The sequence below is a fragment of the Rhizobium sp. BK376 genome (genome assembly GCF_004341625.1).
Classification (GTDB): domain Bacteria; phylum Pseudomonadota; class Alphaproteobacteria; order Rhizobiales; family Rhizobiaceae; genus Rhizobium.
The window spans coordinates 622,912-678,820 of sequence record NZ_SLZG01000002.1; the positions used below are offsets into that span (position 1 = coordinate 622,912).

Consider the following 55,909-nt stretch of genomic DNA (forward strand, 5'->3'; position numbering starts at 1 on the left):
TTCTTGTCTTCAATGTCGGCGGGGAGTCCCGTCGGGATTTGCGGGCGTTCCATTCATGCTCTCCGGCAGGTCGCCGTTCCCGGCGACTCGTATGACTTCGATTTCCGCTTCTGCTTAGCAGCAAGGCCGGGTTGCGGCCAGCATGAGCGGTCACAGCCGATCCGAGATTCGACTCGCAAATTGCCGCAGGCAATATTATCTTTTTGGGGCACAGGCGAGGCTTTATGACGAAAATTCCAGGACCGCCGCCCCTTGATGGGTTGAAGCGCAGAATTGCCCGTCACCGGCAGGAGAAGACCGCCGGGGGCAGGGGCGAGTTCGTTCGCGAGACCTACTGCCTCAGCCGTCCCGAGGCTCGCGCCAAGGCGCGCGAGTGGTTCGATGCGTTTCCGAAAGCTGCCTATTGGACCGAAGTCGAAAGCTGGCGGCAGGTCGAGGGTGACCGTATCGAATTCACCATGCGCCGCCTGCCTTCGGCCGATTGAGTTTTCGGTCGGGTCAACCCATCGGCCTCTCGCAATTGACCATCCACGACACGCCATAGCGGTCGACGAACATGCCGAAGCGTGACGACCAAAAGGTCTCGCCGATCGGCATCGTCACTGTCCCGCCTTCCGACAATGCGGCGAATATCCGCTCGGCTTCTTCCTCGTCGCTCACCTGAACCGCGACGGAAAAGCCGTCGTTCTTTCCCGTCTCTCCGCGGTTGTCTGATCCCATCAGCACGGCGTTGTCGGTAACAAGGCGTGCATGCATGATCTTGTCATGCCAGTCGGGCGGAACGTGATTGGCAACCTCGGGGTGGCTGTAATCCACCATGGCGACGATCTCGCCGCCCAGGCATTGATGATAGAATTCGAAAACCTGTCGGCAATCGCCGTTAAAGGCCAGGCAGGGTACAAGCTGCATGATGTTTCGCTCCTTTCACCATATGGTTCCAGGAGGTGCTATCATGGAAATGTGAAGGGGGTAGGAAGACAGCGGCTCATGCGTTGCGCAGGCGGCTCTCAATCAGCAGCCCGCTCTCGTCGAGAATCGGGTGGGCGACCGAGATGATATGGGCGTTGATGCGCTTCAGGTCTCTCAGCATGTCGAGATGAAGCGAGCTGGTCTGCAGGCTGTCGACGCGGCCGTCGCGCAGGCGTTCCAGATGGCGTTCGGAGGATTCCTTCTCCATCCGCCGTACGTTGACCTTCACTTCCATGAGCTGGCGGGCAAGGCCGAAGTCGCGAGTGACCAGGATTGTCTGGGCGACGCGCAGATTGTCGATGGTCAGGTCGAAAAGGGTCTGCAGCTCCTTGTAGCCGTCGCCGGAGAACGCCAGACCATTCGCTATTTTCTTGCGGACCTGCTCGCAAAGGCCCTTCTCGATGATGTCGCCGATGTGCTCGAGGTTGATCGCATAGTCGATAATAACGATCGAGCGGCGTCCGGTTTCTTCGTCGAGCCCGGTCCTTCCGAGCTTCGAGAGATAGAGCTTCACCTCCTGTTGCAGCTGATCGACACGCCGCTCGAGCGGAGCGATTTCGCTCAGCGGGGCCATGTCGTCGCGGTTGAAGGCATTCTCCGTGCGAATGAGCATCCGCTCGATCAGGTCGCCCACTGCCAGGACCTCGCGGGTCGCATTGGCCAGGGCCATGGTCGGGGTGCCGAGGGCATCATCGTCCAGAAATTTGGGCCCGTCGTCTTTCGCCGGATCGTCCCGCACAAGCCGCGTCATCAGCCGCGACAACATGGGGGAGAAAGGCCAGGCGAGCAGAGCGAGGGCGATATTGAAGAGAAGATGGGCGTCGACCGGCAGTTTGGAGGGCGGCGTCGGCAGCAGCTGCAGGAGATCGCCGAGCGGACCTGCGAGCGGCATGGCGATCAGGCAGCCGATGGCGCGGACGATCAGGTTGCCGAGCGTCACGCGGCGGGCGGTCGCCGGACCCTGCAGGGTTGCCAGGACCGGCGGTATGGCGCCGCCGAGATTGGCGCCGAGAACGAGAACGACGGTCAGGCCGGGTGACAGGATGCCAGCAGATGCGAGCGACAGAATGAGGACGACGACGGCTAGGCTCGAGGAGGAGACGAAGGCAAGGGTCGCCGAAAAGATCAGCGCCACGGGCAGTGCGCCATCGAGCAGGCCGACGAAGGCGGCCAGTGCGGGCGACTGGCGCATCGGCTCCGTCGCAAGGCTCAGCAATTGCAGCGACAGCAGCATCAGCCCGACGCCGATCAGCGCGAGGCCCAAGCCCTGCCGGCTGCTGGAGGCGCGGCGATAGAGGCCTATGCCGACGAGGATGATCAGCGGCGACAGCCATTCGATGCCTGTCGCGACGATCCACGCCGTGACCGCGGTGCCGACATTGGCGCCGAGGAGGACGATTTGCGCCATTTTCGGCTGCATCAGCTCGCGCTCGACGAAGGAGGCGACCATCAGCGCGGTTGCCGTCGAACTCTGCAGGGCGATCGTCGCGACGAAACCGGAAAAGAACGAACGGATGCCGCCTTTGGTGCCGCGTGCGAGGCCCGTCCGAAGCTTGGCTCCGAAGGCGCGCGATACACCATCCTTAATCTGGGCCAGGCCGAAGAGCAGAAGCGCCACGGCACCGAACAGATTGATCATGACGACGGTCGATTGCATCTAAAGTCTTTTTATTCTTTCTCATGCCGTCGGACAGATTGATTCAGAAGATTTGCGCAAGCTACTGAAAAGGCATGTTTTTCAGCATTGAAAAGCGCATGGCTCCGGGTGCCGGATTCAGTTGCCGGCTAATGTTAATATGAGCCCAAGCGCGGGCTTTTCAACACCGGGTGCGACATATTCCGGCGGAGTCCGGCCAATGCGCGTGTTCTGCGATCAATGCGGCTTGGAGTGTTCCGTTGGCTGCTCTCTGGCGGCTGCCTCTTGAGCTGCGACATTGGCGATTGCCTCTTTTGAAGGAGGCTTCTTGGCCGATCTGCTGCCCGTCTTGCGGGCAGGTGAGGCCGGGGCAATATCCGGACGAGCCGCGACATTCCGGTCGGACGCAGCAGGGCTTTCTTCAATCCTTGTCGCCGTTTGCAAGATCTCCCGCAGCGTATCGGTTACCGGCATATGATTTGGAAGGTCGGTATTGGTGTGGTGGCCGGCGTTGGATATGTACCGATCCGCAGGGATGAAGGAGCGGGAGTTGATCTCGCCGAACCAGTCCCAGGCTCCCATGACATCAACGACATCGGTGAAGACCAGAGGCATGGCGATGCGCGAGCCGAAGGTGACGATCTTGATGTGCCGCGCCAGGAGGTCCGCGCGGCTGGTATCGCTTTTGACGAGGTCGTGCAGGGCGGCCGACAGCACGAGATTGCCCTTGGAATGGCCGACGAGAAGATTGAACGACAGACGGGCATCGCCGAGCAGGGCGCGCACCGTTCTGGTGTCCAGGCAGACGCGCGATGGGTGCTCGGTCTCGGTCTTTTCAGCGGCGCCGAATTTCGGCCTGCCTGCAAGATCATCCAGCGCTTCGAAAGTCGGGCGCAGGCCGCGGAGATGGCCGAAGAAGAAGTGGCCGCCGAATGCCTCCGTGACGATATCGGCAAGGCCGTAGCCTGACACAACGACAGCGACGGGGGCATTTGCTGCGTCCGCCACGTTCCGGGCGAAGGCAGCGGCACCGAGCGCCGATCCGCCGATGCCTGCTATAGCCAATGCGTGGACGTCACGTCCGCCGCGCAGCACGAATTCCTCAAAGGTGTCGCAAAGGGTCAGGGAGCCCTGTCCGGTCGGCGGCACGATCATGATCGAACCCTGCGCAGCAAGGGAATCGCTGATGTAGAAGGCTTCCTCCGGCGTGATCACCTTCACGTCGTAGAACAGGGCATCCAAAGCCGTGTTGCGCTGGCGTAGTGCTTCCAGCGCCAGATTTCTCGATGGCGTCCGCTGCAGCCTTTCGGGAAGGCTGAGGCTGCGCGCGAATTGAGCCATGGTAAGGGTGAATGCTGTCTGAAACATGGGTGACCTCGCCAAGGTTGCCGAAAGTTAGAGCATTCCTGGGGCAAGCTTCGCATAAACTGCATAGGATGCCAACGGCAATCCGGGCGCAGACCGGGACCTGCGGCGATTACGCCCAGCCTGTCTGGCGCAGTGCCTCGCCCGCAATCATGGCAGCAGACATGGCGACGTTGATGGAGCGCTGGCCTTCCATCATGGGGATCAGAATGCGGCCGTCGGCCTTGTCATGCACATGGTCCGGCACGCCGGCGCTTTCCCGTCCGAAGAGCAGGATGTCGTCGCTCTTGAAGGAAAAATCGGTATAGCGCTCGGCTGCCTTGGTGGAGGCAAGGATCAGGCGACGCCCGGTTTCTGCCCGCCATTCCTCGAAGCGATCCCAGTTCACATGCCGCGTCAGCGTGACAGCCGCGAGATAGTCCATGCCGGCGCGCTTCAGGTTTCGGTCGGAAATATCGAAGCCTGCAGGTTCTATGATGTCGACGGCAAGGCCGAGGCAGGCGGCGAGACGCAGGATCGTGCCGGTGTTGCCGGGAATGTCGGGCTGGTAAAGGGCGATTTGCAGGAGGCTCATCATGTCCGTCTAGACGATATCGGACGCCAATCTCAACCGCGATCTGCTGTCGGACCCGGCAAAATTGATAGCTCCCATCAGAAAAAGTGCACATTCCGTGGGCGTTTTCGGCCGATTTTCACTTTTCAAAGCCGGAAATGACGGGTAAAACGCCTGTGCTCCACAACCAGCGACTAGGGAGGCTCGAATGATCAGTTTTGCAAATGTGCGCCTCCTTACCGTGATGCCATGGTAACCATCCGAGCATCCTAGCGGTTTTTCGCACACTTCCTGATTTTTCGATCCGTTGCGCGGCCATCGCGGCCTCGTTCTTCAATCTCCGGGCTCCCATATAGGCTGCAAATCAAGATGCAGCGGTCCGAGCCGGATGCAGACGTTCTGGAGCATTTCATGTTTGGCTGGTTCGAACAGCGGTTGAACCCTTTTCCGGGCGAGGAACCCGATGTTCCGCCTCGGGGTCTCTTTGCCTTCTGCTGGCACTACAGCAAGCCCGCAGCGCCCTGGCTTGCCATGATGAGCTTGCTCACCATGTCGATTGCCATCGGTGAGGTGTTTCTCTTTCAGTTCCTCGGCGAGATCGTCGACTGGCTGTCTCATGCCGATAAAGCGACGTTCCTGCAGACGCAGGGTTGGAAGCTCTTCTGGATGGGCGCAATGGTGCTTGTCGGCCTGCCGGTCGCCTCCATCCTCGATTCGCTGATCATGCATCAGGTGCTCTTGGGTAATTATCCCATGATCGCCCGCTGGCAGATGCACCGTTTCCTGCTGCGTCACAGCATGACCTTCTTCGCCAACGAGTTCGCCGGACGCGTTGCGACCAAGGTGATGCAGACATCGCTTGCCATTCGCGAGAGCGTGATGAAGGTGCTCGACGTCTTCGTCTACGTCGTCACCTATTTCATCTCGATGATCGTCATCGTCGCGGCTGCCGACTGGCGCCTGATGATCCCGATCCTGTTCTGGCTCGCGATCTATGTCAGCATCGTCAGCTACTTCATTCCGAGGTTGCGGAAGATCGCGGCGATGCAGGCGGATGCACGTTCGACCATGACCGGACGCGTCGTCGATAGCTATACCAACATCAGCACGGTTAAGCTCTTTTCCCATGCCGGCCGCGAAGAAGGCTATGCCAGGGAAGCGATGGACGAGTTCCTGCAGACGGTCCACGGGCAGATGCGCTACGTCAGCGTTTTCCAGGCGAGCGTCTACGTCAACAACTGCGTGGCGCTCTTCGTCATCGCCAGCCTGTCCATCTGGTTCTGGATGACGGGGTCGATTTCCATTGGTGCGATTGCGATCGCCGTCGGCCTCGCGATGCGTTTCAACGGCATGTCGCAATGGATCATGTGGGAAGTCTCGGCTTTGTTCGAGAATATCGGCACGGTCTATGACGGCATCGAGATGATGACCAAGAACCACGACATCGTCGATGCTGCCAATGCGCCGACCATGGCCACGAAGCATGGTGCGATCCGTTTCGATCACATCCGCTTCCACTACGGCAAGGCGAAGGGTGTCATCGAGGATCTGACGCTCGATATCCATGCGGGCGAAAAAGTCGGTCTCGTCGGACGTTCGGGCGCCGGCAAGACCACGCTGATGAACCTCTTGTTGCGCTTCTACGATCTGGAGGCCGGCCGCATCACCATCGATGGGCAGGATATCTCGAAGGTGACGCAGGAAAGCCTGCGGTCGCTGATCGGCGTCGTCACGCAGGATACCTCGTTGCTGCATCGCTCGATCCGCGACAACATCGCCTATGGCCGGCCAGACGCCACCGATGCCGAGGTGATCGAGGCGGCAAAGCGCGCCAATGCCTGGGAGTTCATCGAGGGGCTCTCGGACATGCAGGGCAGGGCCGGTCTCGACGCGCAGGTCGGCGAGCGCGGCGTCAAGCTTTCGGGCGGACAACGTCAGCGCATCGCGATCGCTCGCGTCTTCCTGAAGGACGCGCCGATCCTGGTGCTCGACGAGGCGACCTCGGCGCTTGATTCCGAAGTCGAAGCGGCGATCCAGGAGAACCTGTTCGCGCTGATGCAGGGCAAGACGGTCATCGCGATCGCCCACCGGCTTTCGACGCTGACCGAGATGGACCGGCTCGTCGTGCTCGACAAGGGGCGCATCATCGAGATGGGCTCGCATCATGATCTGGTCAGCAAGGGTGGCATCTACGCCGACCTCTGGAACCGCCAGTCCGGCGGCTTCCTCGCCGATCATGAAGAGGCGGAAGCGGCGGCGGAGTAGACAGACGATTTGCTGCGATCTTAACTATTGTGAACAGTTAAGATCGCAGCTACGGTCGAAATCACTCTGGGTGATGGAGAGATGTTCATGCCGACTGTTACGATTTCGCTTCCAGAAAGCCTCAAGACATTCATGGAGACGCAGATTGCCAACAAGGGCTTCGGCAACGTCAGCGAATATGTCCGCAGCTTGCTGCGGGAGGCGCAGGAGAAGGAAAATGATGCGCGCCTCCAAGCTTTGCTGCTCGAAGGCCTGAGCTCCGGCAAGGGTGAAGGCGTGACCGAACAATTCTGGACTGGACTCAAGGCGGAGGCCGCAGAGCTTCTGGCCAAGGGCAAGTCGCGGCAGAAATCTTCATGAGGCTGGTGATCCAGCCGGCTGCGCGATCGGATATCCTAAAGCAGATTGCTTACTATGCCGACCTGAGTCGCGATGATGTTGCCGAGCGGTTTCTCGCAAACACCCGACAATCATTCGAACGGATTGCGGATGCGCCCCATTCCGGTGCACCAAAACACTTTGCGGACGTAGCTCTTGATGGTCTGCGGTCACGCGCGATCATCGGCTTTGAAGCTATGCGCGTCTTTTACCTCGTCCGGGATGACGTGATCCTTGTCCTTCGTGTGCTTCATGCAAGGCGAGATATCGAAGGCATCCTGGGAGACGATGACCCGGCCTCCGAATATTGACGGCTTGGCGCATGACGAAAATATAACCCGCCGTTCGCCGCAGCCTTGCTAGGCGCGGAGCGGCAATGAGCCTATATCGGCTTTATGCTCGTCAAATCCCTTTTCCGATTCTTCGAGACCTGGATCGATCCTTTCCAGCACCGTGAGAACCTTCAGCCGCCGAAATCGGCGAGCGGGTTCATCTGGTTCTATGTCGGGCAGGCGAAATGGGCCTTCGCGGCGATGCTGTTGCTTGGAGGGACGTCGGCGGCGATCGAGGCGACGCTCTTCTGGTTCGTTGGCCGCCTCGTCGATATTCTCGCGACCATCAAGCCGACGGATGGCTGGAATGGGCTGATGGCGGCTCACGGCTTCGAGCTTTTCGGCATGCTCGGGCTGATCGGCCTCGTGCGCTTTGCCGTCGCCTTCCTCATCGCCCTGATCGATCAGCAGGTGATCACGCCGGGCTTCTACAATCTGGCACGCTGGCAGGCCTATCTCTACGTTTCCCGCCAGTCACTTGCGTTCTTCCAGAGCGATTTTTCCGGACGCATCGTCACCAAGGTCTGGTCGGCCGGGCAGGCGGCAGGCGATCTCGTGACGTCGCTAATGGAGAGCGTCTGGTTCGTAGGGATCTACGCGGTTACGACGATTGCGCTGGTCGGACGGCTCGACTGGTCGCTGGCGGCTGTCGTGGTCTTTTGGCTGTGCGCCTTTTCGGTGTTGGCACGCTACTTCGTGCCGCGCATCCGCTATCACTCGCGCGAAACGGCAGAGGCCGCCTCGATGATCAATGGCCGCATGGTGGACGCCTATGCGAACATTCAGACGCTGAAGCTTTTCTCGCGTGACGAGGAAAGCGACCGCTACATGCGGCAGGGCTTCGATTTCTTCCAGGAAACGGTGCTGAGCTTCACGCGCTTCATCACTGGCGTTCGCGCATCGATGGCGCTTCTTTCCGGCCTGATGATCGTGACCATGGCTGCCATCAGCGTGCATCTCTGGCTGCACGGGATTGTCAGTTCCGGCGCCGTGGCCTTCTCGTTGGCGCTGGTTTTGCGGCTGAATTTCCTGCTCGCGCGGCTGATGACGCAATTCAACGGCATCATGCGCAATCTGGGCACGGTGCAGAACGCGGCCGAAATGATCTCGCAGCCGCTGTCGCTGGTCGACCGGCCCAGCGCGAAAGACCTCGTCGTCAGGCAGCCCGGCATCCGCTTTGATAACGTCTCCTTTCACTACGGAAAGGGAAGCGGCGTGATCGACCGGTTCTCGCTGACCATCACTCCCGGCGAAAAGGTCGGCATTGTCGGGCGTTCGGGGGCTGGCAAATCGACGCTTGTGAGCCTGCTGCTTCGGCTCTACGACGTCGAAGGCGGGCGCATCCTTGTCGACGGCCAGGACATTGCCGCCGTGCGCCAGGAATCCCTGCGCATGCAGATCGGCGTCGTCAGCCAGGATACGGCGCTGCTGCACCGCTCCGTTCGCGACAACATCCTTTTCGGCCGTCCTGATGCCGGCGAGGCGCGACTTGTCGAAGCCGCTCGGCGGGCCGAGGCGCTCGATTTCATCGAGCGGCTGCACGATCAACAGGGGCGGACGGGTTTCGAGGCACATGTTGGTGAACGCGGCGTGAAACTATCGGGCGGTCAGCGCCAACGGATTGCGATCGCGCGGGTCATGCTCAAGGATGCGCCGATCCTCGTTCTCGACGAGGCGACGTCGGCGCTGGATTCCGAAGTGGAAGAAGCGATCCAGTCCAATCTGTCCGGCATGATGGAGGGCAAGACGGTGCTTGCGATCGCACACCGGCTTTCGACCATCGCCGCGCTTGATCGCCTGATCGTCGTCGACAAGGGCAAGATCATCGAGGAGGGGACCCATGCGGAATTGATCGCAAGGGGCGGCCTCTATTCCGAGCTATGGGCGCGTCAGTCCGGTGGCTTCATCGCCGTCGACGCCGTGTGACGCCTATTTGGCGATCGTGAATTCCGTCATCAGCCCGTAGTGGTTCGATCCCATCGCATCGGGGATCTGCTTGACCGATTTCAACTGAAGTGGTGGCCTTGCAAAGACGTGGTCGATGCTGATGCCGTAGGCGCCCGCTTCAATCGGCCAGGTCGAAGGCTCCGGGAAGACATGATTCAAACCCGCGCGTGCCAGGAATTTCTGCATATCCGGAGCGATGACCGACGCATTGAAATCCCCGGCCAGGATCGTCGGGCCCTTTATCCAGTAGAGGATGTAGTAGAGCACCGTGAGTTCGTATTCGTGGAATTCGTCGAAATAGGGTTTGCTGAGATGGGCGGAGGCGAAATTGATCGGCTGCCCGTCAAAATCGATTATTGCCATAAAGAAGCGCTGCTGCCACAGGACGCTGAGGTTGCGGATCAACTGCCGCTGAAACGGGCGCGTTGAAAGCAGCAGCGAATCGCAATCCTTCGTGACGGCTCCGCATCCGATGCGATAGGGATAGGCCTGCTCGAGACGAGCCATCTGCGACAGCAACGGCTGCGCTTCAAACACTTCCACAACGTCGGCCTTCGAGCCGATGATCAGGTCAGCGATGCGCTCGCCGTTGGCAAAATTGTCGTTGTCGATATTGAAGGAGAGCAGCCGGTAGGTCGGCGTTGCTGCTGCGGCAGGTGCTGTTGCCGAGTGTTCTTTCAACATGATCACGGAATGCACAAGCAGGGCGACTGCGACTATGCCGAGAAGGACCGCATACCAATGCCGCTTGACGGCGAAGGCAAGAAGCGCACCGACGATACACGCGAGACTGAAATGGGTCTGCAGGCTTTCGAAAAAGGCGAGCAGCCAGAGATCGCCTATAATGTAGCGGCCGGAGAGTACGACGAGTGCAAGGGTAAGGAGGACACATAGAACGCAGTAGATCGTGTCTCTCATGATGCCGTTCTGGACCTCGGTTGGAGAGTTGCGGTCAAGCGCGTAGCACAGCGCTCGTATTGTTGCAACGCAGCAAGAATTTCAGGGTTTATTTCGCTTTGCGGCGAGAATTCTTCTTGGGTGAATCATGCACCATTTCATGCGGTTAGGGCGACTTAACCGATGAAGCTGAAACTAAGCTGAGCTGTGACGGCCCGATGGGAGGCTTTTCCCGCGACATTGTGCCCCCACTGCTTGCCAAGACTGGACATAGTTTGCGATCAAGCTTAGAACGCGGCGGGATACGGAGGAATCTATGGCGGAATTATGTCGTAACGATTCGCCGTTAGAGGGGGTGCTGCGGTCTTTTGAACCGCGGCCTTTGCGGAAGAGGATGGTCCAGCGTGAGCGAGCATATCACGAGCAGTGAAGCCGGAGGCGAGCCTACTCGCCGAGATTTCCTATATTTGGCTACTGGAATGGCAGGTGCTGTCGGCGCCGTGTCGGTTGCGTGGCCCTTTATCGATCAAATGCGGCCCGATGCATCGACGCTTGCTCTTGCCTCGATCGAAGTCGACATTTCGAGCCTCGAGCCGGGCATGTCGCTGACGGCAAAATGGCGCGGCAAGCCGATTTTCATCCGCAACCGCACGGACAAGGAAATCAACGACGCAAAGGATACGCCGATTTCGGACCTCAAGGATCCGATCGCGCGCAACGCCAACCTGCCGGCAGACGCTCAGGCGACGGATGCTGCGCGAACGGCAGGGCAGGGCAAGGAGAACTGGATCGTAATGATCGGTTCCTGCACGCATCTGGGATGCGTTCCGCTTGGAACCTCGGGAGAATATGGTGGGTGGTTCTGTCCCTGCCATGGTTCGGTCTATGACACCGCCGGTCGCATCCGCAAGGGTCCGGCGCCAATGAACCTCTTCATTCCGCAATATGCATTTACATCCGACAAAGTGATCAAGATCGGTTGAGGGGGATACTGAATCATGAGTGGTCATTCGTCCTACGAGCCGTCCACAGGGCTCGAAAAGTGGATTGACTCGCGGCTTCCGCTGCCGCGTATGGTCTACGACAGCTTTGTTGCCTATCCGGTTCCTCGCAACCTCAACTATGCCTATACGTTCGGCGCCATGCTGGCGGTCATGCTCGTGTTGCAGATCCTGACCGGCGTGGTTCTCGCCATGCACTACGCAGCCGACACGACCATAGCCTTCAATTCGGTTGAGCACATCATGCGCGACGTCAATCACGGTTGGCTGCTGCGCTATATGCACGCCAACGGTGCGTCGTTCTTCTTCGTTGCGGTCTATCTGCATATTGCACGCGGCCTTTACTACGGCTCGTACAAGGCGCCGCGCGAAATCCTCTGGATCCTCGGCGTGATCATTTACCTGCTGATGATGGCCGCCGGCTTCATGGGCTACGTGCTTCCCTGGGGGCAGATGTCCTTCTGGGGCGCGACCGTCATCACCGGCTTCTTCTCCGCCTTCCCGCTGGTCGGCGAGTGGGTGCAGCAATTCCTGCTTGGCGGCTTCGCCGTCGATCAGCCGACGCTCAACCGCTTCTTCTCGCTGCACTACCTGCTGCCCTTCATGATCGCCGGCGTCGTCGTCCTGCATATCTGGGCACTGCATGTGACGGGCCAGACCAACCCGACCGGCGTCGAGATCAAGTCTAAGACCGATACGGTTCGCTTCACGCCCTATGCAACGATGAAGGATGCGCTTGGCGTTTCCATCTTCCTACTGGTCTACGCCTACTTCGTCTTCTACCTGCCGAACTATCTCGGCCATGCCGACAACTACATCCCGGCAGACCCGTTGAAGACGCCGGCGCATATCGTTCCGGAATGGTACTTCCTGCCGTTCTACGCGATGCTGCGTTCGATCACCTTCTCCATCGGACCGATCGACTCGAAGCTTGCCGGCGTTCTGACCATGTTCGGCGCCATTGCGGTGCTGTTCTTCGTGCCCTGGCTCGATACGTCGAAGGTTCGCTCTGCCGTCTATCGTCCCTGGTACAAGCTGTTCTTCTGGCTCTTCGTCGCCAATTCCATCCTTCTCGGCTGGCTTGGCTCGCAGCCGGCTGAAGGCCTCTACGTGACGATCTCGCAGTTTTCGACGCTTTACTACTACGTCTTCTTCCTCGTCATCATGCCGGTTCTCGGCCTTGTCGAGACACCGAGGCGCATTCCGAACTCGATTACGGAAGCGGTCCTCGAAAAGCAGAACGGCAAGGCTGCCGTTCCGGTCCAGGCTTGAGTGACGGGAGAGGGAAGAGAACAATGAAGAAGCTCGTTGCAAGCCTTCTGGCGGTCGCAATCGTGGGTGGCTTGGCCACCGCTGCGGCCGTCGCTCAGGATGCCAAGCCAAAGCCCGCCGAAGCCGCGCTGCCGACCTATCCGATCAAGGAGCCCCGGGAGCAGCATTGGACCTTTTCCGGTCCCTTCGGCTACTACGACAAGGCTCAGCTCCAGCGCGGGCTGAAGGTCTACACGGAAGTCTGTTCCGCCTGCCACTCGATGAACCTGGTCCCGTTCCGCACGCTCGCCGATCTCGGCTACAACGATGCGCAGATCAAGACCTTCGCGGCGAACTACCAGACGCAGGATGGGCCGAACCCGCAGGGCGAAATGTTCATGCGGAAGTCGCTTCCGTCGGACCATTTCCCGGCGCCTTTCGCCAATGCCGAGGCAGCCGCTGCCTCGAATAACGGCGCCGTGCCGCCGGATATGTCGCTACTCGCCAAGGCGCGCGAAGTGGAGCGCGGCTTTCCGCGTTTCGTCTTCGACATCTTCACGCAGTATCAGGAAAGCGGCCCGGACTATATTTACTCGCTGCTGACCGGCTACGAAGACGCACCGGCCGGTTTCCAAGTGCCGCCGAACGCGCATTACAATCCTTACTTCCACGCTGCCGCGGTCTTCGCCATGCCGAAACCGCTGTCGGACGGTCAGGTGACCTATGACGATGGTTCGCCGCAGACGGTCGATCAATATGCCAAGGACGTGGCGTCCTTCCTGATGTGGGCATCCGAACCGCATCTTGAGGAGCGCAAGCATACCGGCTTCATGGTCATGGTGTTCCTGCTGATCTTCACGGTTCTGATCTATCTCACCAAGCGGTCGATCTACGCCAACAAGGAACACTAAGTATCCTTCTGTGCTCCATGCAAAAGGCGACCCGGGTGGTCGCCTTTTTTATTGGTAACGGAGGCGGGCAATTGATAGTGTGCGCCGTCAATCATGCCCCTCGACTATACGGAATTTCCATGGACACCATTGCCTCCGAGCTTGCCGCCAGCATCCGTTCTATCCCGGATTACCCCAAGCCCGGCATCATCTTTCGCGACATCACCACGCTGCTTGGCAACCCGCGCGCTTTCCGCCGCGCCGTCGACGAACTGGTGCAGACCTATGCCGGTACGAAAATCGACAAGATCGCTGGCATGGAGGCGAGAGGCTTCATTCTCGGCGGAGCCGTTGCGCACCAGCTTTCCGCGGGCTTCGTGCCGATCCGCAAGAAGGGCAAGCTGCCACACGAGACCGTGCGCATCGCCTACAGCCTGGAATACGGCGTTGATGAAATGGAAATGCACCGCGATGCCGTCGCGCCCGGCGAGAAGGTGATCCTGGTCGACGATCTTATCGCAACGGGCGGCACGGCCGTCGGAGCGACAAAGCTGCTGCGCCAAATCGGTGCAGAGGTCGTTGCCGCCTGCTTCGTCATCGACCTGCCCGATCTCGGCGGCCGGGCCAAGCTCGAAGCCTTGGATGTTCCGGTGCACACGCTGGTGGAATTCTCCGGTCACTGAGCCGGCAGGCCGGCGTGTCGGCCGGCCACTATCCGCAAGATCGCTGCGGTAACCTCACTCGAATTCGAGGACGCTGCTCTCGAAGCGCAGGACGGCAATGCCGTCCTGATTGACGCCTTCGCAACGGATCGTGTTCATCAGCCAGCCCGGCCGTGAGGCCATGGGCCGGCTCTCCAGCAAGGTCACGAAGAAGGTCACCGTGTCGCCGGCAAAGACCGGGCGCAGCCATTGCAGCTTCTTGAAGCCTGCGGATGGACCAAGCTTCGGTGGTTGAAGACCATCGCGCTCTAGCTGTGCCGCCTCCCTCGACCAGTGGTCCATGAAGGCGCGCATCCATTGCGCGCAGGTGTGCCAGCCGGATGCGCAGAGGCCGCCGAACAATGTGTGGCGCGCCGCTTCCGGATCCACGTGGAAGGGCTGCGGGTCGAAGCGCTTGGCGTAGCGAATGATTTCTTCCGTCGTGAAAACATGGCTGCCAAGCTCGATCTTTCGATCGATCGGATGGTGCTCCTGCAATCTCATACTGCAGCCTCCGAGCGCATGCGGATCATGACGGAATTCTCGGCGCGTACGACCAGTTCGCCACCCTGGTTCCTGATCTCATGGCGAAACTTGGTGATGCCGATGCCGGGTCTGGAGCGCATCGGACGCGCATCGAGCACGACAGACTCGCCCGACAGCGTATCGCCGGCAAGCACCGGCTTCTTCCAATCCATGAAATCGATGCCGGGGGCGCCTTCCGAGCGGGATTGCAGGATGTAGCTGTCGATCATCATCCGCATGAAGATCGACGATGTATGCCAGCCGGAGGCGGCGAGCCCGCCCAGAATACTGGCGCGACCGGCGGCTTCGTCGAGATGCATGGGTTGCGGATCGAATTCTGTGGCGAATTCAATGATCTCCTCCGCCGTGACAGTCACGGGGCCAAGCGGAAAGCTCCGGCCGACGGGAAAATCCTCATAGCTCAGTTTCTGATTGTTCATTGCAGGCCTCGTCACTCCCTGACCGGGCAGATGGCATGCGACGCGGGGGGAGGCAAGTGTTTTTAGACAGGAAGGTGGAAAGGTCGCATTGAGAGGAGAGCCGATTTTCGCCTATTGATTGAAAAGCGGTCCTGTGATCTTCATTCGGCTGTGTATGACCATGCGGAAAAGATATGAGCAATCTAGAGACCGCGCTTATTGGCGCAGCCGAGGCCGGCATCATCACAAGAAACCAGGCCGACACGCTTTTCTCCTACCTTAGGGAAAGGAACGTCCCGCTCGATCCCGCCGAAGGAATGGCAGCATCTTCCGGCACTCGCGAGGATGACGTAAATCCCCTGGAGGATACTGAGGCGCCGAGATTTGTCCGTGGCTTTCACGATATCCTGATTACGATCGGCATCATCGTATTGCTGGTCGGGCTGCGTGGCCTTTTCTCCATCTATGTGCAGTTGCCGGTGATAATCGTGCTTGTCGAAATTCTCGTGCGGCGGCAGCGACTGGCGCTTCCCGCTGTCGTGCTCACGCTTTGGCTCGTTTACTGGATCGGGACGGTCGTGGTTGCGCACCATGCCCTTGGCGATTTTGACGGTCTGAGTGCCCTGGCGGCCGGTATGCTGATGCTGCTACCGTTCCCCCCATTGCTCGGCCTGTTCTATTGGCGGTACCGAGTGCCCCTGTCGCTTGCCGCGGTGCTGCTGTCTTTGTTCGCGCTGGCGGTCACGGGGATATTCTACCTGATCGGAGTGCCTTTCCTGATCGGCGGCGTCAGCGATCCGGCGCATCCACAGGGTGCGAGCCCATTCTTGACACTCTGCATCCTGTTCGGCGCCGCGCTCGCAATGTTCGCGGTCGCCATGTATTTCGACCTGAAGGATCCGCGTCGCGTCACGCGGAATTCCGATGTAGCGTTCTGGATGCATCTCGCGACGGCGCCCGCGCTTCTCTACACCACGATCATGCTGGTGTTCTGGCTTCAGATCGACAAGGCCGGAGCCGATCCCGGGCTGCTGTTTCCGAGCCTCGACAACTATTCGCGAGCGCCGGTCATTGTCGCGATCGTTCTGATCCTGATGTTCGTGGGGGTAATCATCGACCGTCGCGCCTTCGTCACCTCGGGGCTCGTATCGCTTGGTGTCGCGATCGTGAGCATTCTTCGCCAGAGCCAGGCGCAGGTTGATACGGCGGGCTTTGCCGCGCTTCTGCTCGTGGGGCTCTTTGTGCTTATGATCGGTGTCGGCTGGCCGCATCTTCGCCGCGCCATCGTCGGACGGTTGCCGCTTGGCATACAGACGAAATTGCCGGCGTTGAGATAACGCCGGCAAGAGATGTTGTCGGGTCCGGGATGCCTGTTGATCAGGTATTGAAGCGGAAATGGATGACGTCGCCGTCCTGGACGACGTATTCCTTGCCTTCGTCGCGGCCCTTGCCGGCTTCCTTGGCGCCGACTTCACCCTTGAAATTGATGTAGTCGTCGTAGCCGATGGTGAAGGCGCGGATGAAGCCGCGTTCGAAATCGGTATGGATGACGCCGGCGGCTTGCGGGGCCTTGGTGCCGCGCACGATCGTCCAGGCGCGGGTTTCCTTCGGGCCGACCGTGAAATAGGTGATGAGGTCGAGCAGGTGATAGCCGGCGCGGATCAGGCGGTCGAGACCGGCTTCCTCAAGGCCGAGGGCTGAGAGGAATTCACGGGATTCTTCTTCCGGCAGCTGCGCCACTTCCGCTTCGATCGCGGCCGAGATGATGACGCATTCGGCGCCCTGTTCCTTCGCCATGGCGGCGACGGCTGCGGTGTGTTCGTTGCCGGTGCCTGCATCGCCTTCCGCGACGTTGCAGACGTAGAGAACCGGATGCGAGGTCAGAAGATTCAGCCCCTTGAGGATCTCGATTTCCTCGGGCGACAGCGTCTTCAGGAGCAGGCGGGCCGGCTTGCCTTCGTTGAGCAGCCTGACCACAGCTTCCATGATCGGCAGCTGCGCCATGGAATCCTTGTCCTTGCCGGTCGCGCGCTTGCGGGTCTGCTCGACGCGGCGTTCCAGGCTTTCGAGGTCAGCGAGCATCAGCTCGGTCTCGATCGTGTCGGCATCGCCGACCGGATTGATGCGGCCTTCGACATGGGTGATGTCGTCATCCTCGAAGCAGCGCAGCACGTGCACGACGGCATCGACTTCGCGGATGTTGGCGAGAAACTTGTTGCCGAGGCCTTCGCCCTTCGATGCGCCGCGCACAAGGCCGGCAATGTCGACGAAGGAGATACGGGTCGGGATGATTTCCTTGGAGCCGGCAATCGCTGCCAGCTTCTGCATGCGCGAATCCGGCACGGCCACTTCGCCGGTGTTCGGCTCGATGGTGCAGAATGGGTAGTTAGCCGCCTGCGCCTGCGCCGTCTTGGTCAGCGCGTTGAAGAGAGTGGACTTGCCGACATTGGGCAGCCCGACGATACCGCATTTGAAGCCCATGGCTCTTGAACCTGCTCTGCTTGAATTGTTTGGCTGTGCGTATGAGATAAAGGAGGGGGCCGGTCAAGTCTTCGAGAGTTTTTAGCGCTTAACTTGCCGATGGCGTGATGCTGCTCTATGTTTCTGTTTCATAGCGCGCCCGTCGATGCTACGACTGCGTCGCTTACTTCAAAATCATATTCGATAGGTAATCCAATCCTATGTCATCGACGGTGGAATTCCGATGAGTGACAACGACATTGCCCTGAAACCAAAGACCAAAGTTACGCCGAAGCTGGATAAGCCGAAGCTTTACAAGGTCATTCTCGTCAATGACGACTACACGCCGCGTGAGTTCGTCATCATGGTTCTGAAGGCCGTTTTCCGCATGAGCGAGGAAACATGCTATAAGGTTATGATGACCGCCCACAAGCTTGGTTCATGCGTGGTGGTCGTCTGCGCCAAGGATATTGCAGAAACAAAGGCGACCGAAGCGATCGACCTTGCCAAAGGCATGGGGTTCCCGCTCATGTTCACGACGGAACCAGAAGAGTAGCCTTCACCGCTCCTTCAGAACTCTGCGGGCCGGCGCATCTGGAAGCCGGTCTTGTTCTGCGCGAAGCCGCATCCTGCGTAGAAGCGGTGTGTTGCCGGATCCTTGGAGCCGGTAAGCAGCATCACCTTGTAGCAGCCGGCGTCCCATGCGGCAGCGGCAGCCGTGTCGATCAGGGATCGCGCGTGCCCCTGTTTGCGATAATCGGCGTGCGTCACGACATTCTCGATCAATGCATAGGATGCGCCGCCGCGGGTAAGGTTCGGTATGACGATCAGCGTGACCGATGAGATCGCCATCGCGCTGTCGAAGGCTGCAAACAGTGTAATGCCGGGGTGGGCGGCTATCTGGCGGAAGCGGCTTTCGGCGTCACCGCTTTCCATGTGCGGATCGTCGGGATTGAGATGCCGGTAGAGGGCAAGCAGCGTCGACAGGTCGCCTGACGCAGCCGGCCGGATGACGATCTCGGGGAGGGGCGCCATCTCAATCGTCCTTCTTGCCGAACATCTTCTTCAGCATGTCGGCCATGGGGCCTGATGTTGGCATTTTCGGCTGGTTGTGATTGCGGGCCTGGTGGATATGGGATTTTGCCGCCGGCTTCCTTTCCGGCTTCGGTGGCGTCTCCTCCTCGGCCTTGCCGCCGAGTGCCAGGGCGATCTTGTTCATCAGCTGGGAGTCTTCGCCGCGCACCAGCATGTCGGCGTGGTCGGCCAGCGTATCCAGCAAGGGCTCCAGCCAGGCCTGATCCGCCTTCGCGAAATCGCCGAGCACGTGATTGTGCACCAACTCCTTTGCTCCGGGATGGCCGATGCCAAGGCGCAGGCGTCGATATTCCTTGCCGCAATGGGCATCGATCGACTTGATGCCGTTATGGCCGCCATGCCCCCCGCCGATCTTCAGCCGGGCCTTTCCCGCGGCAAGATCGAGTTCATCGTAGATGACGGCCAGATCGGCCGGCTCCAGCTTGTAGAAGCGCATGGCCTCGCCCACGGCCTCGCCCGATAGGTTCATGAAGGTCTGCGGCTTCAGGAGAAGCACTTTCCGGCCGCCAAGCTCGCCTTCGGCGATTTCTGCCTTGAACTTCTTGCTCCACGGCGAAAAGCTGTGACGGCGATAGATCGCGTCGACGGCCATGAAGCCGATATTGTGACGGTTGCCCTGGTATTTGCCGCCGGGATTGCCGAGGCCTGCGATCAGAAACATGCGTTTCGCCCTTGCTGACGTGACGATGCCGTTCACGACAGCGAAACGGCGGCAATGTCAAGGTCGAAGTGGGAAACGGCCGAATGAGGCGTCAGTTATCGAGCTTCAGTCCGTATTGCAGGAACATCTGCTTCTGCCGGCCGTCTGCGATCAGCCGGTTGAGAGCGGCCTGCATCTTGGCCAGCAAGTCGTCGGGGAAATCCTTCTGGCAGGAGATGCCCATCGGCTGGCTGGCAAGCAATGTGACAGGCTCGATAGGCTGGCCTTCCTGCTGCAGCTTTTGGAAATAGAACTCCGATATCGGCATGAGGTCGATGCGGTCGCTGACGAGCTTCTTCATCGTCGACTTGAAGTCTGCAGCAACATCGATCTTCGGAAAGTTCGCCTGGCGGAGCAAGGTTTCCGTGTAGTCCTGCCGCCATGTGCCGACCACATATTTACGGGCCTCGTCGAGATCCTTCGCCTGAACGTCGGATCCCGTGTGCTTGATCAGGATGTTGTGATCGATCAGCAGCGGCTCGACCCATTTGAAGAGTTTGTCGCGTTCGGCATTGTGGGCCGTGACAAAGGCGCAGGTGAAGGGGGTTGTCTGCGCTAAGGTGTAGGCGCGTGCCCAGGGCATCACGTCGATCGTGTAGGGCGTGCCGATATCGGCCATGATGGCGTTGATCTCGTCGATGGTCGCGCCCTTGATGTCCTTTCCGTCCCTGTAGGCGAAAGGCGGATAATCTTCGGTGATGAAGCTGATGGTCTCCGCATGGGCGATCGAAGCCAACCCCCAAAAGACGAGAAAAAGGAGCTTGCGCATGGGATTTCTCCTCTCCGCTCATCCGCGGTCAAATGGCGTGCGCTACCGGACCGGTTTCCTGATGCGACAGCTTGTTCAAGGTTTCCAGCAAAATGTCAGGGTGTTGCGGGCGATGGAAAAGATAGCCCTGTCCATGATCGAGGCCCATGGCGCGTAACGTCGCGCATTCGTCTTCGGTCTCGATGCCCTCGGCAATGACGGTGCAATTCATCTTGTGCGACAGGGTCGTTATGCTTTCGACCAGCATGCGGCTCTTGCGGCGGACGTCCACCGACGCGTCGTTGACTGCACGGGTAAAGGATTGGTCGATCTTGATGATATTGACCGGGAAACGGTTGATGTAGCTCAGCGAGGAATAGCCGGTGCCGAAGTCATCGAGTGCGATACGGCAGCCGAAGCGGCAGATCTCGTTGATGATTGTGCGGATTTCCGGATTGTCGTCCATCAGCACCGCCTCCGTGATTTCGACCACGACCCGCTCTGGACGGATATCGTAGCGCGAGAGCAGGCCGGCAATGCGCATCGGCAGGCCGGGCTCGAACTGGAGCGGCGAGAAATTGATGGCGATGTAGGTGCTCTGCATTCCGTCGATGCGGGAGATCCGGGCAAGATTGGCAATCGCCTTTTCCATAATGCGGTTGCCGATGCGGATGATGGAGCCGGTTTCCTCGGCGACGTCGATGATGTCAGCCGGCGGCAGGACGCCCTTATGCGGATGATGAAGGCGCATCAGCGCTTCGAAGCCGGCGATGGACCGATCCTCGATATTGACGATTGGCTGCAGATGGGCTTCGAACCAGTCTTCGTTGAGACCGTTCTCGATATAGCTTTCGAATTCGGCGCGGCGACGGGAATCGTCCATCATGCTGTTGTCGAAAATCTGCGCACCGTTCTTGCCGTCGCGCTTTTTCGCGTACATCGCCATGTCGGACTTCAGCAGCAGCTCGGATGCGTTGGCTGCCTGCCGCGGATAGATCGCGATGCCGATGCTGGCGCTGAGGCGCGCATCGCCGACAAAGGGTGCGTGGAAGATTTCGGAGATGAGGGCCGACATTTCGATCGCCCTGGCTTCGGCATCCTCGGCCAAGAGAAGGACGGCGAATTCATCGCCTCCAAGGCGGGCCGCGATGTCGCCGGGCGACATACGCGACTGGAGGCGCGAGACGAGTTCACACAATGCTTCGTCGCCAGCCGCGTGGCCGAGATTGTCGTTGATCCACTTGAAGCGATCGAGGTCGATGAACAGGCAGGCGAGTTCGCGCTTGCGCAGATCGGCTTCATTGATCTTCGCATCGAGTGCGGTCTCGAAGCCTTGGCGATTGAGAAGGCCGGTCAGATGGTCGGTGATCGCCTGTCGCAGGTTGCGGTCTTCGGACTGCTTCAGGTCGGTAACGTCGGTCATGACCGAAAGCGCCAGACCGTCCTGGGTGGCCGTCGATTCAAGGATGAGCACATCCATGACCCGCTCATCCTTGCAGGAGAATTTCACGGTCACGTCAAGCCGGGCAGCGTTGTCGCTGCGGTTTACCTTGCGCCGTCCGTATTTTTCGCGGGACTCCGGCAGGATCAGGCTCTCGAACTTACGGCCGATGACATCGGTCCGAGCGTAGCCCGTGGCGGCCAGCCAATAGTCGCTGACGGCGGCGATACCGTCATCGCAGTCCAGTGAGAAGAGCATTGCCGGGGTGAGGTTATAGGTATCCGTCGCGCGGCGATGCGCGAGCTTCAGCTCGGTTTCCTCTCGCGCCAGCTTGATCTGCATTTCGTTAAAGCTTTGGGCAAGGCGCCCCATTTCGTCATTCGATTGCCAGTCGACATGATGGCGCGAGCCGAGCTGGCGCGTTGCCTCGATGGCATGGGTCAACCGCATCAGCGGCTGAATGACGAATATGCGATTTCCGATCAGCGCGGTGCCGAAAACAGTCAGCACGGCGAAGATGAAAATCGAGATGAAGACGATTTCCTCATGCTTTAGGCCGTCGAACAGACCGAGCTTGGGATAATAGACGGTGATCGCGCCGAGATTTTTGGTGCCGTCGACCGTCGTGTAGACGATCGAGTGGGAGATCGATTCCAGTTCGCCCTTGTAGGATTTGGGAATTGTCGACTGCGTGACGTCGAGCTGTCCGGAAATATCGCGGACATTGACCCTGACCACTGCTCCCTCGGCGACCGTCGTGGCGCTGATCTGGGTGACGCTATCCTCGTCGAGGTCCCACAGCGGCTTGGCGAGCGCTTGGGCGTTGGCCACGAGCAGGACCGAAATATGGTCCTTTATTTCCTTTTCGGCGCGCTCGGACGAAAGAAACAGGAACAACACAAAAAGCGGCGCGACAAATACGAGAAGCGCACCGCAAACGATTGCAAAAAACCTGTTCTCGACGGAGTTGTTCATCGTTCCGCTTCTTTCCGGGATCGTAGAAACATCATCCTGTCACCGTCGAGGAGGAAGTGTTTCTACAACTTCCGGCGTAAGCTTTCATGAATCCGTTAAATGTTGCTGAAACGTCTCGGTTAACATTCTGCAATGCCTCGCAAGCATCAGAAATGGAACGCTTTTACTTGTGCAGACGATTTTTGCGCCAAATAAAAAACCCGCCATCCCAAAGGGAAGGCGGGTCTGACTGCAGAAAGGCAAATATGCCGAAGCTTAAGCTTCGCCGCCTTCGCTCGTTTCTTCTTCCTGGGCGCCGCCAGCCGGAGCAACGATCGTCGCGATCGTGAAGTCGCGCTCAGTGATCGTGGGCGTAACGCCCTTCGGCAGGGTCACATGCGAGATGTGGATGCTGTCGCCGATCTTGTGGCCGGAGAGGTCGATCGTGAAGGCTTCCGGGATCGCATCGGCCGGGCAATGGACTTCGACTTCGTGACGAACGATGTTCAGTACACCGCCAGCCTTGAGGCCCGGGGACTTGTCTTCGTTTGCGAAGTGAACCGGGATTTCGACCGTAACCTGCGTGTTGCCGGATACGCGGAGGAAGTCCACATGCATCGTGAAGTCGCGGACCGGATCGAGCTGGTAGTCCTTCGGCAGAACCTTGTACTTCTTGCCGTCGACTTCGATCGTCGCGATGGTGGTCATGAAACCACCAGCATGAATGCGCTTCGTCACCTCATTGGTGTTGAGAGCGATAGAAATGGGGGCCTGCTTGTCACCATAGATGACAGCGGGAATCAAACCGTTGCGGCGAAGTTCACGGGCGGACCCCTTACCAACCCGTTCGCGCGCCTCGGCCTTGAGCTCGTAAGTTTCCTGGCTCATGGCTATTCCTTTCGAGGTTATTTGGAGAGCTTGCCCGCCTGCGGCATGCCGCATAAGGGGTAAGCTGGAGGAGGGCGAGCCCTGCCTCGTCCGCGTTGCCTCCAAGGGTGTCTACACGGACGCGTGGCCTATAATACAATGGCCGGGGAAACGCAAGTTTGTACGATGCAGCCCCGCAATGGGCCAAAATGGATTCTGGATACAACTTTTTGTGATCAAAGGTTGAAAATTTCAGTCGACGATTGTCCGCTTAGAGGAAGTTTTAAGCATCAAATTTGAAATATTACGAAATTAACGGATAGTACCATTCGCAGTGTCTATAGAGGACCCGTCAAAATTCGCGGTTTCTCTTCATGCTCAAGATCATTTCCTGCATCGCCGTTCAACATAGCCATTCCCACCTACTGTTTGCCAGCTGTATCTGCATCCTAGGCTCGCTGCTGACGATGCGGCTTTTCGGTCGGGTGCGCCGGACGCATGGGCTGCAGAGGTCCAACTGGATCTTCCTTACCGGTTTCGTCGGCGGAGCAATGATCTGGACCACGCATTTCATAGCGATGCTCGGCTACCAGACTCCGGTCATCAACGGCTACGATCCGACGCTGACGCTCGCTTCGCTGCTCTTGAGCATTGCGGTCACCGTCATTGGCTTCACAATCGCAGGATTGAGCCCAAGGGGCGCCCTGATCGAGGCGGGCGGAGCAATCGTCGGTCTCGGCATCGTCGTCATGCATTATACCGGCATCGCCGCCTACCGGGCGACCGGCGAGCTGCAATGGGATCACTCCTATGTGCTGGCTTCGGTGATCTTCGGCGCTTTCTTCGGCGGTCTTGCGACCAACCGGGTTTCGCGTCCGATCACCCGTTTCTGCAAGCATAGCGGGGCATTGGCGTTGGTCCTTGCCATCGTACTGACGCACTTCACCGGCATGGCCGGCCTTACGATTTCGCCCGACCCGGCGATGGAGATACCGCGGGAGATCATTTCGGCCAACATCATGACGGGCATCATCTGCGTTGTCATGTTGATCATTCTGCTGCTCGGCGCCTCGACCTATATTATCGACATGCAGTCGAACCAGGCGGCGGTGGAACGCTATCGGCATCTGTCCCTGCACGATCCGCTGACCAACCTTCCGAACCGGACGGCCTTCAACGAGCATCTTACGGGGCTGATCGAGCGCGCGAACGAGATCAAGAGCCAGATTGCGGTGCTCAGCTTCGATCTCGACCGTTTCAAGGAGATCAATGACGTCCACGGCCATTCGGCCGGCGATGCCGTCCTGCGGATCGTGGCGGAGCGCCTTGGAACCATCATGCAGAAGGGCGAATTCGTCGCTCGTATCGGTGGCGACGAATTCGTGGCTGTCCTGTTCGATTATTTCGTCCGTGCCGACGTCCGGGCGATGGCGCAGCGGGTGCTTGATGAGCTCAGCAAGCCGATCGCCTGGAATGACCAGGTTCTCTTCATCGGCTCCAGCGTCGGGATATCGACCTTTCCCCGCAACGCCACCAATATCGACGATCTGTTGTCTCAGGCCGACGTTGCCATGTATCGCGCAAAGACGACTGCGACGAACACGATCTGCTTCTACGATCCGTCGATGGACCAGGCGGCAAGAGAGCGCAATGCGCTTGCCATCGAAATGCGCGAAGGCATCGAAAAGGGCGAGTTCGAGCTGTTCTATCAGCAGCAGAATGACACGGTTACCCGCAGGATAGTCGGATTCGAAGTATTGCTGCGCTGGCATCACCCAGTGCGGGGCATGATCCCACCAAGCGAATTCATTCCGATCGCGGAAAAGACCGGCTTCATCCTGGAACTTGGTGAGTGGGTCCTGCGCGCGGCCTGTGCGGAGGCGGCGACCTGGAAACAGCCTTTGCGGATCGCCGTCAATGTCGCGCCGCAGCAGCTTGCAGACAACAGGCTGCCGCAGGTGGTGCATCAGATCCTCTTGGAAACCGGCCTTTCCGCCTCTCGTCTCGAACTCGAGATCACCGAATCCAGCATCATCGCAAACCATCAACATGCCCTGCATGTGATCCGCCAGTTGAAGAAGCTTGGGGTCAAGGTGGCGATGGACGATTACGGCACCGGCTATTCGTCACTGTCGACGCTGCAGAGCTTCCCCTTCGACAAGATCAAGATCGACCGCGCGTTTGTCGATGGCGTCGTCTCCAGCAAGCAGTCTGCTGCCATCGTTCGTTCGACACTCATTCTTGCCGCCAGCCTCGACATTCCCGTTCTGGCCGAGGGGGTGGAGCGCGAGGAGCACATGGATTTCCTGCGCCGGGAAGGATGCCTGCAAGTTCAGGGCTTTCTCTTCGGCAAGCCGATGCCACGCTCCGGCATCGAAAACTTCGTCAATGCGCCCAACGTAGCGGTTGCGACAACAGACGAGCAAGCGTCGCCGCCCACGCCGGAAGAACCCGGCAACGCCGCGGCCGCCTGATTCACCTAAACTTGTCGTTTCCTTTCAAACGCATGGGTTGACATTGAGCCCGCGCCTCTTCCACAGTCGCATCATGCGTAACGGGAGAGTCAGATGGTGCGTCCTCAAATCATCGTCGTCGCGGGAATGTTCGTTTTCGGTCTCGCAGGTGTCTCCCAGGCTGCTGAAATCAGCGAGCAGGGCGCCCGCGAGCTTAGAAACGCCATCAATCACGCTTTCTCGCAGGATCTCGTAAAAAGCGGCTTCATACGTGTGAAGCCCGCCGAGAACGCCTATGAAGTCACCTTCGATGTGGGGCAGTTTCTCGACAAGGTCAGTTCGTCCGATTTCTCGATTACCGGGCTGAAGCCCCAGATGTACCTGGTCGCACCGCTTGCGAACGGCCTCTGGAATATCGAGCAGAACAACGATGGCATCAATCTGACGATGCATTCGAAGTTCGGGCCGGAGCCGGCGACGGACATGACCGCCTCGCTGGGTCCTTCGACCTATAGTGGCGTCTTCGATCCCGCGATCAGCTATCTTCGCTCGGCCAATTTCTCCGGGAAGGACTTCAAGTCGTCCTCTGTGACCGGTGCTCAGGCGACGGAGATGACTGCGGGCGCAATAAATTCGACGCTGGCGACCATAGACAGCGGCGAGGGCCATAAGGTCGATTTTCATATCAGCAGCAACATGTCGTCGCTCTACAACAAGGTTGTTGCCCCGAATCTGGCCGGTTTTGAATTTCGCTCTGACTCAATGGGCGTCGAAGCGTCCGCAACAGGTGTCCCGGTCATCGAGGTGCGCGATCTGTTGCGTTTCCTCTTTCAACATATCAAGGCGAAGACTCTTTCCAAAAAGGGTAGCGACCGCTTCAAGGAGTTGGTGCGCGGCGCGTTGCCGGTCTTCAATCACTTTCAAGAGTCTGTCGATGCTCAAGGCGTGACTGTAACGACCGAGAAAGGAAACGCCGGGATCAAGAGGCTGAATTATTCCTTCCAGATGGATGGTATAACCAAGGCGTCACGCATCGATTTCGGCGTCCGGGCACAGGACTTCACGCTCGCGGATGGGCTTGTGCCTGCGATTTATGCTCCGCTCGTTCCGAGTGCTGCGGAACTTCAGTTCGGTATTCCGAACATGAATTTCGCCGATGCCGTCGACCTTGCGTTGCATGCCGATTTTTCCAAGGCTTCGCCGCTCTCGAAGGAGGACAGCGACAAGATCGGGCAGATCATATTCCCCGGCCAAAACCTGATGATCGACATGCCCAAGCTGAGCGCGATTTCATCCGTCTATGATGTCGAGGTATCCGGCAAGCTGCTAGCGAATTTGAAGGAAAAAAATCACTTCTCGATGCAGGCTTCGATCCTTGCGCGCGACTACGACAAGACGATTTCCTTCATCCAGAATGTGGCCAAGACCGATCCTGAGCTCAATAAGGTATCCTTCAGCCTGATGGCGGCCAAGGGGTTTGCCAAGACTGATCCCGATGGCCGTCAGCGCTGGGACATCACCGTGGCCGAAGACGGCACTTTTACCATCAACGGCCAAGTGATGAAAATACCGGCAGCGCCGTCCGGTCCCACCGGGACTCCCTGATCCGCTCTTAAAAGCGGGTTTTGCAGCATCGCTGGTTGCGCAGTCGCTAAATTATGACCGGCGCTGCGACTTTTATATTTGCAACAGATGCCGTTGCGAGACACAATCCGCATCGTGCTTTGGGAGGAGCCGATGCTGACCGATAGAGCGCACGCCGAGCGTGTCTACGCAAGTGCGCAGCAGAAATCCGCAGCCGCCAGTTCTCCGATCGTTGCGTCCTGGTGCCGCTGCATGACCGAGTACATGCTGGCACCAGAGGAGCAGCGCTCGCCGTTGCGGCTGACGGAACAGGAATTCCGCGAGGCGAGGGAGCAATCCACCCGTCTAATTGCGGACGCTGCCGACGAACTCGATCGGCTGTTCCTGACGGTCGGCAAAGCCGGCTGCTGCCTGCTTCTTACCGATGGGAATGGTGTCGCGCTGGATCGCCGCGGCGCCGTCACCGACGACAAGGATTTCTACAGGCTTGGGCTCTGGCCGGGATCGATCTGGAGCGAAGCAAGCATCGGCACGAACGGTATCGGCACGGCACTTGCCGATGGGCGGCCGGTGGCGGTTTTCCGTGATCAGCACTTTCTCTCGTCCAACATTCGCCTCAGCTGCACGACGGCGCCGATCAGGGATCATCGCGGCCAGCTTGCCGCGGCGCTGGATATTTCCACGTGCCGCGAGGACGTCAACGAGATGGGCCTTGCCATTCTTTCGCAGGCGGTGCGCGACGCCGCGCTTCGCATCGAAACCAATCTTTTCCGCAGCGCGTTTCCCGGCGCACGTTTCGTCATGGTGCCGGCAGGCGTCAATCCGACCGCTGCTCTTCTTGCCGTGGACAAGGATGATCTTGTGCTCGGTGCAACGAGGGCTGCTCGCATAGCGCTGAAGCTCGACGATGCCCGCATTGCGGCAGGATTGCCGGCGGCCGATGCGCTGCATGAAAGGCGCAGCGACGATGGGTCGGATTTGCTGGAGGCGGAGCGGGCGGCGCTGCGGCGCGTGCTGTCGCGTGCCAATGGCAATGTCTCGCAGGCGGCAATGTTGCTTGGAATCAGCCGCGCGACCATGCATCGAAAGATGAAGAAGCTCGCGGTCCACTAGGAAAATACATCGTTATTAGCGTGTCCGAATCCTCGTTGCGGAGAGGCCGGTCATAGGCGGCCATTCCTTGCTGCAATCCTGTCGCACAAGTGAAACACTGTGCACTGCGGTATGGACTTCAAGCCCTATGTAATACCGCAAAGTCAGCACAGATTTGCCCCCATTGGTTCGCTTCGGACCATTTCATCATGGGAGGATGACATGCTGCATCAGAAAGTCGTCGAGTCGCCGTTCAAGCTGAAATATGGCAACTATATTGGCGGTGAATGGCGCGAGCCGATCTCGGGCAAATATTTCGAAAACGTGACGCCCGTCACAGGCGGCAAGCTTTGCGACATTCCCCGTTCCGATGAGAAAGACATCAACGCAGCCCTCGACGCTGCCCACGCCGCAAAGGAAAAGTGGGGCCAGACCTCGACGACCGAGCGCTGCAATATCCTGATGAAGATCGCCCAGCGGATGGAGGACAAGCTGGAACTGCTTGCTCAGGCCGAGACCTGGGACAATGGCAAGCCGATCCGCGAAACGATGGCCGCCGATATTCCGCTGGCGATCGATCACTTCCGCTATTTTGCCGCCTGCATCCGCGCGCAGGAGGGCTCAATCGGCGAGATCGATCACGACACGATCGCCTATCATTTCCATGAGCCACTCGGCGTGGTCGGGCAGATCATTCCGTGGAACTTTCCGATCCTGATGGCCACATGGAAGCTGGCGCCGGCACTTGCCGCCGGCAACTGCGTCGTTATCAAGCCGGCCGAACAGACGCCGGCCTCGATCTTGCTCTGGGCGGAACTCGTCGGTGACCTGCTGCCGCCGGGCGTCTTGAACATCGTCAACGGCTTCGGCCTCGAGGCCGGCAAGCCGCTGGCCTCCAGCCCGCGTATCGCCAAAATCGCCTTTACCGGCGAAACGACGACAGGCCGGATGATCATGCAATATGCCAGCCAGAACCTGATCCCCGTCACCCTGGAGTTGGGCGGAAAGTCACCGAATATCTTCTTCGACGACGTGATGGCAGCGGATGACGATTTCCTCGACAAATCGCTCGAAGGCTTTGCCATGTTTGCCCTCAACCAGGGCGAAGTCTGCACATGCCCCAGCCGCGCTCTTATCCAGGAATCCATCTATGACCGGTTCATGGAGAAGGCCGTGAAGCGCGTGGAAGCGATCAAGCAGGGCAACCCGCTCGATCCGGCAACGATGATCGGCGCCCAGGCATCCAGCGAGCAGCTGGAAAAGATCTTGTCTTACCTCGACATCGGCAAGCAGGAAGGCGCGCAGGTACTGACCGGCGGTTCGCGCAACGATCTCGGCGGCGAGCTCGCGAGCGGCTACTACGTCAAGCCGACGATCTTCAAGGGACACAACAAGATGCGTGTGTTCCAGGAAGAAATCTTCGGTCCTGTCGTCTCCGTCACCACCTTCAAGGACGAGAAAGAGGCGCTGGAGATCGCCAACGATACGCTTTACGGCCTCGGGGCCGGTGTCTGGAGCCGTGATGCCAACCGTTGCTATCGCTTCGGCCGTGGCATCCAGGCCGGTCGTGTCTGGACGAATTGCTATCACGCCTATCCGGCCCATGCGGCCTTCGGTGGCTACAAGCAATCCGGCGTCGGCCGCGAGAACCACAAGATGATGCTCGATCACTACCAGCAGACCAAGAACATGCTGGTGAGCTACAGCCCGAAGGCGCTCGGTTTCTTCTGAGAACCTACAGGATTATAATACTCAACTCGCCCACTCCCTCAGCGGGGAGTGGGCATATTTGCCTTAGGAGGCCGTCATGGACTCAGTTGTGAATGGCGAACCGCGGGTTCTTGCCACCGATGCCGCGCTCGATCTCATCCGGGAGATACAGAAGGACTATCCGGATATCCTGTTCCATCAGTCCGGTGGCTGCTGCGACGGGTCTTCCCCCATGTGCTATCCGGCGAACGAGTTCATGATCGGCGATCATGATGTGAAGCTCGGCGAGATTGGCGGAGTGCCGGTCTATATCAGCGGCAGCCAGTTCGAAGTGTGGAAGCATACACAACTCATCATCGATGTCGTGCCTGGCAGGGGCGGGATGTTCTCGCTCGACAACGGCCGGGAGAAACGCTTCCTTACCCGCTCGCGCCTTTTCGGCGGCGGCGAGGCCTGTGCGGTACCTTCGGTCGCTCGCGTCTGATCAGCTTTCCGCTCGGCTGCGGGCGAAGTTTGCCGCCATGTCGATGAAGGCGCGCAGCTTTGGTTGCGTCTGGGATCGGGCGGGAAAATAGAGGAACAGACCCGGCGATGTTGGCAGATAATCGTCGAGGACGCTTTCGAGACGTCCTTCGGCGATTGCATCGCGCACCGAAAGATCTGCAAGATACGAGAGCCCGGCGCCGGACTGCGCCATCTGCATCAGCAGATCGAAGTCATTTACGGTGATCGCGCCCGGCACATCCACCGAGAACTCGCGGCCGTCGTGCTCGAACTCCCAGCGGTAGATCGCGCCGGACGCGGGATATCGATAGCGGATCGCCTCGTGATGGGTCAGATCTTCCGGTGTCTCGGGGCGGCCGGCCCTGGCGAAATAGCCTGTAGCGCCGACGACGCACCATTTGATTTCAGGCGTCAGGCGAATAGCGATCATGTCCTTTTCGATCGCTTCGCCGATGCGGATGCCTGCGTCAAAGCCGCGTTGGGTGATGTCGACCGCGGCGTCTTCGACGGATATCTCAACCGATATGTCTGGATAGGCCTCACGAAACCGGGGCAGCAGCGGCATCACGATCAGCGGCAGGGCCATGCGCGGGACGCTGAGCCGCAGATTGCCGACAGGCCGATCGCGAAAATTGGCCAGCATGTCGATCGCGTCGCCAATCTCTTCCGCTGCGGGGCGAAGCCGCTTTACAAGTGCCTCTCCTGCTTCGGTCAGTGCGACGCGTCTGGTCGTGCGGACAAAAAGTGGAACGCCGAAGCGTCGCTCGATAGCGCGGATCGACTGGCTGACCGCCGTTGGCGTGACCCCGAGGGCTGCGGCTGCGGCGGTAAAGCTGCGATGCTCCGCAACGCTGAGAAACTCCGTCAGGCCATCGAATGGATCGGCCAGCATGTCATTATGAACTCCTGCTTCATAGCTCTTATAGCTATCACCGATTTCTCAACATAATAAAATGGTGCATTTTCTTCCCGAGCCATACCGGCTGATACCAGAGATGGAGGACGATATGCAGTACAGGACCCTTGGGGAAACCGGCCTTGCCGTTTCACGGCTTGCCTTCGGCGCCATGACGTTTACCGCTGGCGATCGGTCGATCGGCAGCATCTACAAGACCGAGGCTGGTGTGGCCGATCAGCTGATCGGCAAGGCGCTGGAGGCTGGCGTCAATTTCTTCGACACTTCCGATGCCTATGCGTCCGGGCAATCGGAGAGGATATTGGGCGCGGCTCTAAAAGGGCGGCGCAACGATGTTGTCATCGCCACCAAGGTTGGATTCCGCACTGGGGCGGCTCTTACCCAGGCCGGTCTCTCCCGGCGTCACATAATCTGGTCGGTCGAGGAGAGCCTGAAGCGGCTGGGCACGGAATGGATCGATGTCTACATCGTCCATAAGGAGGATCCCTATACGCCGCTCGAAGAGACATTGTCGGCCCTTGATGCTGTCGTTCGCTCCGGCAAGGTTCGGTATATCGGCTTCTCCAATTGGTCCGCCTGGAAGGTTGCGGCTGCCATGGAGATCCAGAAAGCCAGTGGGCTGGCGCGCTTCACGCATGGGCAGATGCACTATTCGCTGCTCGGCCGTGACGTGGAACGCGATGTCATTCCGATGATGCGGCGATACGGGCTTGGCCTGACGGTCTGGAGCCCGCTGGCATCAGGGTTCCTTTCGGGGAAGTACACGCGCGAAAACCTGGCCGATCCTGACAATCGCTATTCCGGCTTCGATATCCTGCCTTTCGACAAGGAGCACGGGTTCCAGCTTGTGGAGGCCATGAAGGCGATTGCGGATGCGCATCGGGCAAGCGTCGCGCAGGTGGCGATCGCCTGGCTTCTGGCGAAGGAAGCCGTCACCAGCGTGTTGCTGGGCGCATCAAAGCCGCATCAGCTTGCAGATAATCTGGGCGCCGTCGATCTTGTCCTCAGCGATGCGAATGTTGCCGCACTCGATGCAGCGACGCCTCTTTCGCCGGTCTATCCCAACTGGTTTATCGACAATCTGGCCGATGAACCGATGAAAACAGCGTTGGAAAAATAGGTCGAGACAAAAAGACCGGCGATAGGCCGGTCTTATCAGTCGAACAGGCTCGATACGGATTCTTCCTGGCTCGTGCGGTTGATCGCTTCGCCGATCAGATTGGCGGCGCTGACGACACGGATATTGTGGGCCGAAAGCACGGCCGTCGTCGGCTGGATCGAGTCGGTGATGACAAGTTCGCGCAGCTTGGAGGAGGTGACGCGCGTGACTGCGCCGCCCGAGAGAACGCCGTGCGTGATATAGGCCGTGACGCTCGATGCGCCCTTGGCAAGCAGGGCCTCGGCCGCGTTGACGAGGGTGCCGCCGGAATCGACGATGTCGTCGATCAGCAGACAGTCCTTGCCCTCGACATCGCCAATGATGTTCATCACTTCCGATTCGCCCGGCCGGTCGCGGCGCTTGTCGACGATCGCCAGCAGGCAGTCGAGGCGCTTGGCGAGGGCGCGGGCGCGCACGACACCGCCGACGTCAGGCGAAACGACCGTGACGTTCTTCTGGTCGTAATTGGCCTTGATGTCGCGGGTGAGCACCGGCAGCGCGAAAAGGTTGTCGGTCGGGATGTCGAAGAAGCCCTGGATCTGGCCCGCATGCAGGTCGAGTGTCAGGACGCGGTCAGCGCCAGCCTCGGTGATCAGGTTGGCGACCAGCTTGGCGGAGATCGGCGTACGGCCGGATGCGCGACGATCCTGGCGGGCATAGCCGAAATAGGGGATGACAGCGGTGATGCGCCGGGCAGAGGACCGCCGCATCGCGTCGATCATGATCAGCAATTCCATCAGATGGTCATTGGCCGGAAACGACGTCGGCTGAACGACGAAGACGTCCTCACCGCGGACATTTTCCTGAATTTCTACGAAAATTTCCTGATCAGCAAAGCGCCGGACGGTGGCCCTGCCCAAGGGAACATTGAGATAATTGCAGATCGCCTCGGCAAGCTGCCGGTTCGAATTCCCTGCGAAAACCTTCATCTTGGTCCGCCTATTTCCGATTTAATAGCCGCGCTTTTACCCAGCTTGCACTCGAATGCAAGGGGTTAACGCCTTCGTTCTTTAACATTTCTGTAAAGAGGCGGGACTATCCACCGCGTGTGGTGCGCCAGGAGTTAAATTCCGCGATGGTTTTCGAGGCAATCTGCTGCATCACGGATGGGGGAACTGCGGTCCAGGGATCGCCCCCCTTCAAGGGTACGCTCTCGTTGCCCTGGATGCGATGGAGCCGCGCGCCGCTATTGTCGAGCACGTCCCAGACATAGGTGACGGTTATGGCCGGGCCGTCCTGGAAGGCGGAGAGATAGCCCTTCAGGATGTAACTGCTGCTGTTGTCCGTCGAACTCTTGATCGTCAGACCATGGGAGCGGGCCTCGGCGCCGAGCTGGCGCGATAGGGGCGTGACGGCCTGAACGGGGGCGCCGATGATCGGCAAAAAGCGGATGCTGCCGTCATCGGAGGAAGAGCTGGGTGGCAGCGACGCCTGCTGCTGCGGCTGCTCTTCCTGCTGCGGCTGATCCTGTGCCTGATCTTGAGCCTGACCCTGAACGGGCGCCTGGTCGTTCAGCCGCCGGTCGGCTTCTTCCTGCTCGTTACTGGGATATGCCTGCTGGTCGCTGCGGGCAGAATATTGAGGCCGGCCGTCTTCCAGGGGTCTCGATGCAACCGGATTATTGCCGCCGTTTCTCAGCGCATCGGCCTGGCTGTCGAGAGTCGAGGAGGAAGAACCCTGGTACCCCTGCTGGTCGTAGCTGGAATGGTAGCTGTCCTGCGTCTCCGAGCCGTAGACCGGCTGCACGGGGGCTGCCGCCATGCGCATCGTGTCGCGCTGGGTGACGGGAGAGGAATTGAAGGAGGACGAGCCGTCACCGACATCGACCTGTGGCGTCAGCGCGTCTGTCGTGTTGCAGGCGGCAAGCAGGAAACAGAGCAAGACGCTTGCCGTTGCTGTTCTAACCACTCCCATCGCCCAGACCCGCCTTTCCTCGCGCCGTGCCGAATTGCCGGAAACCGGCAATTGCTATCGTGCGAGGCAGTCTATGGTATCACCGGTTAAGAAAGTCGAGCGAATGGCGAGAAAGTGCGCTGGGCGCATCGGATGTCGTCAAATAGGTCTGGCCGAGCGTCATGGCGGTGCCGGTGTCGGAATCCATGATGATCATGTGCACGAATAGCGACATGCCCGGCTCGATTTCCTGCGGATTGCCGGCGTGGAACATTTGATGCTCCATCCAGGAAGGGGAGAAGCGGGCGCCGAGCGAATAGCCGCAGGCATTCAGCCGATGGCGGGCAAGGCCGCGTTCGTCCATGATCTTGGCATGCATGTCGAAGACATCGCCGAAGACATGGCCCGGCTTCAGGACGGTTTCGATCGCCTGGATGTTTTCCAGGCAGGCGCTGTAGAGTTCGCGATGGCGGTGTGACGGCTCTCCGACTACCACGGTGCGCATCATAGCCGCATGGTAATGGACATAGGCGCCCGCCCATTCCAGCGTGATCTGGTCATTGGCATCCAGCTTACGACGCCCCGCCTTGTAGCGGCAGAGGAGGGCATCGACACCGGAGCCGATGATATATTCATTGGCGGGATAATCACCGCCGCCGGAAAATACCGCACCCTGCATGGCGGCGAGTATGTCGGCTTCGTCGGCACCGGGTTTGATCAGCGCAAGGGCTGCATCGAGCGCATCGTCTGCAAGCACTGCTGCGCGCTCAATATAGGCGATTTCCGTCGGGCTCTTGAGCAACCGGAGACCGCTGACGAGATAGGAAGCGTCAACGATCTGCCCGAAGGCTGCAAGCTGGCTGTCGAGAAGGCGGGCGACACGACCGGTCATGCCGTGGGTGTCGTATTCGACCCCGATGCGGGCGCCAAGCAAGTCCATTTCAACGAGCAGGTTCTTCAGATCCAGCGTCGGGTCCGCGTTGACGCGGTCGACCCAGATATGGATGTCGTCGATGATGGATGTCTGGCGCGCCTGACGAAGATCAGCAGAGCGCGTCAGCAGCGCCATAGTGCCGTCTGCCTTGACGACCAGTGTCTGAAAGAAGCAATAGCCGAACGTGTCATAGCCGGTCAGCCAGAACATGCTCTCCTGCGCGAAGAGCAGCATGGCATCCAGTTTCTCTTCCTGCATCTTCGCCGTAAGACGGGCCAGGCGGTCGGAAAATTCGCTCCGTTCGAAATGCAGTGCCATTTAGAAAGTATCCTCAATTGCGATGGCGGAAACCTGCCGCCCGTAGTCGGGCTCCTTGGCATGGGTCGTCCGGCGATAGGAAAAGAAACGCTCTTTATCGGGATAGGTGCAGAGGTTGAGGCTTTCGGCCTTGACGCCGGCGGCGCGCAGGCGGTCGACCGTCAAGGCCTGAAGGTCGAACATGGCGTGCCCCGGTCGCTCCGAGGGTATGAAATATCGCTCGTAGCTCGGGTCATAGGTGACAAAGCGTTCCACGAATTCCGGGCCGACCTCGTAATTTGCCTGGCTGATGGAGGGGCCGAGGCAGGCGGTGATCGTCTCGCGCCTGGCGCCAAGCGCGGTCATGGCTGATATCGTGTTTTCTAGAACGCCGGTCAGGGCGCCTTTCCAGCCGGCATGGGCAGCACCGATCACGCGGTTCTCGGCATCGGCAAAGAGGATCGGGCCGCAATCGGCTGCGAGTACGCCAAGCGCAATGCCCGGCGTCGCCGTGACCATCGCATCGGCCTGGGGCCGCGTGCCGTCGTAATCGCCGTTGATGGTAATGACATCGGGCGAATGGATCTGATGGACAGTCGCCAGCCTCTCGACCGGCAAGCCGAACCAGCCGGCGACACGCCGGCGATTCTCATCGACCTTTTCGCGATCGTCATTCGAGCCGAGGCCGACGTTCAATCCACGATAAATGCCCTCGGAGACACCGCCGTCGCGGGTGAAATAGCCATGGCGAATGCTGCTGCCGGAGGTTTCGTTCAGCAGCCTGCTTTCGATCGGAGTCGGCAAGGCTTCGTCCTTCATTATTTGCACGAGGTCTGTGGTAACAGGGGTTCCTGTGGCCGCGTCCATGACGCGCATCGATCGGGCCGGATGTTGGCCCAGCGATGCGCGCTCTGTCAATCCACCGGGCGGAAAGGCATGAGATCGATATTGGTCCCCGATACGGCGAGCACCTTGAAAAGCTCGCCCATCCGGCCTTCGCCGGCGCCTGCAAGGCGATCCACCGCAACCTGGATTGCCTCCTGCACGGTGCGGCTCTGGTCGCGGCCGAGGGCAGCACCACGCTCCAGCAGGCCGAGACCGACCAGGAAATCACCCTGATGGACGCAACCGTTGATATGGACTCCTGATGTCTGGGCGGTTTCGGCCAGATGCTGGAAATCGACATGGCTCGTCAGGTCGGCTTCGCCCGGATGTTCCAGCGGTGGATCGTATTCATGCATGCGCACGGCCTGCAACGTATCGCCAAAGCCGGTGACCATATGGCCATAGTCGATAATGAGCGCCGTTCCACCCTGATCGATCACCCGATCGCAGATGGCGGACATGACCGCCTGCCTGGCGGGCGCGATCTCGAACACGGTGCCGAGCGGCAGCTTCTGCGAGGTTTCCGGCAGGAAAGCGGGGTCGATGCCGGCGACGCCGGCCGCAAAGGTCAGTTCCTCCTCGATGTCCAGCCCGATCATCCGCTCGCGAAAACCGGTCGCGGTTCGGACGAACTGGCGGATCGGGATCGCATCGAAAAGTTCGTTTGCGGCGAGCAGCGTAAAGCCCCGCGGCACGGCGTCGAAATCGCTGTGCCAGTTCACTTTGGTGCCGTGCGGCGCGAGCTTTTCCTGCTGGAGCTCGCTCAACCGCTCGCTGGTCTCGATGAGATGAACGGTCATGTCATCGTAAAGTGCTGGGGCGAGGCGCTGGATCACGCGCAGCATGTCCGACATCATCGTGCCGCGGCCGGGGCCGATTTCGAGCAGGCGCACATCCGCCGGGCTGCCATGCCTCTGCCAGGCATGGACCATGAAGACGCCGATCATCTCGCCGAAAAGTTGGCTGACTTCCGGCGCCGTGACAAAATCACCGGCGCGGCCAAAGGGCTCGCGCGTGCGGTAATAGCCATATTCCGGATCGGCCAGGCACAAAGAGAAGTAGTCTGTCACGCTGATCGGGCCATTGGCGCGGATAATGGCCTTGATCTTTTCCCCCAACGCAGTCGTCATACAATTGCCCCCACGAACAATTTCAGGCGTGCTGTCTGTCGGCGGCGCGACGAGCGCGTGCGATTGCCCAGATGCCGAGGAGAATCATCGGCGAGGACAATATCATGCCCATCGTCAGCCAATCGGTGCCGGCAAGATAGCCGAGTTGGGCATCAGGTTCGCGGAAGAATTCGACAAAAATACGGGACAATGCGTAACCGATGACAAAGATGCCGCTGGTCAGGCCGGGCGTCTTAAGCGATCGGAGGAAACGTGTTGCCACAAACAGAAGCAAAAATAGTGTGATGCCCTCCAAACCGGCTTCATAAAGCTGGCTTGGATGACGCGCGAAAGGTCCGCCTGTCGGGAAGACCATGGCCCAGGGAACGTCGGTGATGCGGCCCCAGAGTTCGCCGTTGATGAAATTGGCGATGCGCCCGAAGAAAAGACCGATCGGCACAACGGCGGCGATGATGTCGAACAGGCTCCAGGCCGGAATGGAATTGCGACGGGCAAACAGGATCATGGCGATCGTCGTGCCGATCAGTCCGCCATGGAAGGACATGCCGCCGTTCCAGATCTGGATGGCGCGGATCGGGTTCTGGATCACGGCGTCCAGATCGTAGAACAGTACATAGCCGATCCGGCCGCCGAGCACGATGCCGAGCGCCACCCAGACGATGAAGTCATCAAGATGGGCAGCCGTCATCGGCGCCGTGTCCTTCGGCCAGAGCCTGCCGTTGGAAACCAGCCTTTTGGCGTACATCCAGCCGACGAGGATGCCGGCGACATAGGCGAGACCATACCAGTGGACGGCAAGCGGCCCTATCGAAAAGGCGATAGGATCGATTTGCGGAAAAGGTATTATGGCGAGGAGGTTAGCGGCTGATAGCAAGATATTGGATCCGTTGATGTCGGCGGAACATGGCGCTGCAATGCAAAACGGTCAAGTCGATTGTATGGCATATCCGCGACTCATCGCCCGCAGTTTCTTAAACCGCTTGCATCCGCACTTCTGAAATCCTAACTCAACACTATGTAACTGTCGGAGCGCATCAAAGCCAAACCGACCCCGAACCGACGGCGCAAGGGAGAGTATCATGACCACTGGAACCAACCGCATCATGGACGAATTCGCCAAGCTGATGACGGATGCTGCAGGGGCCGCGCAGGGCGTCCGCCGCGAGGTCGAGACAGTCTTCAACGCCCAGGCCGAACGCTGGCTGAACAGCATGGATATCGTCAAGCGCGAGGAGTTCGAAGCCGTGCGCGAGATGGCGATCAAGGCGCGCGATGAAAACGAGGCGCTGCTTGCCCGGATCGAAGCACTCGAAGCGCGTCTGGCAGCCGAGGGCAAGTAATCGACTCTCGGTGCACTTTCAAACGGGCGCAACTTGCGCCCGATCTTATTTTATCCTCTGAAAAATACAGTTTTTTTCCTGCCTGTGGACACTGCCAAAAAAGCCAATCGGCAGAGTCGCTTATGACTCCCTCCTGAAACGAAATCGGAGAAGCTTTCCACAGCCTCTGAGGCTAATTGCCCGGGGAGGGGATGGCGCAGGGTGCTTCGCATTATACACTGATTTTAAATGATGATTCGAAACGGACTTGGTAAGCTCCGGGCATGGTGAGTGAGTTAGTCTGGCAGCCGTTCGACGTCATCCCAGTGTGGTCCCGGAGTAAAGGTGTACGTGTCATCTTGTGTGTCGAACACGAAGAAGCGTCATCGATTCCGGTCAAGAAGGTGCTGCATGAGCCTTATGGAAGTGGAAGTAGAACGCCAGTCGAACCCGGTCGATATGATCGAGTTCGTAGCCGCAAACAATGACTGGTCGTTCGAACGGTCAGGCGAAGACGAAATCGCCATGACCGTCGAAGGGCGTTGGGCAGATTACCATGTTTCCTTCTCCTGGATGGAGGAGTTCGAGGCACTGCACATTGCTTGTGCCTTCGACATCAAGGTTCCCGATATCAGGACGAATGAGGTCATCAAGCTGCTGTCCTGCATCAACGGACAGGTGCTGATGGGGCACTTCGACCTCTGGCGGCAGGAGGACATCGTGATCTTCCGGCAGTCGCTGCTGCTTTCCGGCGGCGCTGAACCTACCAATCGGCAGGTGGAAGTATTGCTCTCGAACGCGCTCGATACCTGCGAGGCCTATTATCAGGCATTTCAGTTCGTTGTATGGTCCGGCATGGAAGCCAACCGCGCAATGGAAGCCGTGCTGTTCGAAACCGTAGGCGAGGCTTGATACTGCAATGGCTGCATCCGAGAATCTTTCCGTTTCCGAGCCGATCATTCTGGTCGGTGCGGGTAATATGGGCGGCGCCCTGCTGACGGGATGGCTGAAGAGCGGCGTGCCCGGCTCTTCGATCATCGTCGTCGATCCCAGCCCTTCGGAAGCAACGTTGAAGCTGATCAACGAGGCGGGCGCCCGGCATGTGGCCGGCGCGCCGGGCGGAGTGGTCGCGAGCGTGCTGTTCGTGGCCGTCAAGCCGCAGGTCATGGAGGCTGTACTGCCGGCGCTGAAGAGCACCATCGGTCTCAACACCGTGGTCGTTTCGGTCGCCGCTGGCAAGACGCTGGCATTCCTCGAAAAGCATCTCGGCGAGGCGGCAATGGTTCGCGCCATGCCGAATACGCCGGCGATGATCGGTCGCGGCGTCACCGGCGCTTTTGCCAATTTCAGCGTCAGCGAGAGCCAGCGGCAGCTGGTGCAGGACCTTTTGGCGGTCTCCGGTCCGGTCGAATGGGTTCCGGGCGAGGCGGATATCGATTCCGTCACCGCCCTGTCGGGCAGCGGCCCCGCCTATGTGTTTTATCTCGTCGAATGCATGGCGGAGGCGGGGCGAAAGCTCGGCCTGCAGGCGGACCTCGCCATGCGCCTCGCACGGGAAACTGTCGCGGGGGCTGGTGAACTCCTACACCAGTCCCCCGATGACGCTTCGCGGCTGCGCCAGAACGTGACCTCGCCCGGCGGTACAACTGCAGCTGCACTTTCCGTTCTGATGGCAGAGCGTGGTATGCAGCCGCTGTTTGATGAGGCAATTGCCGCAGCGCGCAAGCGTGCTGAGGAGCTTGCCGGCTGATATAGGAGCTTTCCCTTGGCAGACGAGATCAGCTTTGGCGACTTCGAGCGGGTAGATATTCGTGTCGGCACCATCGTCGAGGCTGAAGCCTTTCCGGAAGCGCGCAAGCCGGCCATCAAGCTGAAGATCGATTTCGGGCCTGAGATCGGCATCAAGAAATCCTCAGCCCAGATCACCGTCCATTATTCTCCGGAACGCCTCATCGGCCGACAGGTCCTCGGCGTCGTCAATTTCCCGCCGCGCCAGATCGGACCGTTTCGGTCTGAAGTTCTGACGCTCGGGTTCGAGGACGAGGCCGGAGCCATCGTCCTCGCCGCGGCCGAGCGGCCGGTGCCAAACGGCAAGAAGCTGATGTAGCCATCAGCTTCAATGAATGTCGCGGGAGACCGGATCGGTGACAATCGGCATCGCGCGATTTTCCTATCAGGCGGGGAGGCGGATGGTGGCTCTCAAGCCGCCACGCGGGCTGTCGCCCAGCGTGACGTTTCCGCCGTGGCTGCGGGCGATGTCCCGCGCAATGGCCAGGCCAAGACCGGTTCCCGAATTGTCGAGATTACGCGCGGCGTCGAGCCGGAAGAACGGCTTGAAGACGTCCTCGCGCGATTCCACCGGGATGCCGGGGCCGTCGTCATCGAAGATCAGCGTCAGCCATTTGGCGCTGTGCTTGGCCTCGATGTTCAGCGTATTGGCGTAGCGGCGCGCATTGGAGGCAAGGTTCGTTACAAGACGGGTAAACGCGTTGGGGCGGACGGATATTTCGTTGTCGCCCTCGATCGAATAGTTCAACACCTTCTTGTGCAGATCGAAATCAGCCTTCAGCTTCTCGAGCAGCTCGGTCAATTTCAGCTCGCCGACATCCTCTTCCGCTTCGCCGCGTGCAAAGGCCATATAGCCCTCCAGCATGCTTTGCATGTCCTCGACGTCTTCGCTCAGACCCTGGAGGTCCGGATTGTCGCCGACAAGGGCAAGCTGAAGCTTGAAGCGCGTCAGAACCGTGCGCAGATCGTGACTGACACCGCTCAGCATAGCGGTGCGCTGTTCCATCTGCCGCTCGATGCGCTCTCGCATCAGGATAAAGGCAAGACCGGCGCGGCGGATCTCATCGGCGCCGCGCGGAAAGAAGTTTTCCAGCCGCTGGCCCTTGCCGAAGCTTTCCGCAGCCCGCGTCAACGCCAGAATCGGCCGGATCTGGCCGCGCAGGAAGAGCACGGCAATGCCGATCAGCACGAGCGAGGTGCCCAGCATCCAGAAGATAAAGATCTGCGTGTTCGAGGCATAGGTCTGGCTGCGCCGGGCAAAGACGCGCAGGACTTTATCCGGCATCTTGATGCGGATTTCCACGAGCTTGGAATCACCAACGGTATCGATCCAGTAGGGCAGATCGATCTGGTCCTTGATCTCGTCGCTGAGAATCCCGTCGAGAATGGAGAAGAACGGCTTCGAGCGAGTAGGCGGGAGTTCGCCACCCGGTTCGATCGAGATCGTCAGCCCGAGCTTGTCGCGGGCAATGCGGGTAATCTCGGTATAATCCGCATCCTGCGGATAGGTCTGGATGATGTCGATGATGCCGGCGATGTCGCGGGTCGTTGCCATGGAGAGGCGTTGCGTCACCATCTGCCAGTGCCGCTCCATGAAAACAGCGGCGACCACGGCCTGCAGGAGCACCATCGGGATGATGATGATCAGGAGCGAGCGCGCATAGAGGCCGGTCGGCAGCTGCCGGCGCAGCCAGCGCCCAAACCAGCGCATCCCCGAGGAGGCGGGGTGTTCACGTTCGCGTCTGAAGGTGTCAAGTATTGCCATCGTTGGGACCGCTGCCTTAGTCGATACTCAAACGATAGCCGATGCCGCGTACAGTCTGAAGCCAGACAGGATTGGCGGGGTCATCCTCGATCTTGCGGCGAAGCCGGTTGATCTGGACGTCGATGGTGCGTTCTCCCACCTCGGCGTCGTTGCCGATCAGCTCATGGCGGGGAATGGTGTCGCCGGCACGCTTGGCAAAGAGCAGCATGATTTCCTGCTCCCGGTCCGTCAGGCGGATGAGCTCGGACGACTTCTTCAATTCCTTGCGGCTCAGCGAGAATGTGTAGGGCCCGAACATGACCTGTTCGATCTTCGGGGCGTCGGCCGGCGCATTGCGTTTCAGGATATTGTTGATGCGCAGAACGAGTTCGCGCGGATCGAAAGGCTTGGAAAGATAATCGTCTGCCCCGGCCTCAAGCCCGGCGATGCGGGAATCGGATTCCGCCAGCGCCGTCAGCATGATGATCGGTATATTCTTGATGTTGCGCAGCGCTTCCGTCAGAACAATGCCCGATTCGCCGGGCATCATGACGTCCATGATGATCAGGTCGAAATCGAGACCTTCCAGCTTACGGCGTGCTTCCGCCCCTTCGGCTGCGACCGTTACCCGGAACCCCTTTTCCATAAGATAACGGTTGAGCAGTGCGCGAATGCGCGTGTCGTCATCGACCACCAGAAGGTGGGCAGCATCGTCGGAAATGGCAGTCTTCGTTGTTGTCATTCAATCCGTCTCGATCTTGTTTCTGTCCCGCATACCCCTCAGAAACTTTTTCACGCTGTCGCGTGCACCGGGCGAGGCATTCTCGAATGCCCTTTCAATACGGCGCGATTGCGGCTCAGCCAGTGCAAGCGCCAGATCGCGGCCCGCCTGGGTCGGATAAAGCTTCCGTTGCCGGCGGTCTTCAGGCCCGGCCACCTGCTGAATATAGCCTGAATCGATCAATTGTTTGAGGACTCTTGCAAGACTCTGCTTGGTGATCTTCAATGTTTCCAGAAGGTCCGCAACGGTCATGCCCGGTTCGCGGTTAACGAAATGCACGACCCGATGATGCGCGCGTCCGAAACCGCTCTTGTCCAGTATGGCGTCAGGATCGGACACGAAATCACGATAGGCGAAGAAGAGAAGCTCGATGATCTCGAAATCGATGATCCCCGTATTCTCCATCGATGTGGCCAGCAGATCCGGTTTCGCTGCTTTCTGGCTCGTGTGTCGCGGCACCTGGCGTTTCCTTTCCTGTTGCGGTCTGACGGCGAAATTTCCGCAAAAATATGTCAGCTTTGTTGACATAAATTTACGCCGCTGTTAGCTTTTGTGCAACTTGTGAAGCCCGGACCCCATGGCCTCGCCCGAGGAAACTAAGCCCGGCTCCGCAAAACTCCAATACAGCAACCGCTTTCCTACACTTGAATGAGTGGATAAAATGCATTGGAGGAAGCAATCAACAGCATGGCGTTCGCGCGCCGGAGGATGGAAATATGGCATCGGTTCCTTTTGACCAATTGGATGGAGAAATCTGGTTCAACGGCGAGTTCGTCGCCTGGAAGGACGCCAAGATTCACGTGCTGACGCACGGACTGCACTATGCGAGCGCCGTGTTCGAAGGCGAGCGCGCCTATGGCGGTCGCGTGTTCAAGCTGACGGAGCATAACCAGCGCCTGCACAAGTCCGCCGATATTCTCGGCTTCAAGGTGCCCTATAGCGTGGAAGAGCTGGATGCGGCAACGATCGAACTCCTGAAGCGCCAGGGCTTTTCCGAGGCCTATGTCCGGCCGATCGCCTGGCGCGGCAGCGAAATGATGGGTGTTTCCGCACAGAACAATCGCATCAATGTTGCTATCGCCATCTGGCAGTGGGGCAGCTACTTCAATCCGGCTGAGAAGCTGAAGGGCATTCGGCTCGATATCGCGGAATACCGCCGCCCTGATCCGAAGACCGCGCCCTGCGCCTCCAAGGCGGCCGGTCTTTATATGATCTGCACGATTTCCAAGCATGCGGCGGAAGCCAAAGGCTATGCCGATGCCATGATGCTCGACTATCGCGGCCAGGTCGCGGAAGCCACGGGCGCCAACATCTTCTTCGTCAAGGACGGCGTCATCCATACGCCGACGCCGGATTGCTTCCTGAACGGCATCACGCGCCAGACTGTCATCGATCTTGCAGAGCGCCGCGGCTACGAAGTGGTAGAGCGGGCGATCATGCCGGAGGAGTTGCCGAGCTTCAGCGAATGCTTCCTGACGGGCTCGGCTGCGGAAGTGACGCCGGTTTCTGAAATCGGTCCTTACAAGTTCACCCCGGCGACGATTTCGGAAACGCTGATGAACGACTACATGAAGGAAGTCTATCCGGCCTCGGCTATCACCGCCGAATAATCTTCTGCATTCTTAAACAGGCCGACGCGGCAGATAGCCTGCCGCGTCGGCCTTGTCGTTCATACGACCGGCCTGCTGCGGCTCATCACAGCGCCGACGATAGCAGACAGAATTCCGCCGCCGATAAGGCCGCCTATTCCGTCCGATACCATCTGGGTAAGGGCAGCTTCACCTCCCACCAAATGAAGAATGATGCCTCCTCCAAGGCCACCTATCGCGCCCGCAATGGTTCGAGCTGCGACGTTGACTGCCTGCTGCTTCAACATGCCGCTTGTCAGATTTCCACCAACTGCTCCGGCAACCAGTTGTGTGATGATAGGTACCAGCGATTCCATGCCTGCCCTCCCTTTCCTGAACGTATCCGTTCAATGTCCCGCGCCTCGCTCTGGAGGCGTGGCCGCGATACTCCCTCGGCAGACGTAAGAGTATCATATTTTAGGATAATTATATATATCGGCAATTATTGCGGGAAATTGGGTGCGCGTGGGCGGCTTCTGTCCGGTTGGGTGCACCAAAACGGGATCGGCCGACGCTGATGCGCCGGCCGATTCTTGTGGATAAACAGCAAGTTGCGTCAATTGTAGACATAGACGATGCGGTGCGTGCCCGGGTCGACCAGAACCTGCTGGCCGTTTATGCGCGTATAGCTGTACTGATAGTCCGGTATGGTGCCTACTCTGACGCCCTGGGGAAGGGTCGCGCCTACCACGACATCTCCCTGCAATTGCACCGCGCTCACCGGATTGCTTTCAACATAGGTGGTGACCGTTTCCGGCGGGGTGATTGCATCGACCTGATCGACCGGCCCTATCAACTCGTCGTTCGGACCCGGCTGTGCTACGTCAGGCGCAACGCTGCCGACACTCATTTCGTCAGTCTGCTGGTAGGTGACCACAGGCACGCCAAGATCGGCACTATGCTCTTGGACCACAACCGGGCTGCCATCCTGTTCAACACTCAAGTATTGGGCATAGACCCAGCCGCGCATGCCGTTTACATCGATCCGGCACCAGCGGCTGCCTTCGATGCAGCCGTCAAGAACTGCGTCCGAGCCGCGCGTTGCCGTGCCGATTGCCGGATATTGCTGGCCGGGGCCTGAACGGACATCGATATCCGTCATCGTCGTGGCTGCCATCTCGGCACGCGCAAGGCCCGCCGTCGATGCGAGCACTACGCCCGCCAGCAGCAGGTTTCGTGTATGGCTCATAGAATTTCTCCCTTAGCGCCTTCAATAGGGGATCAACGTCTCGTGCAGGTTTGAGGTTCCCTTTCACTGCCCGTCATCGCGGGAAGGAGACACAGCGTTCACATATTTATTGCGGAAGAAAGGGCTGTTTCGGAGGCGCTTTGGGGCTATATCCCGCAAGTAGCCATTCAACGCGAGAGACGCTCATGGGCATGCTTCAGGCCGGCATCATTCCGGTGACCCCTTTCCAGCAGAACTGCACGGTCCTGTTCGATCCGGAAACAAAGGAGGGCGTCGTCGTCGATCCCGGCGGGGATGTGCCTGCAATCCTGCAGGGCCTGAAGGACAATGGTCTTGTTATCAAGGAGATCTGGCTGACGCACGGCCATCTCGACCATGCCGGTGGTGCGAAGGAGCTGAAGGAAGCGCTCGGCGTCGATATCGTCGGGCCGCACGAGGACGACCGGCCGCTGTTGCAGCGGATCGAGACCCAGGCAGCGACCTACGGCGTGCAGGGCCTGCAGAACGTGTTGCCCGACCGCTGGCTGAAGGACGGAGACAAGGTTTCTTTCGGCGAGCATGAGTTCGAGGTCTATCACACGCCGGGTCACGCTCCCGGCCATGTCATCTACTTCAACCGGGAACAGAATTTCGCGCATCTCGGGGATGTGCTGTTCAACGGATCGATCGGGCGAACCGATCTACCCGGCGGCAACCATCAGCAATTGCTGGATTCCATTCGCGACAAGGTTCTGCCCTTGGGTGACGATGTCGGCTTTATCTGCGGCCATGGTCCGGGCAGCCGGATCGGCGACGAGCGGCGGAACAATCCGTTCCTTCGCGGTATCTGATGCGCAAACGAAAAGCGCCGCTCGATGAGCGGCGCTTGAAGCAATAACGGTTGGATAATCCGGTGATCAGCCGGCCGTGCAGAAGTGACGCGCACCGTCATAGCCGACATAGGTGCCGGTGCGGCCATCGAACGTCTGGTAGCGGTCCGAGCAATAGCGCATCCACTGCGGCGACCAGGGACGCAGCCCGTAAGCCGGACCCGGATAATAAGCTTCGGCCGGTGCGACATAGACCGGGCGAGGGGCGCGGTAGTAGTAGGGCGGGGGAGGCGGCGGATAATCGCCGTAATAGTAGCCCGGCTCAACATAGCGCGGCTGGCTCGCGATGGCGGAACCAACGATGAGGCCAGTCGCAAGACCCGCAGCGCCGACAGCCCAGCCATTATTGTAATAGCCGTGATGGTGCCAATCATCGGCCGATGCAGGCGAGATCGATGCAACTGCCAAAGCGGCGGCGGCGGCCGATATGAGGATGGATTTGCCGAGCGTATTCATGGGTCCTGTCCTAGAAGTGAAACGGTCTACATCCGTTCCTAGGCTTCGATTATGCCAATCTAGAGGCGACAAGCTGAATACACGCTGAATGACAAAACCCGGCATTTCTGCCGGGCCTCAACTCGAATATGACAGCCTTTAGGGCTCAGCCGGCAATCTGCAGATTGACAGCCTTCGGTCCCTTGCCGCGGCGATCCGGTTCCGTATCGAAGCTTACCTTCTGATTTTCGGACAGACCCGCCAGGCCAGAGGCCTGAACAGCGGAAATGTGAACAAAGATGTCCGCGCCACCCTTGTCAGGCTTGATGAAGCCGAAGCCCTTGTCGGTGTTGAAGAATTTTACAGTGCCAGTCTCGGCCATGCCTAAGGTCCTTTTCTCCCTGCTCGCCATCCACACGAGCAGCATTACTGTCTTAACCCTTGCGGGCGTTTACAGGCAGTTCTCGCAATTTGAGGAAAAGGTCCCCTCTACCTCGGCCGTCACTTCCGAAACGAGTATCTCAAGATCGTTTCCAATGTCGGCTGACCGGAATATTAGCGTTTCCGGCGCGCAACTCTTATAAGGACTTCCCATGCTCATAAAATGCCCGAACGACAGTAAGAGTGCTGTGTTTATTTAAAATTGGCAAGCAAAAGTTTTTTAACGTGTTGTCCGGAGGACACTCGCGAAAGCGGTGCGACATAAGGCGAATCGCAAATTTTCCCACTCCGGCATTCGAAGATTAGGTTTTTGTATCGTCTGCGATATAGTTTTAGTGAAATTTTCTACAATTGTTGGCTTGAACAGGGCGTTTCGGACGAATGGAAAAATTTTCGTTAATGTGGTGCCGCGAGATGCAAAAAGGCCTCCAAGCGCGGATTTTCAAGCCGCCAAAGTGCGGCGGCGCATGATCTCGGGAACCAGTTCGACCATCAGCATTGCCGAGAACATGAGGCCGCAGCCGACATAACCGATCGGCGAAATGGTCTCCCCGAGGAGCAGCGCGCCGAGCGAGGCGCCAAACAGGGCCTCCGAGGATAGGAAGATCGCTGCCTGCGAAGCCGTCGTGTAGCGCTGGCCGATCAGCTGCAGCGCAAAGGCAAGTCCTGACGAAAAGATGCCGACGTAAAGTATTTCCCAAATAGCGCTCAAGATAACATCGACACTGATGGGCTCGAGAAAGATGGCGACGGCGATGCCGGCAACGGCGGTCACGGCAAACTGTATTGCGGAAAGTGCGAGCGGGCGGCCGGTCGCGGTCAGGGCCACCCCGGCGAGCGTGATCTGCAATGCCCAGAATACGGCGCAGACAACGGTCAGGAGATCGCCGCCCGTCAGATGGGAGAGGGCTCCTCCGGAGAGCAGGAATATTCCCGCAAGCGCCAATATTGCGGCTGGCCAGACGATCGGATGTGGCGGCCGCTTCAGGAAGATCACGGCGATCAGCGGCACGAAGACGACATAGAGACCCGTGATGAAGCTGGAATTGGTGACCGTCGTGGTGAGGATGCCGACCTGCTGGGTCGCAGCGCCGCCGAAGAGGGCGAGGCCGACCAAAAGAAACAGCCGAAGATCATGCCGTTGCAGGGGAGCAGCGGCTTTTCGCGCTTCCAGCCAGACGAAGGGGAGGACGACGAGGGTGGCGACAGCGAAGCGAAGACCGATGAACCAGAATGGTCCGATCATGTTCATGGCCGTCGATTGGGCGACAAAACCGCCGCCCCAGATGGCAGCAGCAAGCAATAGAAGGAGATTCGCCTGAACGCGCGTCATAGTCACCCTGATGTCGGGAAGGTCGTCTTGCGGGGAGGGTTAGCAGTTGCTTTTGCTCGCTGCAAGGGGAGGATACCTCTGGCGGGTTCAGCGTTGCCTTGTCGAAGGAGGCCCCGGAGAGCCTGTCGTGCTCAGTTGGTCGAATTCGCTCTTGAAATGCGCAGGAGTGCGCCGTTGCTTTCGTCGGTCGTGACAAGCAATGCGCCGTCGGGTGCAACGATGACATCGCGAAGTCGGCCGTAGCTGCCTTTCAGAAACCGCTCCTTTTCCTCGATCTTGCCGTTGCCGTTCCGCTCCAGTCGCGACAGAAGCTTAAATTTCAGTGCCGCGACGATGAAATCGCCATTCCATTCCGGAAACATTTTGCCGCGATAGACGGCGATTGCGCCGGGCGCGATCGACGGGTCCCAGTAGAAGAGCGGCTGCTCCATGCCAGCCTTGGCGGTTCCGACGCCGATCTTGGCCCCGGAGTAATCGCGTCCATAGGTGATGACGGGCCAGCCATAATTCCTGCCGGCCTGAGGGTTGTTGATCTCGTCGCCGCCCATTGCGCCGTGTTCGACCGTATAGAGTGTGCCGTCGGCGGCATCGAAGGTAATGCCTTCAGGGTTTCGATGTCCTTTAGACCAGATCTCGGGGAGCGCCTTCTTGCCGTCCTTGAAGGGGTTGTCGGCAGGAATGCTGCCGTTGGCATTGATGTGAATGACGGAACCTGCATCGTCTCGAAAATCCTGGGCGCGATCCTTCTCATAGCGGTCGCCGAGGCTGATGAAGAGGCTGCCGTCCCTGGCAATGGCGATGCGCGAGCCGAATTGAAGGGTGCCGCTGGAAAGGCGGTTCATCAGAAAGATGCGCTTGAGGTCGGTGAGGCGCGTTTCATCCCTTGAGAGGGTCGCTCGAAACGCCGCAGTGCCCATTCCGCCTTCGCCTTCGATCGAGGCGGTAAAATAGATCGTCCGGTTTGAAGTGAAGTTCGGGTCGAGCGCGACGTCGAGAAGGCCTCCCTGGCCGCGGGCGGCGATATCGGGCAGCCCCTCGATCGGGGCCGAGATCTTGCCGTCCCGGATGATGCGCATGCGGCCCGGTCGTTCCGTAACGAGGTAGGCGCCGTCGGGCAGCACCTCGACCGCCCACGGATGGTTCAGTCCGCGCGCAATCGTTTCAACTTTGATGGCGACCTTCTGGGTCTCGATCGTGCCGCTATCCTCGGCGAGCGCGTTACCTGATAGACAGAGTGCGAAGGCGACTGCCGCTGCCGACCTGAGCTGCAAAGAGCAAAGCATGCTGTTTCCTCGCAATGCGGTTCGTCAAGAAGTGGAAGGGGCGAGCCTCTCTTCAAGACATCAGGTGGTCTGGATAACGCATTTGTGTCCGGTCGCCTGGATTGCGACGCGCGAACGCCCGGTTGCGTCATTTCATTTCGGGTCCCCGAAATTCGGGTGTGCGTTAATCATTTGATATAAAGAGAGAAATCAGACTCTCTTCATGTGTTGATTCAAATGCTTGATGCAATGATTCAGATGTCTGACTTGTGGCGTGGAGTCCGACGGACGATCCGCGGCCATCCAATCAGCCTCGAAAGCCCTCGCGCAAAGGGATTCATCATCACAAATCATGTCTCCATAACGCCTTTACCCTTGAAACGTCGTCGCACATTCGACATAGAGCTAACCGCAGAAATCTGGTCCGCAGGCTTTCTGCTGTTTTCAACCGAATAGGACCGATCAACATGGCCTTCCTTGCCGACGCTCTTTCCCGTGTTAAGCCCTCCGCTACCATTGCCGTTGCTCAGAAAGCACGCGAGCTGAAAGCGAAAGGACGCGACGTGATCGGCCTCGGCGCCGGCGAGCCCGATTTCGATACGCCGGACAATATCAAGAAGGCTGCGATCGACGCGATCAATCGCGGGGAGACGAAGTACACGCCGATCTCGGGTATTCCTGAACTGCGCAAGGCGATCGCCGCGAAGTTCAAGCGCGAAAACGGCCTTGACTACGACTGGCAGCAGACGATCGTCGGCACCGGTGGCAAGCAGATCCTGTTCAACGCGCTGATGGCGACGCTGAACCCGGGCGACGAAGTTATCATCCCGGCGCCTTACTGGGTGTCTTACCCGGAGATCGTCTCGCTGTGCAGCGGCACGCCTGTCACCGTCATGACGAGGCAGGAAGACAACTTCAAGCTCCAGCCCGCCGATCTCGAAAAGGCGATCACCGACAAGACGAAGTGGTTCATCTTCAACTCGCCGTCCAATCCGTCGGGCGCTGCCTACACCCATGACGAGCTCAAGGCGCTGACGGACGTGCTCTTGAAGCATCCGCATGTCTGGGTGCTGACCGACGACATGTACGAGCACCTGACTTATGGCGACTTCAAGTTCGCGACGCCTGTCGAAGTCGAGCCGAAGCTCTATGACCGCACGCTGACGATGAACGGCGTCTCCAAGGCCTATGCGATGACCGGCTGGCGTATCGGCTATGCTGCCGGTCCGCTGCAGCTCATCAAGGCGATGGACATGATCCAGGGCCAGCAGACCTCGGGCGCCGCTTCCATGGCGCAGTGGGCTGCCGTCGAAGCGCTGAACGGTCCGCAGGACTTCATTCCGCGCAACAAGAAGATCTTCGAAGGTCGCCGCGATCTCGTCGTGTCGATGCTGAACCAGGCCAAGGGCATTTCCTGCCCGGTTCCGGAAGGCGCATTCTACGTCTATCCGTCCTGCGCCGGCCTGATCGGCAAGACCGCGCCGACGGGCAAGGTCATCGAGAACGACGAGGATTTCGTAACGGAACTGCTGGAATCGGAAGGCGTTGCCGTCGTTCAGGGCTCCGCCTTCGGCCTCGGCCCGAACTTCCGCATCTCCTATGCGACGTCGGAAGAGCTGCTGGAAGAGGCGTGCCGCCGCATCCAGCGCTTCTGCGCGAACTGCAAGTAAGAGCGGATCGACTATCGAACTGATTGGAGGCCCGCCAGCGATGGCGGGCCTTTGCATTGGTCGGCGCTTGCGATCACTATAGGTTGATGCAGCGCACCCATTCATCCCCTATTCATGCGCTGTTCCTAGCTTGAATGATGGTGATACGCGGTTTTGAGGGCGGGTCCGAAGATGCAGCGAAACGAGTTGATGGATGGGCTGCGGGGATACTTCCTCGTCTTCATGCTGATCAACCACCTCATCTTTATCGGCGGCTACTGGATGCTGCTGATCAACCACAATCAGCTGGCTTTCGTCGAGGATGCGCAGGGCTTCGTCTTCCTGTCGGGCCTGCTTGTCGGCATGGTTTATAGCCGGAAGATGGCCAAGAGCGGCTATGAGGCGGCGAGCCGGCAGATCTGGGGGCGGGCCTTCGAGCTCTATCGCTATGCAATGGCGACGGTTCTCGTCGTTTTGTTGGCCGCAATGATCCTGCCGCATGCCCGGCACATCTGGTTCGACTGGCTGGGCGGAACGAGCTTCAGGGATCCGCTGCGGCTTGCGGCGATCGCGGCATTCCTTTTCCAGCCGACCTTCATGGATATCCTGCCGCAATATGTCGTCTACATGCTGCTTGCGCCGCCGGTGGTCTGGCTCTGCCTGCGCGGCCGCTGGCTCGAAGTGATGTTCGTTTCCGCTGCGCTGTGGATGGCAGCGCAGCTCGGCCTGCAACGGCTGGTGACCGAGGCCGTGAACAATTGGCTGCTGCGAGGCGACCAGCAGGGCATTCGTGTCAGCTTCAATCTGCTGGGCTGGCAGATCGTCTTCTTTTCAGGGCTCGTTCTCGGCGTGCTGACCGCAAGCAGGAAGGTGGATTGGTCCAAGGTCTTTCGCCCGGAAGCGACATTGCTGCCGAAACTGGCGCTCAGCATCTGCATCTTCTTCCTGCCGCTCAGGATCGCGACGGCGCATGACCTGTTGCCGCAATCGGTGCTCGACAAGTTCACGACGATGGAAGTCCGCGCCGATTTCAGCCTCGTCTATCTCATCAATTTCCCCGCGGCTGCGATCGTGCTGGTCTGGCTGCTGATTGCTGGACCGAAGCATGCGAGCCCGCGTATCCGCTCCTTCGCCGCCGGCGCGCGGTGGGTTCTTTCCCTGAGTTTCCTGCGGCTGCTCGGCCGGCATTCGCTGCATGTCTATGTCTGGCATGTCGCGATCGTCTATCTGGTCTACTATATCGACCAGCGGACGCCGCAGTTCTCCCAACTCACGAAGACCCTGATCGCGCTGATTTCGGTCATGCTGCTTTCGCTGCCGGCGCTATGGCGCGAGCGCAAGAGGCTGGGTGGAGAGCCGCCGGCGATCGTGCCGGGCTGACGATTTCCTGCCTTCGCAATCCGATTCAGCACTTCGCCCCAAGCCCTTGAAATCAGATTCAAAGCCCGAGCGCCGTCAGCATGATGAAGGTGGCGAAGAGGATGAAATGGGTCATGCCTTCGATGGCGTTCGTTTCGCCGTCGTTGAGGTTGATCGCGGCCGCAATCAGCGTGATGAGGATCATCACCGTCTGTACCGGTGACATGGCCATGACGAAGGGCTGGCCGGTATAGAGCGCTATCGCCTCCATGACGGGCACGGTCAGAATGACCGTCGAGAGCGAGGCGCCCATGGCGATGTTGACGGTCGCCTGCATCCGATTCCTGAGGGCTGCGCGCAGGGCGGTCAGGATTTCCGGTGCAGCTGATATCGCCGCGACCACGATGGCCGCAACCGCCGGCGGGGCGCCGCTGTCCTTCAAGCCTGTCGTCATGAAGGTGGACATGAATTCCGCCAGGACACCGATGATCACGACTCCGACGACGATCGTGCCGATCGAGGTGGCGGTCGAATTGTCTTCGTGGTCTTCCTCGGCGCCATGCAATTTCTTTTCCGTACGCGGATAGCTGTAGCTGAAGAAATAGCTGTGCTGGCCGACCTGCATGCGCAGGAAGAGGGCGTAGAGGGCGATCATGGCAAAGATCGTGAATGCAGAGTAATAGTGCCATTTCGCATCGGGGATGAATTCCGGCACGATCATCGAGATGCCCATGGCGGTCAGGATCATCACGCCATAGGTCTTGCCAGAGTCGTCATTATAGGGCTGCTCGCCATGCTTCAGTCCGCCGAGCAGGGCGGCAAGGCCAAGGATGCCGTTGATATCGAGCATGACGGCCGAATAGATGGTGTCGCGCACCAGGGTGGGGGAGCTCTCTGCGCCATTCATCAGGATGGCCAGGATGATGACCTCGACGGCGACCGCCGACAGCGTCAGGATCATCGTGCCATAGGGATCGCCGACCTTGGCGGCCAGGATTTCGGCATGGTGAGCCACGCGCATAGACGCGAGTACGATGGTGGCGATCAGGACGACCGCGCCCACAATTGCCCCAAGACGACCCATTTCAAGGATCGCGTGTTCCGTTACGAATGCCGCGATCGCAACGATGACCGCAAGGATCAGAAATTTCTCTTCCCGCAATATACCGGCCATGCCCTGACTTGACGCTCCGCTTTCGATTCATTGCCACAATCTAAGGTAATGATTTTACGCATCAAGCGTTTAAGGAAGCATAGAGATTTGCAGTCGGGCGGTTTTAATGGAATACTGCGATCAATGGTTCGTAGGACGCATGACGCGGTATCCTAGACAGAGTGGGCAAGCCGCGACCGACCCCAGCAATGCGCGGCCCGCGACCTTTCCAGGGATCGAGAGGAGGCATTGTATGGTCAAAGTCACTTACGAAATCGTGCCGCATGACGGGGGCTGGGCTTACCGGTTCGGCGGCGTCTATTCCGAGGCGTTTCCGACGCATGCGGAAGCGGTGGAGGCTGCGCGGATCGTAGCAGCGGAACAGCAGGTCGGCGGCGACGATGCCGAAATCAGCTATCAGGACGAAAAAGGCCGTTGGCACGAGGAATATACCGACGGTGGCGATCGGCCGGAGACCGAAGTCGTCGATGGCAAGAACCATTTCCCGCCGGCGGAAAATGCTCCCGGCGCCTGATCCATCCATATTTCCTGCTTCGCGCCACGTCGATGGCGCCGGTCAGGCGATATAATCCTTGAGCCCTTCGACCAATGCGTCGAAGGCGACGCGGCAGCGTGGCGAGGATTTCAGATTTTCGTGCATCACAACCCACGTTTCCAGCGAGATCGAGATCTCAGGCAGCAGGTGTATGAGATCGGCATCCTGTTTTGCCAGCGGGTTCTGAAAGAAGCCGACGCCCAGTCCGCAGCGCACAGCATTCAACAGCGCGATGCTGTGATCCGATCTGAAGGCAAAGGAAATGCCGTCCAGCATCGGATATCGCTTCGTCATGAGGCGGGTATAGGCCGTCTGGCGATCGAAGCCGATCAGGCGGTGACTGCGCAGTTCCTCGACTGATCGCGGTTCGCCATATTGCTCCAGATAATCCCGATGCGCGAAGAAGCCGAGCCGGATCGTGCCGATATGGCGGGCGAGCAGCGCGTCCTGCG

Annotated in this window: 58 protein-coding genes (2 of these 58 running past the window's edge); 26 read left to right on the plus strand and 32 right to left on the minus strand. The window is 59.2% G+C overall.

The features are described 5' to 3' along the window. Positions 1–53, minus strand: the beginning of a protein-coding gene (hemF, locus tag EV561_RS07495; protein WP_132519338.1) for an oxygen-dependent coproporphyrinogen oxidase. It extends 859 nt beyond the left edge of the window; only the first 53 of its 912 coding nucleotides appear in the window; the start codon lies at positions 51–53; the stop codon falls past the left edge of the window. A gap of 171 nt (positions 54–224) precedes the next feature. Here hemF and EV561_RS07500 point away from each other — a divergent pair, with 171 nt between their 5' ends. Continuing rightward, positions 225–485 carry a hypothetical protein gene (locus EV561_RS07500; protein WP_132519341.1) on the plus strand — a complete coding sequence of 87 codons (261 nt, stop codon included), beginning with the start codon at positions 225–227 and terminating at the stop codon, positions 483–485. 13 nt (positions 486–498) lie between these two features. Here EV561_RS07500 and EV561_RS07505 read toward each other — a convergent pair whose 3' ends face one another. From EV561_RS07505 to EV561_RS07520, 4 genes are all read right to left on the minus strand, one after another. Further along, positions 499–909, minus strand: coding sequence for a VOC family protein (locus tag EV561_RS07505; protein ID WP_132519344.1), 411 nt, complete (start codon positions 907–909; stop codon positions 499–501). A 76-nt stretch (positions 910–985) separates the two neighbouring features. Then, entirely contained in the window at positions 986–2,626 is a 1,641-nt protein-coding gene (locus tag EV561_RS07510) for a Na/Pi cotransporter family protein (protein ID WP_132519347.1), read from the minus strand. Between the two features lie 216 nt (positions 2,627–2,842). Further along, positions 2,843–3,973 (minus strand): hypothetical protein, encoded by a 1,131-nt coding sequence (locus EV561_RS07515; protein ID WP_245512610.1) that lies wholly within the window; start codon positions 3,971–3,973, stop codon positions 2,843–2,845. A 109-nt stretch (positions 3,974–4,082) separates the two neighbouring features. Next, the gene (locus EV561_RS07520) at positions 4,083–4,544 is read right to left on the minus strand and encodes a tRNA (cytidine(34)-2'-O)-methyltransferase (RefSeq protein WP_132519350.1); all 462 of its coding nucleotides are present in this window, start codon (positions 4,542–4,544) and stop codon (positions 4,083–4,085) included. A 390-nt stretch (positions 4,545–4,934) separates the two neighbouring features. Between EV561_RS07520 and EV561_RS07525 the strand changes: the two genes are divergently transcribed. From EV561_RS07525 to EV561_RS07540, 4 genes are all read left to right on the plus strand, one after another. Continuing rightward, positions 4,935–6,788 (plus strand): ABC transporter ATP-binding protein, encoded by a 1,854-nt coding sequence (locus EV561_RS07525; protein ID WP_132519924.1) that lies wholly within the window; start codon positions 4,935–4,937, stop codon positions 6,786–6,788. An 87-nt stretch (positions 6,789–6,875) separates the two neighbouring features. Beyond that, positions 6,876–7,148, plus strand: a complete 273-nt coding sequence (locus tag EV561_RS07530) for a type II toxin-antitoxin system ParD family antitoxin (protein ID WP_132519353.1) — start codon at positions 6,876–6,878, stop codon at positions 7,146–7,148. Continuing rightward, a complete protein-coding gene (locus EV561_RS07535; RefSeq protein ID WP_132519356.1) occupies positions 7,145–7,477 on the plus strand; it encodes a type II toxin-antitoxin system RelE/ParE family toxin in 333 nt (110 codons plus the stop codon). Before EV561_RS07530 ends, EV561_RS07535 begins: the two co-directional genes overlap by 4 nt. An 84-nt stretch (positions 7,478–7,561) precedes the next feature. Further along, positions 7,562–9,424: an ABC transporter ATP-binding protein gene (locus EV561_RS07540; RefSeq protein ID WP_132519365.1), complete on the plus strand. Its 1,863-nt coding sequence runs from the start codon at positions 7,562–7,564 to the stop codon at positions 9,422–9,424. A 3-nt stretch (positions 9,425–9,427) separates the two neighbouring features. Here EV561_RS07540 and EV561_RS07545 read toward each other — a convergent pair whose 3' ends face one another. Next, positions 9,428–10,363 (minus strand): endonuclease/exonuclease/phosphatase family protein, encoded by a 936-nt coding sequence (locus EV561_RS07545; protein WP_132519368.1) that lies wholly within the window; start codon positions 10,361–10,363, stop codon positions 9,428–9,430. Positions 10,364–10,746: 383 nt separating this feature from the next. On the opposite strand from EV561_RS07545, the gene petA reads away from it, so the two are divergent. The 4 genes from petA (at position 10,747) to EV561_RS07565 (ending at position 14,167) form a co-directional block, all read left to right on the plus strand. Further along, positions 10,747–11,325: a ubiquinol-cytochrome c reductase iron-sulfur subunit gene (petA, locus tag EV561_RS07550; RefSeq protein WP_132519371.1), complete on the plus strand. Its 579-nt coding sequence runs from the start codon at positions 10,747–10,749 to the stop codon at positions 11,323–11,325. A gap of 15 nt (positions 11,326–11,340) precedes the next feature. Next, entirely contained in the window at positions 11,341–12,615 is a 1,275-nt protein-coding gene (locus tag EV561_RS07555) for a cytochrome b N-terminal domain-containing protein (RefSeq protein ID WP_132519374.1), read from the plus strand. A gap of 23 nt (positions 12,616–12,638) precedes the next feature. Beyond that, a complete protein-coding gene (locus EV561_RS07560; protein WP_132519377.1) occupies positions 12,639–13,505 on the plus strand; it encodes a cytochrome c1 in 867 nt (288 codons plus the stop codon). A 119-nt stretch (positions 13,506–13,624) separates the two neighbouring features. Continuing rightward, positions 13,625–14,167: an adenine phosphoribosyltransferase gene (locus EV561_RS07565; RefSeq protein WP_132519380.1), complete on the plus strand. Its 543-nt coding sequence runs from the start codon at positions 13,625–13,627 to the stop codon at positions 14,165–14,167. Between the two features lie 54 nt (positions 14,168–14,221). Here the strand turns inward: EV561_RS07565 and EV561_RS07570 are convergent, their stop codons facing one another. Together EV561_RS07570 and EV561_RS07575 are read right to left on the minus strand one after the other, a co-directional pair. After that, positions 14,222–14,689: a MaoC family dehydratase gene (locus EV561_RS07570; protein ID WP_132519383.1), complete on the minus strand. Its 468-nt coding sequence runs from the start codon at positions 14,687–14,689 to the stop codon at positions 14,222–14,224. Further along, positions 14,686–15,150, minus strand: a complete 465-nt coding sequence (locus tag EV561_RS07575) for a MaoC family dehydratase (protein WP_132519386.1) — start codon at positions 15,148–15,150, stop codon at positions 14,686–14,688. Before EV561_RS07575 ends, EV561_RS07570 begins: the two co-directional genes overlap by 4 nt. 173 nt (positions 15,151–15,323) lie before the next feature. Between EV561_RS07575 and EV561_RS07580 the strand changes: the two genes are divergently transcribed. Next, positions 15,324–16,466: a hypothetical protein gene (locus EV561_RS07580; protein WP_132519389.1), complete on the plus strand. Its 1,143-nt coding sequence runs from the start codon at positions 15,324–15,326 to the stop codon at positions 16,464–16,466. Between the two features lie 40 nt (positions 16,467–16,506). On the opposite strand, the gene ychF is transcribed toward EV561_RS07580, so the two are convergent. Next, positions 16,507–17,610, minus strand: a complete 1,104-nt coding sequence (gene ychF / locus EV561_RS07585; protein WP_132519392.1) for a redox-regulated ATPase YchF — start codon at positions 17,608–17,610, stop codon at positions 16,507–16,509. A 223-nt stretch (positions 17,611–17,833) separates the two neighbouring features. Here ychF and clpS point away from each other — a divergent pair, with 223 nt between their 5' ends. After that, entirely contained in the window at positions 17,834–18,145 is a 312-nt protein-coding gene (gene clpS, locus EV561_RS07590; protein WP_132519395.1) for an ATP-dependent Clp protease adapter ClpS, read from the plus strand. Positions 18,146–18,159: 14 nt separating this feature from the next. Here the strand turns inward: clpS and EV561_RS07595 are convergent, their stop codons facing one another. From EV561_RS07595 to EV561_RS07615, 5 genes are all read right to left on the minus strand, one after another. After that, a complete protein-coding gene (locus EV561_RS07595) occupies positions 18,160–18,624 on the minus strand; it encodes a GNAT family N-acetyltransferase (protein WP_132519398.1) in 465 nt (154 codons plus the stop codon). Position 18,625: 1 nt separating this feature from the next. Then, on the minus strand, positions 18,626–19,345 hold the full coding sequence (gene pth, locus EV561_RS07600; protein WP_132519401.1) for an aminoacyl-tRNA hydrolase: 720 nt from the start codon (positions 19,343–19,345) through the stop codon (positions 18,626–18,628). Between the two features lie 91 nt (positions 19,346–19,436). Further along, a complete protein-coding gene (locus tag EV561_RS07605; protein ID WP_132519404.1) occupies positions 19,437–20,153 on the minus strand; it encodes a transporter substrate-binding domain-containing protein in 717 nt (238 codons plus the stop codon). A 28-nt stretch (positions 20,154–20,181) separates the two neighbouring features. Beyond that, positions 20,182–22,548, minus strand: coding sequence for an EAL domain-containing protein (locus EV561_RS07610; protein WP_132519407.1), 2,367 nt, complete (start codon positions 22,546–22,548; stop codon positions 20,182–20,184). A 255-nt stretch (positions 22,549–22,803) separates the two neighbouring features. Then, the gene (locus EV561_RS07615; protein ID WP_132519410.1) at positions 22,804–23,415 is read right to left on the minus strand and encodes a 50S ribosomal protein L25/general stress protein Ctc; all 612 of its coding nucleotides are present in this window, start codon (positions 23,413–23,415) and stop codon (positions 22,804–22,806) included. Between the two features lie 353 nt (positions 23,416–23,768). Here EV561_RS07615 and EV561_RS07620 point away from each other — a divergent pair, with 353 nt between their 5' ends. The 5 genes from EV561_RS07620 (at position 23,769) to EV561_RS07640 (ending at position 30,717) form a co-directional block, all read left to right on the plus strand. Beyond that, entirely contained in the window at positions 23,769–25,868 is a 2,100-nt protein-coding gene (locus EV561_RS07620; RefSeq protein ID WP_132519413.1) for a bifunctional diguanylate cyclase/phosphodiesterase, read from the plus strand. 93 nt (positions 25,869–25,961) lie between these two features. Further along, entirely contained in the window at positions 25,962–27,452 is a 1,491-nt protein-coding gene (locus EV561_RS07625; protein WP_132519416.1) for a hypothetical protein, read from the plus strand. Between the two features lie 132 nt (positions 27,453–27,584). Further along, positions 27,585–28,544 (plus strand): GAF domain-containing protein, encoded by a 960-nt coding sequence (locus EV561_RS07630; protein WP_132519419.1) that lies wholly within the window; start codon positions 27,585–27,587, stop codon positions 28,542–28,544. Positions 28,545–28,745: 201 nt separating this feature from the next. Further along, entirely contained in the window at positions 28,746–30,254 is a 1,509-nt protein-coding gene (gene adh / locus EV561_RS07635; protein ID WP_132519422.1) for an aldehyde dehydrogenase, read from the plus strand. A gap of 76 nt (positions 30,255–30,330) precedes the next feature. Continuing rightward, positions 30,331–30,717, plus strand: a complete 387-nt coding sequence (locus tag EV561_RS07640; protein ID WP_132519425.1) for a DUF779 domain-containing protein — start codon at positions 30,331–30,333, stop codon at positions 30,715–30,717. Here EV561_RS07640 and EV561_RS07645 read toward each other — a convergent pair whose 3' ends face one another. After that, the gene (locus EV561_RS07645; protein ID WP_132519428.1) at positions 30,718–31,629 is read right to left on the minus strand and encodes a LysR family transcriptional regulator; all 912 of its coding nucleotides are present in this window, start codon (positions 31,627–31,629) and stop codon (positions 30,718–30,720) included. A gap of 115 nt (positions 31,630–31,744) precedes the next feature. On the opposite strand from EV561_RS07645, the gene EV561_RS07650 reads away from it, so the two are divergent. Next, positions 31,745–32,773 (plus strand): aldo/keto reductase, encoded by a 1,029-nt coding sequence (locus tag EV561_RS07650; RefSeq protein WP_132519431.1) that lies wholly within the window; start codon positions 31,745–31,747, stop codon positions 32,771–32,773. Between the two features lie 35 nt (positions 32,774–32,808). Here EV561_RS07650 and EV561_RS07655 read toward each other — a convergent pair whose 3' ends face one another. The 6 genes from EV561_RS07655 to lgt all read right to left on the minus strand — a co-directional run bounded on the left by EV561_RS07655 (position 32,809) and on the right by lgt (position 38,825). Further along, complete coding sequence (locus EV561_RS07655; protein ID WP_132519434.1) at positions 32,809–33,741, minus strand: ribose-phosphate pyrophosphokinase; 933 nt, start codon at positions 33,739–33,741, stop codon at positions 32,809–32,811. A gap of 106 nt (positions 33,742–33,847) precedes the next feature. Then, complete coding sequence (locus EV561_RS07660) at positions 33,848–34,726, minus strand: hypothetical protein (protein ID WP_132519437.1); 879 nt, start codon at positions 34,724–34,726, stop codon at positions 33,848–33,850. Between the two features lie 79 nt (positions 34,727–34,805). After that, positions 34,806–35,957, minus strand: coding sequence for a Xaa-Pro peptidase family protein (locus EV561_RS07665; RefSeq protein WP_132519440.1), 1,152 nt, complete (start codon positions 35,955–35,957; stop codon positions 34,806–34,808). After that, complete coding sequence (pgeF, locus tag EV561_RS07670) at positions 35,958–36,755, minus strand: peptidoglycan editing factor PgeF (RefSeq protein WP_132519927.1); 798 nt, start codon at positions 36,753–36,755, stop codon at positions 35,958–35,960. It lies immediately after the preceding gene. A 95-nt stretch (positions 36,756–36,850) separates the two neighbouring features. Beyond that, the gene (locus EV561_RS07675; protein WP_132519443.1) at positions 36,851–37,951 is read right to left on the minus strand and encodes a class I SAM-dependent methyltransferase; all 1,101 of its coding nucleotides are present in this window, start codon (positions 37,949–37,951) and stop codon (positions 36,851–36,853) included. 22 nt (positions 37,952–37,973) lie between these two features. Beyond that, a complete protein-coding gene (lgt, locus tag EV561_RS07680; RefSeq protein WP_132519446.1) occupies positions 37,974–38,825 on the minus strand; it encodes a prolipoprotein diacylglyceryl transferase in 852 nt (283 codons plus the stop codon). Positions 38,826–39,030: 205 nt separating this feature from the next. Here lgt and EV561_RS07685 point away from each other — a divergent pair, with 205 nt between their 5' ends. The 4 genes from EV561_RS07685 (at position 39,031) to EV561_RS07700 (ending at position 41,377) form a co-directional block, all read left to right on the plus strand. Then, positions 39,031–39,291 (plus strand): accessory factor UbiK family protein, encoded by a 261-nt coding sequence (locus EV561_RS07685; protein ID WP_132519449.1) that lies wholly within the window; start codon positions 39,031–39,033, stop codon positions 39,289–39,291. A gap of 390 nt (positions 39,292–39,681) precedes the next feature. Then, positions 39,682–40,182, plus strand: coding sequence for a YbjN domain-containing protein (locus tag EV561_RS07690; protein ID WP_132519452.1), 501 nt, complete (start codon positions 39,682–39,684; stop codon positions 40,180–40,182). Positions 40,183–40,189: 7 nt separating this feature from the next. Continuing rightward, positions 40,190–41,020, plus strand: a complete 831-nt coding sequence (proC, locus tag EV561_RS07695) for a pyrroline-5-carboxylate reductase (RefSeq protein WP_132519455.1) — start codon at positions 40,190–40,192, stop codon at positions 41,018–41,020. 15 nt (positions 41,021–41,035) lie between these two features. Continuing rightward, positions 41,036–41,377 (plus strand): tRNA-binding protein, encoded by a 342-nt coding sequence (locus EV561_RS07700; RefSeq protein ID WP_132519458.1) that lies wholly within the window; start codon positions 41,036–41,038, stop codon positions 41,375–41,377. A gap of 66 nt (positions 41,378–41,443) precedes the next feature. On the opposite strand, the gene EV561_RS07705 is transcribed toward EV561_RS07700, so the two are convergent. From EV561_RS07705 to EV561_RS07715, 3 genes are read right to left on the minus strand one after another with little or no spacing between them, the layout of a single operon-like run. After that, positions 41,444–42,823, minus strand: a complete 1,380-nt coding sequence (locus EV561_RS07705) for an ATP-binding protein (protein WP_132519461.1) — start codon at positions 42,821–42,823, stop codon at positions 41,444–41,446. A 16-nt stretch (positions 42,824–42,839) separates the two neighbouring features. Next, complete coding sequence (locus EV561_RS07710; protein WP_132519464.1) at positions 42,840–43,544, minus strand: response regulator; 705 nt, start codon at positions 43,542–43,544, stop codon at positions 42,840–42,842. Then, positions 43,545–43,988, minus strand: a complete 444-nt coding sequence (locus EV561_RS07715) for a MarR family transcriptional regulator (protein WP_245512628.1) — start codon at positions 43,986–43,988, stop codon at positions 43,545–43,547. Positions 43,989–44,299: 311 nt separating this feature from the next. Here EV561_RS07715 and EV561_RS07720 point away from each other — a divergent pair, with 311 nt between their 5' ends. Then, complete coding sequence (locus tag EV561_RS07720; RefSeq protein WP_132519470.1) at positions 44,300–45,193, plus strand: branched-chain amino acid aminotransferase; 894 nt, start codon at positions 44,300–44,302, stop codon at positions 45,191–45,193. Positions 45,194–45,252: 59 nt separating this feature from the next. Here the strand turns inward: EV561_RS07720 and EV561_RS07725 are convergent, their stop codons facing one another. Together EV561_RS07725 and EV561_RS07730 are read right to left on the minus strand one after the other, a co-directional pair. Continuing rightward, positions 45,253–45,528: a hypothetical protein gene (locus EV561_RS07725; RefSeq protein ID WP_132519473.1), complete on the minus strand. Its 276-nt coding sequence runs from the start codon at positions 45,526–45,528 to the stop codon at positions 45,253–45,255. Between the two features lie 239 nt (positions 45,529–45,767). Continuing rightward, the gene (locus EV561_RS07730; protein ID WP_132519476.1) at positions 45,768–46,400 is read right to left on the minus strand and encodes a DUF1236 domain-containing protein; all 633 of its coding nucleotides are present in this window, start codon (positions 46,398–46,400) and stop codon (positions 45,768–45,770) included. A gap of 185 nt (positions 46,401–46,585) precedes the next feature. Here EV561_RS07730 and EV561_RS07735 point away from each other — a divergent pair, with 185 nt between their 5' ends. Then, positions 46,586–47,230 carry an MBL fold metallo-hydrolase gene (locus tag EV561_RS07735; RefSeq protein ID WP_132519479.1) on the plus strand — a complete coding sequence of 215 codons (645 nt, stop codon included), beginning with the start codon at positions 46,586–46,588 and terminating at the stop codon, positions 47,228–47,230. 66 nt (positions 47,231–47,296) lie between these two features. Here the strand turns inward: EV561_RS07735 and EV561_RS07740 are convergent, their stop codons facing one another. The 4 genes from EV561_RS07740 to EV561_RS07755 all read right to left on the minus strand — a co-directional run bounded on the left by EV561_RS07740 (position 47,297) and on the right by EV561_RS07755 (position 50,761). After that, the gene (locus tag EV561_RS07740) at positions 47,297–47,725 is read right to left on the minus strand and encodes a BA14K family protein (RefSeq protein ID WP_132519482.1); all 429 of its coding nucleotides are present in this window, start codon (positions 47,723–47,725) and stop codon (positions 47,297–47,299) included. A gap of 145 nt (positions 47,726–47,870) precedes the next feature. Beyond that, the gene (locus tag EV561_RS07745) at positions 47,871–48,086 is read right to left on the minus strand and encodes a cold-shock protein (RefSeq protein WP_004116423.1); all 216 of its coding nucleotides are present in this window, start codon (positions 48,084–48,086) and stop codon (positions 47,871–47,873) included. Between the two features lie 501 nt (positions 48,087–48,587). Then, complete coding sequence (locus tag EV561_RS07750) at positions 48,588–49,478, minus strand: DMT family transporter (RefSeq protein ID WP_132519485.1); 891 nt, start codon at positions 49,476–49,478, stop codon at positions 48,588–48,590. A gap of 131 nt (positions 49,479–49,609) precedes the next feature. Beyond that, the gene (locus EV561_RS07755) at positions 49,610–50,761 is read right to left on the minus strand and encodes a PQQ-dependent sugar dehydrogenase (RefSeq protein ID WP_132519488.1); all 1,152 of its coding nucleotides are present in this window, start codon (positions 50,759–50,761) and stop codon (positions 49,610–49,612) included. Positions 50,762–51,207: 446 nt separating this feature from the next. On the opposite strand from EV561_RS07755, the gene EV561_RS07760 reads away from it, so the two are divergent. Next, a complete protein-coding gene (locus EV561_RS07760) occupies positions 51,208–52,410 on the plus strand; it encodes a pyridoxal phosphate-dependent aminotransferase (protein ID WP_132519491.1) in 1,203 nt (400 codons plus the stop codon). Between the two features lie 171 nt (positions 52,411–52,581). Beyond that, positions 52,582–53,769 carry an OpgC domain-containing protein gene (gene opgC, locus EV561_RS07765; RefSeq protein WP_132519494.1) on the plus strand — a complete coding sequence of 396 codons (1,188 nt, stop codon included), beginning with the start codon at positions 52,582–52,584 and terminating at the stop codon, positions 53,767–53,769. Positions 53,770–53,827: 58 nt separating this feature from the next. Here opgC and EV561_RS07770 read toward each other — a convergent pair whose 3' ends face one another. Next, positions 53,828–54,922 carry a calcium:proton antiporter gene (locus tag EV561_RS07770; protein ID WP_132519497.1) on the minus strand — a complete coding sequence of 365 codons (1,095 nt, stop codon included), beginning with the start codon at positions 54,920–54,922 and terminating at the stop codon, positions 53,828–53,830. Positions 54,923–55,154: 232 nt separating this feature from the next. Between EV561_RS07770 and EV561_RS07775 the strand changes: the two genes are divergently transcribed. Next, positions 55,155–55,436, plus strand: coding sequence for a DUF2188 domain-containing protein (locus EV561_RS07775; RefSeq protein ID WP_132519500.1), 282 nt, complete (start codon positions 55,155–55,157; stop codon positions 55,434–55,436). 42 nt (positions 55,437–55,478) lie between these two features. Here EV561_RS07775 and EV561_RS07780 read toward each other — a convergent pair whose 3' ends face one another. Continuing rightward, positions 55,479–55,909, minus strand: partial view of a LysR family transcriptional regulator gene (locus tag EV561_RS07780; protein ID WP_132519503.1) — the 3' end only. The gene runs 454 nt beyond the window's last position; only the last 431 of its 885 coding nucleotides appear in the window; its start codon lies beyond the right edge, outside the window; the stop codon is at positions 55,479–55,481.

Coding starts and splice junctions, on each gene's coding strand:
- EV561_RS07500 (WP_132519341.1), top strand. CDS start 225: ATGACGAAAATTCCAGGACCGCCGCCCCTTGATGGGTTGAAGCGCAGA.
- EV561_RS07505 (WP_132519344.1), bottom strand. CDS start 909: ATGCAGCTTGTACCCTGCCTGGCCTTTAACGGCGATTGCCGACAGGTT.
- EV561_RS07510 (WP_132519347.1), bottom strand. CDS start 2,626: ATGCAATCGACCGTCGTCATGATCAATCTGTTCGGTGCCGTGGCGCTT.
- EV561_RS07515 (WP_245512610.1), bottom strand. CDS start 3,973: ATGTTTCAGACAGCATTCACCCTTACCATGGCTCAATTCGCGCGCAGC.
- EV561_RS07520 (WP_132519350.1), bottom strand. CDS start 4,544: ATGAGCCTCCTGCAAATCGCCCTTTACCAGCCCGACATTCCCGGCAAC.
- EV561_RS07525 (WP_132519924.1), top strand. CDS start 4,935: ATGTTTGGCTGGTTCGAACAGCGGTTGAACCCTTTTCCGGGCGAGGAA.
- EV561_RS07530 (WP_132519353.1), top strand. CDS start 6,876: ATGCCGACTGTTACGATTTCGCTTCCAGAAAGCCTCAAGACATTCATG.
- EV561_RS07535 (WP_132519356.1), top strand. CDS start 7,145: ATGAGGCTGGTGATCCAGCCGGCTGCGCGATCGGATATCCTAAAGCAG.
- EV561_RS07540 (WP_132519365.1), top strand. CDS start 7,562: ATGCTCGTCAAATCCCTTTTCCGATTCTTCGAGACCTGGATCGATCCT.
- EV561_RS07545 (WP_132519368.1), bottom strand. CDS start 10,363: ATGAGAGACACGATCTACTGCGTTCTATGTGTCCTCCTTACCCTTGCA.
- EV561_RS07555 (WP_132519374.1), top strand. CDS start 11,341: ATGAGTGGTCATTCGTCCTACGAGCCGTCCACAGGGCTCGAAAAGTGG.
- EV561_RS07560 (WP_132519377.1), top strand. CDS start 12,639: ATGAAGAAGCTCGTTGCAAGCCTTCTGGCGGTCGCAATCGTGGGTGGC.
- EV561_RS07565 (WP_132519380.1), top strand. CDS start 13,625: ATGGACACCATTGCCTCCGAGCTTGCCGCCAGCATCCGTTCTATCCCG.
- EV561_RS07570 (WP_132519383.1), bottom strand. CDS start 14,689: ATGAGATTGCAGGAGCACCATCCGATCGATCGAAAGATCGAGCTTGGC.
- EV561_RS07575 (WP_132519386.1), bottom strand. CDS start 15,150: ATGAACAATCAGAAACTGAGCTATGAGGATTTTCCCGTCGGCCGGAGC.
- EV561_RS07580 (WP_132519389.1), top strand. CDS start 15,324: ATGAGCAATCTAGAGACCGCGCTTATTGGCGCAGCCGAGGCCGGCATC.
- ychF (WP_132519392.1), bottom strand. CDS start 17,610: ATGGGCTTCAAATGCGGTATCGTCGGGCTGCCCAATGTCGGCAAGTCC.
- clpS (WP_132519395.1), top strand. CDS start 17,834: ATGAGTGACAACGACATTGCCCTGAAACCAAAGACCAAAGTTACGCCG.
- EV561_RS07595 (WP_132519398.1), bottom strand. CDS start 18,624: ATGGCGCCCCTCCCCGAGATCGTCATCCGGCCGGCTGCGTCAGGCGAC.
- pth (WP_132519401.1), bottom strand. CDS start 19,345: ATGTTTCTGATCGCAGGCCTCGGCAATCCCGGCGGCAAATACCAGGGC.
- EV561_RS07605 (WP_132519404.1), bottom strand. CDS start 20,153: ATGCGCAAGCTCCTTTTTCTCGTCTTTTGGGGGTTGGCTTCGATCGCC.
- EV561_RS07610 (WP_132519407.1), bottom strand. CDS start 22,548: ATGAACAACTCCGTCGAGAACAGGTTTTTTGCAATCGTTTGCGGTGCG.
- EV561_RS07615 (WP_132519410.1), bottom strand. CDS start 23,415: ATGAGCCAGGAAACTTACGAGCTCAAGGCCGAGGCGCGCGAACGGGTT.
- EV561_RS07620 (WP_132519413.1), top strand. CDS start 23,769: ATGCTCAAGATCATTTCCTGCATCGCCGTTCAACATAGCCATTCCCAC.
- EV561_RS07625 (WP_132519416.1), top strand. CDS start 25,962: ATGGTGCGTCCTCAAATCATCGTCGTCGCGGGAATGTTCGTTTTCGGT.
- EV561_RS07630 (WP_132519419.1), top strand. CDS start 27,585: ATGCTGACCGATAGAGCGCACGCCGAGCGTGTCTACGCAAGTGCGCAG.
- adh (WP_132519422.1), top strand. CDS start 28,746: ATGCTGCATCAGAAAGTCGTCGAGTCGCCGTTCAAGCTGAAATATGGC.
- EV561_RS07640 (WP_132519425.1), top strand. CDS start 30,331: ATGGACTCAGTTGTGAATGGCGAACCGCGGGTTCTTGCCACCGATGCC.
- EV561_RS07645 (WP_132519428.1), bottom strand. CDS start 31,629: ATGCTGGCCGATCCATTCGATGGCCTGACGGAGTTTCTCAGCGTTGCG.
- EV561_RS07650 (WP_132519431.1), top strand. CDS start 31,745: ATGCAGTACAGGACCCTTGGGGAAACCGGCCTTGCCGTTTCACGGCTT.
- EV561_RS07655 (WP_132519434.1), bottom strand. CDS start 33,741: ATGAAGGTTTTCGCAGGGAATTCGAACCGGCAGCTTGCCGAGGCGATC.
- EV561_RS07660 (WP_132519437.1), bottom strand. CDS start 34,726: ATGGGAGTGGTTAGAACAGCAACGGCAAGCGTCTTGCTCTGTTTCCTG.
- EV561_RS07665 (WP_132519440.1), bottom strand. CDS start 35,957: ATGGCACTGCATTTCGAACGGAGCGAATTTTCCGACCGCCTGGCCCGT.
- pgeF (WP_132519927.1), bottom strand. CDS start 36,755: ATGAAGGACGAAGCCTTGCCGACTCCGATCGAAAGCAGGCTGCTGAAC.
- EV561_RS07675 (WP_132519443.1), bottom strand. CDS start 37,951: ATGACGACTGCGTTGGGGGAAAAGATCAAGGCCATTATCCGCGCCAAT.
- EV561_RS07685 (WP_132519449.1), top strand. CDS start 39,031: ATGACCACTGGAACCAACCGCATCATGGACGAATTCGCCAAGCTGATG.
- EV561_RS07690 (WP_132519452.1), top strand. CDS start 39,682: ATGAGCCTTATGGAAGTGGAAGTAGAACGCCAGTCGAACCCGGTCGAT.
- proC (WP_132519455.1), top strand. CDS start 40,190: ATGGCTGCATCCGAGAATCTTTCCGTTTCCGAGCCGATCATTCTGGTC.
- EV561_RS07705 (WP_132519461.1), bottom strand. CDS start 42,823: ATGGCAATACTTGACACCTTCAGACGCGAACGTGAACACCCCGCCTCC.
- EV561_RS07710 (WP_132519464.1), bottom strand. CDS start 43,544: ATGACAACAACGAAGACTGCCATTTCCGACGATGCTGCCCACCTTCTG.
- EV561_RS07715 (WP_245512628.1), bottom strand. CDS start 43,988: ATGGAGAATACGGGGATCATCGATTTCGAGATCATCGAGCTTCTCTTC.
- EV561_RS07720 (WP_132519470.1), top strand. CDS start 44,300: ATGGCATCGGTTCCTTTTGACCAATTGGATGGAGAAATCTGGTTCAAC.
- EV561_RS07725 (WP_132519473.1), bottom strand. CDS start 45,528: ATGGAATCGCTGGTACCTATCATCACACAACTGGTTGCCGGAGCAGTT.
- EV561_RS07730 (WP_132519476.1), bottom strand. CDS start 46,400: ATGAGCCATACACGAAACCTGCTGCTGGCGGGCGTAGTGCTCGCATCG.
- EV561_RS07735 (WP_132519479.1), top strand. CDS start 46,586: ATGGGCATGCTTCAGGCCGGCATCATTCCGGTGACCCCTTTCCAGCAG.
- EV561_RS07740 (WP_132519482.1), bottom strand. CDS start 47,725: ATGAATACGCTCGGCAAATCCATCCTCATATCGGCCGCCGCCGCCGCT.
- EV561_RS07745 (WP_004116423.1), bottom strand. CDS start 48,086: ATGGCCGAGACTGGCACTGTAAAATTCTTCAACACCGACAAGGGCTTC.
- EV561_RS07750 (WP_132519485.1), bottom strand. CDS start 49,478: ATGACGCGCGTTCAGGCGAATCTCCTTCTATTGCTTGCTGCTGCCATC.
- EV561_RS07755 (WP_132519488.1), bottom strand. CDS start 50,761: ATGCTTTGCTCTTTGCAGCTCAGGTCGGCAGCGGCAGTCGCCTTCGCA.
- EV561_RS07760 (WP_132519491.1), top strand. CDS start 51,208: ATGGCCTTCCTTGCCGACGCTCTTTCCCGTGTTAAGCCCTCCGCTACC.
- opgC (WP_132519494.1), top strand. CDS start 52,582: ATGCAGCGAAACGAGTTGATGGATGGGCTGCGGGGATACTTCCTCGTC.
- EV561_RS07770 (WP_132519497.1), bottom strand. CDS start 54,922: ATGGCCGGTATATTGCGGGAAGAGAAATTTCTGATCCTTGCGGTCATC.
- EV561_RS07775 (WP_132519500.1), top strand. CDS start 55,155: ATGGTCAAAGTCACTTACGAAATCGTGCCGCATGACGGGGGCTGGGCT.